This is a genomic window from Pseudoalteromonas sp. C8 (assembly GCF_011378685.1).
GTDB classification, from domain to species: domain Bacteria; phylum Pseudomonadota; class Gammaproteobacteria; order Enterobacterales; family Alteromonadaceae; genus Pseudoalteromonas; species Pseudoalteromonas arctica.
This window is the reverse complement of the sequence record NZ_WTKT01000018.1, coordinates 1-57,671: the sequence shown is the minus strand read 5'-3', so window position 1 is coordinate 57,671 and position 57,671 is coordinate 1. Positions and strand designations below refer to the sequence as shown.

Below are 57,671 nucleotides of genomic sequence, written 5' to 3'. Positions count from 1 at the left end.
GTTGATGCTTTGTGTGATTAAAAAATGTTTCTAAATCAGCTTTACTAAGCAACCATGTTTGGGTGTTTTCAAACGGATGACAATGAAACAAATCACCACCCCAAATATCTTGATCGACCCATAAGCTCACTTCGTTTTGCTTATCATTTAAAAGAGCCAACATAGATACACACCCAGGAACCACTTTTAAATACGTTGCTAAGCGTTCACTCGATGCAAACCCTAAACGCGAAAGCCCTTGTTGCTTTGATAGTGCCTTTAAATCGAGTTGCTTATTGTGCGCTGTAATAACTAAAAAGTGTCGCTTGCCTTCGTTATCGCGTAAAAATAGGTTTTTAAGACGAGTACCTGGGCGCTCAATCATAAACTCATCAGCCGCTAAGCTAGTATGTAGCGGCCGATGTTCTATTGCATCGTAAGTAATATCTAGGCGCACTAAAAGCTCTGCTAACTTCGTTTTATCAGCCAACATATTACAAACAACGTCCTCTTAGCTGTACGCTCAAATCTCGCCATAAAACATCATTAACTTCATGTTTGTTATCGCAATACTCACGCTCTTTTAGCTCTTGATTTAATAATTCAACTGCTTGATCTTCTAGCTGTAACTTTAGAATGCTCGACTCTTCAAAATGCTCTTTCTCTATATACTGCTTAACCTCACCACGGCTTGGTCTATTGTTAGGACCACGGTCTAGGTTAAAGTTTTCACGATGCTTAGCTTTTACCGAAACAACATAAGCAAAAAGCTTATTGCCTTGCTCATCTTGCTTTTCGTGAAACTGTTTATTATTTATTTCAAAAGGCGGCTCATCATTTGAGGCACAGCCAGCGAGTAAAACCATAAGCGCTAGAACACATTTTTTCATTGTTTTTTATCGTTTTAGTTTTGAATTAAGCCGAGTCTAACAAAAATTGACGTAAACAGTGAAAATTTACGAAAAAATACTTGACCAAATTTATAAAAAAACTTAAAGTTCGTCCCGCTTGGAACTCAGCAGTCAAGCAGTTACATTATATGTAATTTAGGAATGTGGGGCTATAGCTCAGCTGGGAGAGCGCCTGCCTTGCACGCAGGAGGTCAGCAGTTCGATCCTGCTTAGCTCCACCACTTTCCTACTCCTTTTCAAATTCGCTCTACTCTTCTATTTTTCCATTGTTTTTATTATTTTTTGACACCCTACTATTCTAATTTTTCATTCTATATAATTTTAAATTTATCCATTCAACTTGTGTCTTTACAAGTTCTTAGCTATACATAATGTCACACATTAGTACTTTAGGCTTAACATGGACAACCCTAAGCGTTCAACGCTAAAAAAGCTAGCTGCAATAGGTTTAACAGCTGGTGCAATAACACATGCGCCTTATGTTTTTGCCCGAAAAAAAGTCACATTAAGAGTACTTGGTACGCATGTAACACTCCAAGAGGCTATTCGCAAGCAAGCGATGAGTGACTTGGGTATTAATATAGAATTTACTCCCGCAGGCAGCGCTGCTGTTTTGCAAAAGGCATCAATGGACCCTAGCTCCTTTGATTTATACGAACAATGGTCAAACAGCATTAATGTGCTTTGGGATGCAGGTTCTATACAGCCAATAGAAAAAAAACGGCTCACCTACTTTAACGAGATAAATCCACTTACTAAAACGGGAAAACTAACCGAAACTGCAAGTATTGGTGCAGGTGATGCTCCCTATAAATTATTAAATGTTCAACCCGATGGCACATTAAGCGCACAAGAAAGCGATCATATTAGCTTTTTACCTTATGTGCATAATGTTGACTCTTTTGGTTACAACACCGACTTTATTAAGCCAGGTATAGCATACGAAACCGAAAGCTGGAGTTGGCTGCTTGATGACGATAACAGAGGTAAAGTAGCTATTGTAAATGCGCCTACCATTGGATTATTTGACCTAGCCCTAGCAGCGCAAAGTAAAGGGCTTATAAAATTTAACAATATAGGTGCGATGACTCGTTCAGAACTTGATAGATTGTTTAGTATATTACTCGACTTTAAACGCCAAGGTCACTTTAGTGGCTATTGGAACTCGGTCCCTGAGTCGATTGAATTTATGAAAAGTAAGCGAGCCCATATAGAAAGTATGTTTTCGCCTGCCGTCTCTGCGTTAAACAGCCAAAATATTAATGTTCGTTTTGCCGCGCCAAAAGAAGGCTACCGAGGCTGGCATGGTGTTATGTGTTTATCGTCACAAACACAAAGTAGCGTAAAAGATGCAGCTTACGATTATATGAATTGGTGGCTTTCAGGCTGGCCTGGTGCATTTATTGCTCGCCAAGGTTATTACATTAGTAACCCACAACGCTCTAAACTACTCTTATCGCCGGCCGAATGGGATTACTGGTACGGTGGAAAAGTAACAAGCATAGATTTATTAAATACAAATGGCGACGTAGCTATTAAAGCTGGTGCGCAACGTAATGGTGGTAGTTACTATAAACGCTTTAGCAATGTAGCAGTATGGAATACAGTTATGCCAACCTATGACTACAGTCTACAAAAATGGTATGAGTTGATTAGCCGATAATGATAATAAATTCAATTAAATCAAAAATAATATTAGCTTTGTGTTCGCTGATTGGATTACTTCTTTTACAAAGCTATTTGTTTAACTATTCGCAAACGTCCTTACTTAACTTGCAAAAGTCGCAGCATAACGCGCTTATTCAAAGTGAAGCTGTGAATCACTTAGAAAACGATATTATTTCCCTGCAAGGGCATGCAGTTTCATTTATTGACAATGCAAATGAAAATACGATTACCAAATTTAATTTTTATTTAAATAAGGCAAATCTAAATCTCGAGCAGCTAAAAACAAACACTCAAAACCAAACCCCTGAGTATCAAAACTCACTAATACGCCTTGGCGAGTATCTAAATAATTACCAAGATACATTTGGCCAAGTTGTCGTAAACAGACAAAAACGCGAACACCTTTACACTACTCAGTTCAAACAGCCTATTGATGACCTACAGGTAACAATTAGCAATTTAGAAGGGTCTTCAAACAATGATAATAAAGTTATTTTTAACGATGTTTTACTCACAATAAGTAATTTAAAACACGCAATTATAAGCTATCTCTATAAACCTAATTTTGATGAAGCACAAAATGTAAAACAAAACTTAAATCACTTACATAAAAAACTAACGAGCACCTCTGTAATAAATGAATCCCTCTCCAATAAAACAACAAGCTTAAAACAAGCTTATAACCAACTTGTATTACTCACCCGTAGCTACACTTTTTCTGTAAATGTAGTGCTTACAGGCATAGAAAACGAATTGCTGTATTTAACTAATGAAATTAAAAATATAGAAAAAAATAAACTAATCAAAACAGAAGAGCTACTAAGTAGCCACTTAACAAAAAATACAGAACAGGCAAATATATTTGCCGTTTTAATTATGTTAATCATTTTATTATTAAGCTATTTTATTTTTAGATCGGTTATAAAACCGATTACCCAGCTCACTTTATTACTTAAAGACATGAATAACGAAAAGCCAGTAACTATTTCAAATACCAGCCAAAATCAAACTGAAATAGCGTCGGTAATAAAAGCAGCCAACGCTTTATATTTAAAAAATAAGCAAACCAAAGAGCTACTCAATGAAACCCGCGTATTAAATTCCCAAATGGAAGCAATGAATGCCGACCTGACGAGTGCTATGGAGCAAACTGATAAAGCCAATAAAACAAAAATAGATTTTGTAGCCAATATGAGTCATGAACTTCGCACCCCAATGAATGGCATATTAGGTATGTTGCAACTCTTACAAAGCAGCGAGCTTCCCTCAAGGCAAAAACACTACGCAGATAAAGCTTTTTCAAGTGCTCAAAATTTATTGCAGATTTTAAATAATATTCTGGATTTTTCTAAACTAGAATCGGAAAAAGTCCAGTTAGAGCAAATCCCTTTTACTTTACATACTATTGTTTCTAACGTTCAAAATTTATTCTCAACAAATGCCAAGCAAAAAGGCTTGCTACTAAATTTCACTTTACACGTTGATGCAGGACTTGAACTTATTGGCGACCCAATGCACTTAAGCCAAATAATAAATAATTGTGTAGGTAACGCAATTAAGTTTACAGAGCATGGTGAAATATCATTAATTATAGAAGCGACATCTCAACACGAAAAAACAATAAACCTTCGCTTTAGTATAAAAGACACGGGTATTGGGATGACGCAAGAGCAATCAAAAATTATATTCCAGTCTTTCTCGCAAGGTGATTCAAGCACAACAAGAAAGTATGGTGGGACCGGTTTAGGACTCACTATAAGCAAACAATTAACTAAATTGCTGGGCGGAGATATACAAGTAAGGAGCACGATTAATCAAGGTAGCGAGTTTTTCTTTACTCTACCCTTTACTTTATCTGAGCAACAAAAGCTTAAAAAACACGCCTTATTAATTAGCCCCGATAATGAGCAAATTAAAAAATTAATGGACTTACTAAGTGATATAAATATAACGACAGAAACAACACAAGAACCATTAAGGGCCATTGCAAAAATGTCTCAGCCTAGTAGCCCATTTAGTATTGTAATAATGTCGATAGAAAAAAAAGAGCTCAACGATAACTTTATTTTACAACAACTGTACGCTCAAAATAAAAGCGTTAATGAAAAATTGACACTGATTTTATTAATTACCGATGAAGAGTCTCCTGAGCCAATTGCAAAAAATGAAAATATAGACATTATAATTATTGGTAATAAAAATAGTGAAGTTGAAATTTTAAGAAAGCTTTCACCAAATAATTTTAAAGAAAAGCAATTAAAGCCTCACCCTAAATTCTCGGGTTTTAATGCATTAGTTGTTGACGACAATAAAATTAACCAAGAAATAGCCTCCGCCCTTTTAGCAAGATTAGATATGACCGTGATCATTGCTGATAATGGACATGATGCATTAGATAAAGTAGAGATAAATGACATCGATATTATTTTTATGGATGTTCAAATGCCAGTTATGGATGGGCTTGAAGCAACAAGCATATTAAGAGAGCGAGGCTACAAAACTCCCATAATTGCCATTACGGCAGCCGCCGATCCTAATGATAAAAAAGCAGCGTTTAGAGCGGGTATGGATGACTTTTTAGTAAAACCGATTATTTTTGATGCGCTTTACGAAAGTATAGAAAAGCATCTGCAAAGTAGCGAATCTCTGAGCACTATAAACCTGCCTTTAGCAAAAGAAAACCTAGAAAACAATGACGAATTGTTAGCTAAATTATTTACTCAGTTTGTCAACGATTACAATGACTTTTCGATTAAAGCTGATATATTAATCAAAAATGGAGAGTTAGAAAGCTTAATTCGACTAGTACATACACTCAAAGGCTTGGCCGGCACATTAGGCTTTGAGCTACTGCAACAAAGTGCGCAAAGTGTTGAGAAAAGCTTAATAGATAAGAAAAGTATTAATTTATCTCATTTTAATGAGCAATTAATACTTACACTTTTTGCTGTAAAACAATTTTTGATAGCTTACAGCTTTAAAAAAGAACATATACAGCAACATGAACTAGAAAACGAAGACTCGGTTATTGATAATATATACTCATTAGCATTAACGGCTCGCCCCGTACCTAGCAGTTTGGTTAGACAGCTAGAAATGAATCAATATGATAGAGGCCACTCCCTATTTAAGCTCAAAGAAGCAATTGATCATTTTAACTACGCGTTAGTAATTGAGCTTATTGATATGTATAGGAACGATAATAAAAATTAGGTATAACCACTAACCTGAACTAGATTTAATATTGTAAAGAACGCAGAGAAGGACAGATAGTGCATTCAAATTACCTCGCAAACAATAATGGATTAACCACAGAACAAAAGCATAAACCTTTAATTCTTATTGTTGATGACGAACCTAGTAATTTACACGTATTAGTAGAAGGACTTTTAACTGACTACGATGTACGTATTTCTACTAGTGGTGAGCAGGCTTTGATCTTTATTGAGTCAACTAGGCCTGACTTGATTTTATTAGACATAATGATGCCCGGCATGGACGGCTACGAAGTATGTAATATACTCAAAGCGAAACAAAATACCAAAGGCATCCCCGTTATATTTGTAACTGCGCTTACCGAGGAAGAGTCTGAAGAAAAAGGCTTTGCTATGGGCGCAATTGACTACATACACAAACCTTACAAGCTAGCGCTCGTTAGAGCACGCATTCGCACTCATATTACCGCTCAAGGCATGCTAGATAGGCTTATAGAAAAAAACTTTGACCTGCACGACAAACTACTTGAAATAGAGTCTCTGGCGAAAGAGTTAAGTCAGCGTGAAGAAGAATTAAAAGAACTCTCCTCAAAACAAAAGTTATTTTATCAAGCCCTAACGGGAACCGCTGATGGCGTTGTTATTACCGACAGTAACGGAAAAATTATTGCCGTAAACCCTTCATTTTGCCGGATTACAGGTTACTCTGAATCTGACTCCCTGCAAATGCAGTTGCACGATATTAAACAAAATAACCACCCTAGTATTAGCTTTGATCAAGTATGGCATCATGCAAACCAAGCAGGATATTGGAGTGGAGAGCTAGTAACCAGACGAAAAAATGGCGAGCTTTATCCTGAGTTATTAACTCTTAGTATGGTAAAAGGCGAGCAAGATACCAACGTGCATTATATTGGTGTATTTAGTGATATTTCTAGCGTTAAGATAACGCAAGAAAGAATTCACTACCTCACATGGCATGATGAACTTACAGGTTTGCCCAACCGAAATGGTTTTTTAAAGCAGTTGGAGCAGCAACTTCAGGTTTGTAGTACCGAAAATAGTTATGCCTATATTTATATTATTGACATAGACAGCTTCCACTCAATAAATGATGGATTAGGCCTGCTCGCTGGCGATAACATTTTAAAAGAATTAACTAAACGAATTCATTCTAAGGTGAGTAAAAAAGATGTTATTGCTCGCTTAGGCAGTGATGAATTTGCAGTACTGTGTACAGTTGAAAAAGGTATTGGCAGGATCAGAGCCCAAGCTATGGCTGAAAATAAAGCCCAAGAACTGCTCATAAGTGTAAACCACCCCTTTGTGGTTGATGAACAAGACGTTAGCTTAACAGTAAGTATTGGCACGTATATTTTTCCTCGGGAAGATCAGTGGGAAAGTGCTATTGAAACAATTCGTAACTGTGAGGCGGCTTGTTACAAAGCAAAAGAAAAAGGCGGCAATAGAGTTACCTTTTTTGATACTTCATTTGGCGAGCAAGCAAAACGCCGTTTTGAAATAGAGCAAGATTTGCGTAAAGCTATTTCAAATAATGAGTTATCCCTATATTTACAATCTCAATTTGACCGAAGCCAAACCCTTAAAGGCGCTGAGGTTTTATTAAGATGGGAGCATCCTCAAAAAGGCTTCATTAGCCCTGGTGAGTTTATATCTATAGCCGAAGAGTCAGATATAATTTATGACTTAGATTGCTGGGTAACTTCAAATGCACTTGAAATATTAACGCAACTTAGTAAAACTCACCCTAAGTTAAACCTATCAATTAATGTAAGTGGCAGGCACTTTCATGAAGCGCGTTTTTTAAGCTTTATTAGCCAACAAATAAAGCAACATAGCATTAACCCTCAGCAACTCACTATTGAGATAATTGAAGGTACATTACTTAATCACATGGAAGCGGCTATTGAAGCTGTTCACTTTCTCAAGAAGCTAGGTATTAGGGTATCAATTGATGACTTTGGTACTGGATATTCGAGTTTAACTTATCTTAAACAATTACCCATACAAGAACTAAAAATTGACCGTTCTTTTGTATTGGAAGCACCGACTGATAATAACGATAAGTTAATTATTGATATGATTGTAAGCCTAGGCCGTTTATTTGAACTCGAGATAGTTGCTGAAGGTGTAGAGAACCAGTCCCACTTTGATTTATTGCAAGAATATCCAGAAGTTATTCTTCAAGGCTATTATTTACACAGGCCTGAACCTGCAAGCGACTGGCTTGAAAAATTAAATTAATTACAGAGTAGTCTGAAAAAACAAAAAAGCCGAGTATTTCCATACTCGGCTTTTTAATGAAATTAAGCTTTAGCGGTTACTCGCGAACTTGGCCTTCACCATTCACTAAGTACTTCTCAGTAGTCAGTGACTCAAGTCCCATAGGACCGTATGCATGAAGCTTAGAAGTTGCTATACCAATCTCTGCGCCTAGACCCAGCTGTGAGCCATCAGAAAAGCGAGATGATGTATTAACCATCACTACAGAAGCATCGACACTACGCTGGAATAACTCTGCAGCGGCTGCGTTTTTAGTGCAAATTACTTCAGTGTGGTTTGAACCAAACTGTGCAATGTGTTCAACCGCTGCCGTAAAGTTTGGTACAACGCGAATAGCGATTTCTAGGTCTAGGTATTCTTCACCAAATTCGTTATCGGCTAACACAGTTGCATTATCAAAGTATTTAGCTGCAAAGCTGTCAGCATTTATTTTTACACCTTCTTGGCGTAATACCACTGCGCACAGATTTAAAAACTCATCTGCAACATCTTGATGAACTACTAAGCCCTCAAGTGCATTACAAACACCCGTACGTTGCGTTTTACCGTTAAGTAGTAAGTTAAGCGCAATTTCTAGGTCTGCATCTTTATCTACATATAGATGACAAACGCCTTTGTAATGCTGAATTACTGGGATCGTGCTGTTTTCAGTAACAAAGTTAATTAAGCCTTCACCGCCACGTGGAATTATTAAGTCAATGCTTTCACGTTGCTGCATTAATTCCATTAATAGTGCACGATCTGGATCTGGAATCACTGAAATAAGTGATACTGGTAAGTTATGCTTTTCAAGTACGCTGTGCATTACACTTGCGATAGCTTGCGAACTTTTAAGTGCTTCTTTACCGCCACGTAAAATTACGCCATTACCTGATTTAAAACATAATGCGCCAGCGTCTGCTGTTACATTTGGGCGTGCTTCGTAAATCATACATACAACGCCAAGAGGTACGCGCATTTTACGAATTTTAATGCCATTTGGACGCTCTGTAATATCACGTAGCTGACCAACAGGATCGTCCAGGCTTACGATTACTTCAATACCTTCTGCCATTGCTTCAATACGCTCATCGTTTAGCGTTAAGCGGTCGATCATTGAGGCTGCTAAGTTATTGTCGCGTGCTGCGCTTAGGTCACTTTCGTTTTCTTTGATTATAAATGCTTTTTGCTCTCTTAGTGCCGCTGCCATTTCAATTAGTACTTGATTTTTAGTCTCGGTATCGAGTAAAGCAAGTGTATGGGCAGCTTTAGCTGTCTGGCGTGAAATGTCCGTAATTAAACTCATGACTTCTCCAATAATGCGATATGTTTTTCAGATATAACTGGTCCAATTGAATCCTGCATTTTTTCGCTGAATTCACTCTGTTCGTTGTCTGCAATAAAGTTTAACAAACAGCTACTGTAATTTGCGGTCGCTTTAGCTAAACGCGTACCGTCTTCACTACGTACTAAAATAGTATCACCAACAGCAAATTCACCATGGACTTCCATGATTTCATCACCGCGAATACAGCCACTTTCACCTTCAAGGGATTCATCAAATGATCCATCAACAACAACTTCACCTTGCTCATTTGCTGTGTGTGTCATCCAATGCACAGAGTCCAGCATCGGTTTTTCGTACGGTAAAAATATGCTACCAGGATTTTCCCCAGCTAGCAGTTTCGTAAATGTTTCTTCTTTAAAGCCGTTTATAATGTAAGTCGCGATACCATGTGACGTTGCTTTTTCTGCAGCTTCTATTTTGGTTTTCATGCCACCAGTACCAACAGCACTTGTAGCACATCCTGCCATAGCATAAATAGATTCATCAATTGATTTTATTTCAGGCAGTAACACCGCATCATCATGTAAGTTAGGGTTTTTGTCATATAGCCCATCAACGTCTGAGAATATTAATAAAGCATCGGCATCCGCTGCAGCTGCAACCATCGCTGATAAGTTATCGTTATCACCCACTCGTAGCTCATCGGTTGTCACCGCATCGTTTTCATTAATAATAGGGAGAATACCGTGCTCAAGTAGAGTGAACACAGTTTCGCGAATACTTTGGTAACGCTCGCGGTCACGTAAATCGCCGTGCGTTAATAATAGCTGCGCAGATGGAAAGTCAAAAAAGCGGTCCCACATGGCGATCATTTCTGTTTGACCTGCTGCTGCCATTGCCTTTTTCATTACCACAGAGCGAGGTTTGTCTGATGGGAATAAATGCGCTCCAGCCGCTACAGAACCCGATGATACTAAAATCACCTCGATTCCACGGGCACGACAACGAACAATGAACTGTGCGATGGTTAATATGTAACGCGAACGGCAGCCATCTTGATCTGGTGCAATTAATGCACTACCTACTTTAAGTACGATACGTCGCCAATTTAACTTTTGCATAAATGCTCAACTTTCCATTTTATCTGCGCTCATCTTAATTAGACGAGCTAAAACTAAGTAGCTAGGTTTAAAACATAGCTTCGAATTTTTCTTTTCATTTAGGCAACACTTTTTTACACACACGCAAAAACCATATCTAAAACAAGAAGCTTAGATTTGAGGTTAAGTAAAAGTAGCAACAACCCAATAATATTGAGCAGCACTAATCAAAAAATTTAAAAGTGTTGTTTATGCATCGCTGTAAAAAGCTGTGTGTGGCTTTTTTATTAACAACATACATAGAGCCTCTAAAGTCTGATACACCAACAGATAGGGTGAAGACCAAAGGACCGAGATTTAACCGCCACGATGGGGGGCTAAATATTGAAAGTAATAGTTCAACTCAAACCTTTATTTACTTAAATAATTAAATAATTAAATAAACTTGTTTGGCAAAACCATACCAAGAATTCGGCAAATGATATTTTGTAATGCTCAAATACTAGAAACATCACTAACACATGATTATAAAGATTAAAAATGACGTTAAGATTAACAAGCATCTTTTATCTTCAATAAACTTAGTTAGATGACTAATTATTAGAACACGAAGTATAATACACCAAATACCCCTTTAAAATCAAGGTTAAAATTCGAACTAAGTTAATACGAAACACTCATACCCTTTATATTGTTATTAAAATTCAATAAATTAAACAATTAATACACTTTAAAATAAGGTGGCTAAGTTCTCGCTAAATAATTTAAGCCTACTAATCTTTTATAAGCAGCTAAAATTGATTAGTAATATTTCAGTTTCCGGTGTATACCCCTGTATTAATAATTAACAAAAGTTATACTTTCTAAACATATCGTCATAAATAAGGAATTCTTAATCTATGTCAGCAATTTACATAGCCGGTATCGCACTTTGCTCTGTGCTTGCCCAATGGGTCGCGTGGGCTTTTAGAGTACCCGCTATTCTTTTTTTATTGCTTACTGGTCTTTTACTTGGACCATTTAGTGGTGTTTTAGACCCTGATGCACTTTTAGGTGATTTACTGTTTCCAGTAGTATCACTAAGCGTTGCCATCATTTTATTTGAAGGTTCCTTAACTCTGCATTTCAGAGAATTAAAAGGGATAGGAAAAGTTGTAAGGAATCTCTGCTCAATCGGTATGCTTACTACCTGCATTATTATTAGCCTAAGCGCCTACTGGTTGCTTGAGCTTAACTGGCGTGTTGCTGCGGTACTAGGCGCAGTACTCGTTGTTACTGGCCCTACCGTTATAGCACCGCTATTAAACTCAATGCGCCCAACACAAGACATAGACCGCATACTTCGCTGGGAAGGTATTGTAATAGATCCTATTGGCGCATTATTTGCTGTATTGGTATTTGAAGCTGTAATGCTTGTAGGCCAAGGCGAAGTATTTAGTCATACTATTATTGCTTTAGTTAAAACCCTGGGTGTTGGTTTAAGTATTGGTGTTGCTGCAGGTTGGCTAACAACCCTATTAATGCGTCGCGAGTGGCTGCCATTTGAATTACATAAGTTTGGAATTTTAGCACTAGTCCTTATTAGTTTTTCTGTATCAAACTATTTAAGCCATGAATCAGGCTTATTAGCAGTAACTGTATTTGGTATTTGGCTTGCGAACCAAGACGATTTAGAAATAGATTCTGTACTTGAGTTTAAAGAAGACTTGTCGATGATTTTGATATCGACGCTGTTTATTTTACTTGCAGCACGTTTACAGCTTTCTGATTTGATGATGCTCGACAGCGATGTATTTATATTTTTAGCTATTGTGCTTTTTGTTGCACGCCCACTGTGTATTGCTATTTCGACCTTTGGTACTGACTTACCAATGAAGTCTCGCTTGGTACTTGCCTGGATTGCTCCACGCGGTATAGTTGCCGCAGCCGTTGGGTCGGTATTTGCACTAAGTATGATGGAAGCTGGCGTTGCTGATGCTGAAAAAATGGTGCCACTTATATTTACGGTGATCATCATTACGGTTGTGCTGCAAAGCTTAACAGCCATTCCTGTTGCCAAGCTATTAGGTGTACGCCAACCATCACCAAATACAATATTAATTATTGGTGCAAACCATGTATCGCGTGCAATTGGACGTGGCTTACAAGAGCAGAGTATTCCGGTTCACCTTTCAGACCCTGCATGGGAAAACTGCAGAATGGCACGTATGGATGGCTTGGCTTGTTATTATGGTAACCCGCAATCAGAGCATGCTGAACGCTACTTACCTCTAACAACTATTCGCAGTGTCTTAGCGCTATCGCCAAACCGTCATCATAATGCGCTAGGCGTTCAATACTTTTCGCATTTACTTAATGAAAAAAATGTATTTTCGCTTCGCTCATCAACGTCGCATGCTAAAGCAAATAAAGACAGTGCAACGTTTTTATCCAGACAAATACTGTTTGGCGACGAAGGCTCATACGCACGTTTGAGCAGTATTATAGCTAAAGGCGGTAAGGTTAGTTCAACACGTATCTCGGATGAGTTTAGCTGGGAGCAATACCTAGAAATGAACCCTGAGGCTATTCCTTTGTTTATTCTTAAAGGTGATAAAGACAGCGACGACGATACGCCTATTAAGCTAAGACCGTTTACAATCAACATGGAAAAACCGCCGCAAGAAGGCGAGCGTGTTGTTGCATTACAGCCGCCTAAAATGTCGGTCTTAAAAGACCCGCAAACAAAGGCTAAAGAAGAAAGTTAAACACTTTTACAGGTAGTAAAAACTCAAAAACCCTAACTTAAAAAGTTAGGGTTTTGTTTTTTAAGAGCCATTAAATAGGAAGACGAGCTCGCGCAACCACACTATCTGGCATTTTTTGCGCTAACTTAGTCAACGCTCGCTCAATTTTTTTATGAGTCGCTTTATCTGCCACCATAGAATTAAATAGCCAGCGGTATGCATCTTCAAAATCACGCGGGCTGCCATAGCCATCATTAAATAATTTAACCAAACGTAGTTGTGCTTTTAAATTGCCTTGCGACGACGCTTCACGCAAATACGTAATTGCCATTGCTTTATCTTGCTGAACTAAACGCCCGGTGTCGTAGTAACGCCCTAACTGCTCTAGCGCTGCCGCTAAGCCTTGCTCAGCCGCTTTTCGCATGTAATACACACCTAACTCTACATTACGATCCACGCACACGTTATAAGCCAGCATATCGCCGTATAAAAATTGATAAGACGGCAATGCCATTTTATTGGCTCGTGCTTCTATATCTTGCACTAACTGGCAATCATCTGCCTTCACCCGCTCTAAATGCGTATTTTTATTTATTAACGCAATTAGCTCAGATTCTGTATACAGCGGTACAGCAGCAGGGCTTTCTGTAGCTAAGCTGTTGGTTGCTATAAATAAAGACAGCGGAATTAACGAAAGCCTTAATACGCAATTACGGTAAAATAAACGCATGCTCACCACTTATAAAAATAAACTTATTAAAATATATACAAAGATCGTTCCAAGGTGAATTTTAGATACAAAAAAAGCTGCACTAGGCAGCTTTTTTTAATCTAATGGTAATTACGCAAACGGGTTGCGAAGTACCATAGTTTCTACGCGGTCTGGACCTGTAGAAATAATATCAATTGGAACACCCGTAATTTCTTCAATACGCTTGATGTAGTCAATCGCAGCTTTTGGTAAACCGTCAAGACTCGTTACACCAACAGTGTTTTCTGACCAACCTGGCATTTCTTCGTATACTGGCGTTACTTTATCGTAACCTTCAGCTGCTAATGGTGTTACGTTAGTAACTGTGCCATCTTCAAGCTTGTAACCAATACAGATTTTAAGCGTTTCTAAGCCATCTAAAACATCAAGCTTAGTTAAACAAAAACCTGAAATACTGTTGATTTGAACCGCACGGCGCATAGCCACTGCATCTAACCAACCAGTACGACGAAGTCGACCTGTTGTAGCGCCAAACTCATGGCCTTTATCACCTAAGTGCTTACCAACTGGATCTTGTTTCTCAAGACCGTCGTAAAGCTCTGTAGGGAAAGGACCTGAACCAACACGTGTAGTGTACGCTTTAATAATACCTAAAACGTAATCAAGGTTTAATGGACCAAAACCTGCACCAGTAGCAACGCCACCAGCTGTAGTATTTGAAGATGTTACATAAGGGTAAGTACCGTGATCGATATCAAGTAACGTACCTTGTGCACCTTCAAATAAAATGTTTTCGCCTGCTAAACGCGTTTGATCTAAAAGCTCAGTTACATCTACAACCATTGCTTTTAAGATATCAGCAACAGCCATTGCATCATCAAACGTTTTTTGGAAATCTACAGCGTCTACTTTGTAGTAGTTAACTAAAGTGAAGTTATGGTATTCAAGAACTTCTTTTAATTTAGCTGCAAATAATTCAGGATTAAATAAATCGCCTACGCGTAAACCACGGCGAGCCACTTTATCTTCGTACGCAGGACCAATACCACGGCCAGTTGTACCAATTGGCTTATCGCCACGAGCAGTTTCGCGGGCTACATCTAATGCAACATGGAAAGGCAAGATTAGCGGACATGCTTCACTTATTAAAAGACGCTCACGTACTGGTACGCCGCGTTCTTCAAGCATGCCAATTTCTCTCATTAGCGCTTCTGGTGATAAAACTACACCATTACCAATCACACATTTAACATTGTCACGTAATACACCCGATGGAATAAGGTGTAGAACCGTCTTTTCACCTTCGATAACTAAAGTATGACCCGCATTGTGGCCACCTTGATAACGAACTACTAAAGATGCTTTGTCTGTAAGGAGATCAACTACCTTACCCTTTCCTTCGTCACCCCATTGGGTGCCTAATACAACAACGTTTTTACCCATCGTAAATTCACTTAGAGAAAATTAGGACGAGATTTTACCAGAAAACTAAAGTAAAGATCACCCCTGTTCAGCTTATTTTTTCTGCGCGCATTTGTTATATCCAAATATTAGCTAATAACCACATAAATAACAGTGATTTAAAGCACTAGACTGTGTTTAACAAAAAGCCCCGCAAATGCGAGGCTTTTTAACTTTTAAATAATTAGCGTAAAGCCTATTGAGCTTTAGCGCCTTTCATATATTGGAAGAAGTCGCTATCTGGTGAAAGCACCATAACGTCTTGCTTATTTTTAAAAGTCTTTTTGTAAGCCTCGAGCGAACGCACAAAACTAAAGAACTCAGGGTCTTTGTTATACGCGCTTGCATAGATGCCTGCTGCATCAGCATCGCCTTGACCACGTACAGAACGCGCATTACGCTCTGCATCGGCAAGCATTACTGTTACACGACGGTCAACACCCGCACGAATAGTCTCGGCTTTTTCCTGACCTTCAGAACGATGCTCTTTTGCAACAGCAGTACGCTCAGCGCGCATACGTTGGTAAATAGAGCTACTCACTTCTTGCGGTAGGTTAATTTGCTTAACACGTACGTCTAGCACCTCAATACCAAGCTCACGTGCACTTTCAGAAGCTTGTACTAACGCTTCTTCCATCAACTCGCTACGCTCACCCGATACAATTTCGCGAATTGTACGTGTACCAAAGTTTGTACGAAGACCATTATTTACTTTTTGTTTAAGTAGCGTTTCAGCATATTGCTTATCGCCACGGGCACGTAAGTAAAAAGCGCTAAAGTCATTAACACGCCATTTTACAAACGAATCAACAATTAAGTCTTTTTTCTCACTAGTAACAAAGCGGTCCGGCGCACCATCTAGCGTTTGAATACGTGCATCAATACGACGTACTTGGCTAAAAAATGGCACCTTAAATTGTAGGCCTGGGCCATATACAATCGCTTGATCGTCGCTGTCTTTTTGTACTTTACTGAATAACATTACAATTGCTTTTTGCCCTTCAGGTACAACAAATACCGATGAGAAAGACATAACAATGGCAGCTAATAGTATTACTAAACTAAAGTTTTTCATTATGATTATCTCCCATCATTGAAGCGGTCGTTGTTAAAGCGGTCATTGCCACTATTAACAGAGCTATTGCGCGACGTATTTACTTTATTGCGTAAATCTTGAATATCACTAGAGCTTGGAAGTGCAACACGTGTTGCTGTCCCTTGCTTATCCATGATCTTATCAAGTGGTAAATAAAGCATGTTATTACCGCCTTTAACATCAACCAATATTTTAGAACTACTCCCTAACACTTCTTCCATTGCATCAATGTATAAGCGCTCACGAGTAACTTCTTTAGCTGCTTGATATTCAGGTAGTAGCTTTTCAAAACGAGCTACTTCACCTTGTGCTTCTAATGTAATACGCTCTTGGTAACCTTCCGCTTCTTGAGTCATACGCGTTACTTGACCACGAGCACGCGGTTCAATTTCACGAGCATATGCTTCTGCTTCACGAATGAAACGTTCTTCATCTTCTTGTGCAGCAATCGCATCATCAAATGCATCTTTAACTTCAGTTGGCGGACGAGAGTCTTTAAAGTTCACGTCAGTAACAATTAAACCTAAGTTATATGGTTCGATAATCTTATTAAGCTCATCCCATGTATTTTGACGAACAACCTCACGGCCATTAGTTAATACTTGGTCCATTTTTGCATGACCCACAACGTAACGTAGTGCACTATCTAGTGCTTCTTCTAAGCTACTATCAGCGTTAGTTACGCTAAATTCATAAAGGTATGGGTCAATAACACGGTATTGCACCTGAAACTCAACGCTCACTACGTTTTCGTCTTCAGTAAGCATAAAACCAGAAGCCGATAATGAACGAACTGCTTCAATATCTACTGGGATTACCGTTTCAATAAACGTCATTTTCCAACGCAGACCAGGATCAGCAATTCGGTCATATTTACCAAATTGAAGAACCACACCACGCTCGGCTTCTTTAACCGTATAAATACCACTTAACGCCCATACAATAACGGCGATAATAAGTATGAATGAAATACCGGCTCCGCCAAGTCCACCGCCGCTACCATTGCCGGATTTTTTCCCGCCAAATAAGCCGCCGAACTTGTTACTAAACTTGCGGAACACCTCGTCTAAATCAGGTGGGCCTTGATCACGTCCGCCTTTATTATTCCACGGATCTTTGTCATTGCCATTATTACCCGGTTCATTCCAGGCCATAGCTATACTCCATTGTTATCTAAATAAATTAGGAAATTGTGTTAAATCTAACAAATCTACCGCGTTTCTCATACAAAAACCGACATTAAAACGTCAATTTTTAATTACGGTTGATAAAACCAGCAATTTCAGGACCAAATTCTTTAATTAAACGATTCCACTCAACCATTGGCATTCTAACATCTAACAGCCAATTACCTTGCTCATCAAAGCGTTCTTCATGTACTGCATTTAAACTAAACAATGCAGCCCTTAGGCGACCATACAATGGCGTAAGAAATAATGTTTCGTTAAACATCTTCTTAGCAAGCAGTTCACTAATAGCCTCACTAAGTAATTCACACCCTTCACCAGTCTGAGCGCTAAGCCATACTCTTATAGGTTGGCCTTCGTCATCTCGATCAATACGTGGGCTTACGTTATCCAGCGCATCAATTTTATTATAAATTAATAGCTGTGGTACTTCATCGGCTTCAATTTCTTTAAGCACCGATTGTACTTGTTCAATATTTTCTTGAAGACGAGAGTCTGCTGCGTCAATTACATGTAACTGTAAATCAGCTTCACGAGTTTCAGTTAGCGTTGCTTTAAAAGCAGCAACTAAGTCGTGCGGTAAATGACGAATAAAGCCCACTGTATCAGCTAAGATAACAGGACCAACATCACCTAATTCAAGCTTACGTAGAGTCGGGTCAAGCGTTGCAAACAACTGATCGGCCGCGTATACATCTGAATTCGTAATTCGATTAAATAATGTAGATTTACCCGCATTGGTATAGCCAACTAACGATACCGTAGGTATTTCGTTACGAGTACGAGCTCGCCTACCTTGTTCGCGTTGCACTGCTACTTTAGCTAAACGCGCACGGATATTTTGAATTCGGGCACGAAGTAATCGTCTATCTGTTTCAAGTTGGGTTTCACCAGGTCCACGTAAACCAATCCCGCCTTTTTGGCGTTCAAGATGGGTCCAGCCCCGAATTAATCGAGTCGACATATGGCGAAGTTGTGCCAATTCAACCTGCAGCTTACCCTCATGGGTACGTGCACGTTGGGCAAAAATATCAAGAATTAGCGTCGTTCTATCAAGCACACGACACTGACAAACACGCTCTAAATTACGCTCTTGTGACGGCCTGAGTTGATGATTGAAAATTACGACATCTGCATTGTGGATTTTGACAATCTCAGCTATTTCTTCTGCTTTACCGGTACCGACGAATAGTTTCGGATGTGGTGCTTGACGGCTGCCTTGCACAACCGCCAAACTACTAACACCAGCAGAAGATACCAACATTTCTAATTCATGAAGATCTTCACGATCCCCTTCTTTAGGTAAGTCGATATGAACTAAAATTGCCTGTTCGCCGGATTCATAGCGGTCAAACAAACATTATGCTCCTAATTAAAAGTTACCAGCTTCTGGTTCTTCAGTGTCTTCACTCCCTTGAACTGCTTGGAAGTTAACTGCGCGAGCAGGGACAACTGTTGAAATTGCATGCTTATAAACCATTTGATTTACGGTGTTCTCTAGTAAAATAACAAATTGGTCAAATGACTGAATTTTGCCTTGTAATTTTATGCCATTTACCAAAAAGATTGATACTGGAATGCGCTCACGTCGTAGTGCATTCAAAAATGGGTCTTGTAACGATTGGCCTTTTGCCATGTTATTGTTCCTTCGTTCTAGGTGTTATTATAATTAAGTGGCTGAACTTATTTGATAAAAAACAATATTCAACTACTACTAGCTTAGCGAACTTACTACACGATGCAAGTTTTCTTCGTCACCCGTTGTTAACCAAGTAACATCAGGCCAGCTACGAAGCCACGTTAACTGACGTTTTGCCAATTGACGTGTTGCTGCGATGCCACGAAAAACCATTTCATCATGGCTTGTTTCACCCGCAAGGTAATCCCACATTTGTCTATAACCAACACAACGAATAGAAGGCATATTGGGGTGTAAATCCTTACGTAGATATAGGGTCGAAACTTCATTTTCAAACCCCTGATCAATCATTATTTTAAACCTTTCTTCAATTCGGCGATGTAATTCGCTACGTTCTTGCGGTGCAATCGCAAATTGATGAAAAGTATAAGGTAAAGCCGGCTGTTTTTGCTTTTGCAACTCAGTCATGGTCTTACCAGTTAACCTGTAAACCTCTAAAGCTCGATTAATTCTTTGTGAGTCATTCTCACTTATTTTTTCAGCTGCTTTTGGGTCAACTTTAACTAATTCTTCATATAAATGAGGCCAGCCAAATTCTTTAGCTTGTGCTTCTAGCTCTGATCTTATTACTGTATCTGCTTCAGGCAAAGGCGATAAACCATCAATTAAAGATTTAAAGTACAACATTGTACCTCCAACCAATACAGGCACTTTACCTTGTCTATGAAATTCGTCAATTTTTTGTACTGCATCGCGCCTAAAATCAGCAACTGAATATGTTTCACTCGGGTCAAGTAAGTCGATCAGATGATGCGGAGCTTTAGCAAGTTCTTCTGCATCGGGTTTTGCAGTACCAATGTTCATATCTTTATACACTAACGCTGAATCAACGCTGATTATTTCTGTATTTAAATGCTCGCACAGTGAGATTGCCAATGCTGTTTTACCAGCAGCAGTTGGACCCATTAAAAATATGACTGGTAAATTACTCAACACTGATACCTTAATCTAATTGCATTAAATAGTGATTTAGCTCTATTTTAACTGCTTTTTCGCGTAAGCGTTCAATAGTTTGCGGATTATTTTGTAAGCGCATTTGTTGCGCTAAAAACACATTGCTTAAATAAAACCGGGGAGGTACACATTTTATCTGCCACTCTAACCAATTCTCTATATTTTCAAGCCCTGTTTTACACCCATCAAGTAGCTCACCTATCGCTGTACTTACATCAAGTAAATATAAGCACGCTGGCAATTTTTTAACCATTACAAACTGTTTTTCTATTACGAGTTCAAAACCAAGTAAAGTAAACCACGATTGCTGAGCTTCTATAAGTAAGCAATCTTCTTTTGATAAGTTTACTCTTACGGGCAGCAAAAGGGCTTTCCCTTCTAAACTTCCGGACTCTTTAATTTGATTATGCCAATCATCTACCAATGCATATTTGAAATGTGAGCAATACAATTGCTGCTCAACACTAAATATACACGCACCTTCATTAACACTGATGATTGAAACTGTCTTTAAAACATTATGCGCAGACTCTAACTGGTGTTGTGCTACAGGTATGTTTGCTACATTATCAAAATGCGCAGCATGTTGCTCACTCACACCTTGATAAAACGCGTTTACATCATGATGGCTTGTACTTGGTGTAGCACGGTATGCCCCGCCACCGCCAACACTTCTAGTACCTGATGACGAACTACCAGCACTTCCATAGTAAGAGGGCTGTAATTGCGATTTAGGGTAATCAAATACTCCATCCGCTTTTGTATCATTAGAACTACTATGCGCTGACCCCATAAACACAGGCGCAGATTCCACCTCAGAGCTAAGCGGTTCATTCGTAAACTCACCTTGCAGCGGCACTACCACTTGCTTAATAGCCTGTAATATAAAGTCATGAATTAAGCGCCCTTGATGAAAACGCACTTCATGCTTAGCTGGATGAACATTTACATCAACCTGCCGAGGGTCTATATCAATATAAATGACAAAACCGGGTAATTCTTGTGTTCCGCTTACTTCTTCAAATGCCTGGCGTATAGCATGCAGAATAAGTTTATCGCGCATCATACGATTATTAACATAAGTATACTGAGTCGTATTAGCTGACCCTACAGGTAGCACCCAACCATGCAGCTGTAAGCCACCCTCTCCTGATTGAATATGCAAACCTTGCTCAGCAAAAGCCTTACCTGCAACTTGCGCTACACGTGTAATAGCCTGAGAGGGATCTGTCTTCGCACGATACTGCCTTACTACTTTTTCGTTGTGAGTTAGTGTAATAGAGACATCAAAGCGACTAAGCGCAATACGCTTTATCAACTCATCAATATGGCTAAATTCAGTTTTTTCGGTACGCAAGAATTTACGACGAGCTGGGGTGTTAAAAAATAAATCTTTTACTTCAATGGTTGTGCCATCAGGGTGCGCTACTGGCTTTACTTGCACGGCCATATCGCGACCTTCTGCAAATGCTTGCCAAGCAGCTTCTTGATCTTTTGGTTTTGAGCTCAGCGTTAAACGCGATACAGAGCTAATTGACGCAAGCGCTTCCCCCCTAAAACCAAGTGAACAAATATTTTCAAGGTCATCTAGAGATTTTAATTTACTCGTAGCGTGACGAGAAAGCGCGAGCGTTAGCTCATCTTTACTTATCCCTGAACCGTTATCACGTATACGAATAAGCTTATGACCGCCACGCTCTATATCTATCTGAATACGTGTAGCGCCAGCATCTAAACTGTTTTCGACTAGCTCTTTTACTACCGACGCTGGGCGCTCAACCACTTCGCCTGCGGCAATTTGGTTAGCTAAACGCGCGGGTAATATTTCAATATTCATGAGATTTCCTAGCAAGCATTGCGCTAATAATAATGACTAACTTTGTGGTATATCGAGCTCTTGCCCAATAAACAAAGTATTAGAGCTAAGCTTATTAACTTGTTTTAATTCAGTGACTGTAATGCCATAGCGACTCGCCAACATACTTAAAGATTCACCCGGGCGTACCTTGTGCTTTGTTGGATATTGCGACTTTAATTTAGCAAATAAAGAGTCATCAGGTGGATTTTTTAAATAGTAATTTTTAATTGAAGTAAATATAGCTTTAGCCAAACGCTCTTGATGGTTAGCACTTTTAAGCAGCTTTTCTTCTCGTGGGTTAGATATAAACCCTGTTTCTACTAAAATTGATGGGATATCTGGTGATTTAAGTACAGCAAGACTCGCATGTTGGGGATCTTTTTTATGCAGCTTAGCAACTTTACGTAACTCTTTAACCACTTCGTCAGCTACGTTTAAGCCGGTTTTCATAGAGTGATCCATCGACATATCAAGTAATGCTTGCGCTAAGTATTTTTCGTTAGCGGCATCTTTCATTACATCCGCAGCGCCACCTAAAAGCTCAGAGTGCTTTTCTTTATCTTCTATCCATTTACCTATCTCTGAATTAGCACGCCTTAACGACAACACCCAAACAGAGGCACCATTTGGTCCCGGGCTCGTAAATGCATCAGCATGAATAGAGACAAAAAAGTCGGCCTTTTTTTCACGAGCACGATTGGTACGCGTATTAAGTTTTACAAAGTAGTCACCGCTTCGTACCATGCGCGAAATCATCCCACGTTCGCCATCTATCATGCGCTCTAAACGTTTTGCAATTTGCAGTGTTACTGTTTTTTCGTACGTGCCAGATGGACCAATTGAACCTGGATCTTCGCCGCCATGACCCGCATCAATTGCAATCACAATATCGCGCTCTTGGCTTAACTGGCGATTTTTAGCTGCTGTTTGAGCAGGAGAAGCAACTGTGGCAGCTTGGCTTTTATTGTATAAATCAACAACGAGCCTGTTTTTATAAGGGCCTGTAGGCGCTAAAGCAAATACAACTGGCTTTACTGGTGCGTTTAATTCAAACACTAACCGAACACTGTGCTTATTTTTAGGTTTTGAGTAGCGTAGCTTGCTCACTATTTGATGTTTTGGTGGTACACCTGGTAGTATTTTTAACTCGTTAGTGTTTTCTAAATCAATTACTAAGCGGCTTGGGTTTTTAAGCATGAAATAGCTAAAGTCAGGCTTATCATTTAAATCAAATACCACACGCGTACTATCAGGGGACGGCCATACGCGTACACTATTAATTGTATTTTTGGCCCACAGCGGCAAGCTTATGGTAATAACCATAAGGTAAATAAAGAGTTTAACTACACCTCGGCTCATTTGATAATTACTGCCTTAACTATATTATTATTTGTTATTTAGTTTTTCGACAATTGCTACACCACGCTCACTGGCGCTATTAATAACAATTTTACGTTCGTTACCCATATAGCTTAGAGTAATATCTAAATCAGGCACAGGAATAAATTCACCACCTTTTTCTGGCCACTCAACAACGCAAATTGCATCTGGTGAAAAATAATCGCGTATTCCCATGTATTCTAGCTCTTCAGGGTCACCTAAGCGGTATAAATCAAAATGATAAACATTTGCGCGCTCGAGTTCATAAGGTTCAACAAGTGTATACGTTGGGCTTTTAACTTTGCCTGTATGTCCAAAGCCTTGCACTACACCTCGAGTAAACGTTGTTTTACCAGCGCCTAAATCACCATGTAAATAAATAACCGCACCTTGCTCTATAATATCAGCAACGCAATTACCCATTGCGACCGTGGCTACTTCATCAGTCAAATGAAATTCAAAACTACGCGTCATTACTACCTCAAAAATTCATTCAAAAGCGCATATTTGCTAATCATACCAGAATATTAATTTAAGGCGATAAATTGAGGTTTTAGACATAAAAAAACCAGATAAGCTAATGATAGAAGTTGTGTATGGATGTCTATTTTCGATACTTTGAAACTGTATTATTGTAATAAAATAAGGTAAGTGAGTTCTCAGACTAAAAGATAGTAAAAGATAGTAAAAGAAAAGTAACACCACGAATTAGATGACCCCATGTTGGCATTAAATTAACTGAGATATGTAAGTTTATTATCTAACTTCTTCTGATTCAGCAGATGGTTCTGCTAGCAAAAAAGTAACTGGTACATGAAACTCTCACTACTCCCCAAGATAACTTTGTATTTTCAGATAGAAGACTAATCCAGGTGACCCGCTCATCCTAGTTTACTGTTTGCAGGTGCTTTAAAAACAAAAAGCCCCAGCTAATGCCGGGGCTTTTTTACAAAACTAACTTAATTAAAAAATTAAGCTTGTTTTGGACTAGAAATAACGTCTACTAAAGTCCAAGATTTATTCTTAGAAATTGGTGCGCATTCACGGATAGTAACTACGTCACCCGCTTTTGCTGTGTTATTTTCGTCATGTACGTGTAACTTAGTCGTACGTTTAATGAATTTCCCATAGATTGGGTGCTTCACGTAACGTGCGATAGCGATAGTGAAAGATTTTTCCATCTTGTCGCTGATTACACGGCCTTGAAGAGTACGAATTTTATCGCTCATTATTGACCTGCCTTCTGGTTAATAACTGTTTTTACACGCGCGATATCGCGGCGTACTGTTCTTAGCGTGTGTGTCTGAGCTAACTGACCAGTGCTAGCTTGCATGCGCATATTAAATTGCTCACGAAGTAGTCCTAGAAGTTCAGCATTAAGCTCTTCTACGCTTTTGTCTTTTAGTTCGCTAGCTTTCATCACATTACCGTCCGAGTTACGAAAGTTGTTTTGAATGGCAATTTACGAGCAGCAAGGTCGAATGCTTCACGAGCAAGCTCTTCTGAAACACCTTCCATTTCGTAAAGTACTTTACCAGGCTGAATTTCAGCAACCCAATATTCAACAGAACCTTTACCTTTACCCATACGAACTTCAAGAGGTTTTTCTGTAATCGGTTTGTCAGGGAAGACACGAATCCAGATTTTACCTTGACGTTTCACGTGACGCGTCATAGCACGACGAGCTGCTTCGATTTGACGAGCAGTCATACGGCCACGGCCAGTTGCTTTCAATCCGAAAGTACCGAAGCTTACTTTGTTACCGTTTTGCGCTAAACCGCGGTTGCGGCCTTTGTGCATTTTACGGAATTTTGTACGTTTTGGCTGTAACATTAGTCGCTACCTCTACTTAGCACTTTTCTTGGCTTTCTTTGGTGCGCGTTTAGCTGGCTTCTCTTGCTCTTGTACTAGTGGTAAACCACCAATAACTTCGCCTTTGAAGATCCAAACTTTAACACCAATGATACCATAAGTGGTTAAGGCTTCAGAAGTTGCGTAATCGATATCAGCACGAAGAGTATGTAGAGGTACACGACCTTCACGATACCATTCTGAACGTGCGATTTCAGCGCCGCCAAGACGACCGCTAACTTCAACTTTAATCCCTTTAGAACCGATGCGCATTGCATTTTGTACCGAACGCTTCATAGCGCGACGGAACATAACACGACGTTCTAGTTGAGAGGCAATGCCGTCTGCTACTAGTTGTGCATCTAGTTCTGGTTTACGTACTTCAGAGATATTAATCTGAGCAGGTACACCAGCGATTTTAGTTACCGCTTGACGTAATTTTTCTACGTCTTCGCCTTTTTTACCGATAACAACACCCGGACGAGCCGTATGAATTGTTACACGGATTGATTTTGCTGGACGCTCAATAACGATTTTAGACACAGAAGCCGTTTTCAATTCCTTAGTAAGGAATGTACGAACTTTGTGATCGCCAAAAAGCTGTGCAGAGAAATCTTTTGAACTCGCGTACCAGGTAGAAACCCAAGGTTTAGATATACCTAGGCGAATACCAGTAGGATGAACTTTTTGTCCCATTACTTATACTCCTAGCTATCTGAAACCATAACAGTGATATGGCTTGTACGCTTAAGGATGCGGTCTGCGCGTCCTTTAGCACGAGGCATAATACGTTTCATTGTAGGACCATCGTCCACAAAGATCGTTGTTATACGAAGCTCATCAATGTCAGCACCTTCGTTATGCTCTGCGTTAGCAATAGCAGACTCAAGTACTTTCTTAACTAATACAGCCGCTTTCTTAGGGCTGTACGCCAGGATTTCTAGTGCGCGATCTACAGGTAACCCGCGGATCTGATCTGCAACTAGACGTGCTTTTTGCGCCGAACCAGAGGCGAATTTATGTTTAGCTAATGCTTGCATTTATCTTCCCCTCTTATCGTTTCTTCGCTTTCTTATCCGCAGCATGGCCACGGTAAGTGCGAGTTGGTGCAAATTCACCTAGTTTGTGACCGATCATTTCGTCAGAAACGAAAACTGGTACGTGCTGGCGACCATTATGGACAGCAATGGTCAATCCGATCATGTTAGGTATGATCATTGAACGACGGCTCCAAGTTTTAATTGGCTTTTTCTCACCGCTTTCCAAAGCTTTCTCTACCTTCTTCAGCAAGTGTAGGTCTATAAAAGGACCCTTCTTGAGAGAGCGTGGCATGGCTATTCCTCAATATTACTTAGTACGACGACGTACTATAAATTTATCCGTACGCTTGTTCTTACGCGTCTTCGCACCTTTAGTCGGTTTACCCCATGGAGACACAGGATGACGACCACCAGATGTACGACCTTCACCACCACCGTGTGGGTGATCTACCGGGTTCATGGCAACACCACGAACTGTCGGACGAATACCACGCCAGCGATTTGCACCTGCTTTACCAAGTGAACGAAGCATATGCTCAGCATTGCCTACTTCACCTAGAGTCGCACGACAATCAGATTCAACTTTACGAACTTCGCCTGAACGAAGACGTAATGTTACATATTGACCATCACGAGCAAGGATTTGAACGTATGCACCAGCAGAACGTGCGATTTGAGCACCTTTACCTGGTTTTAATTCTACGTTGTGAACAGTCGAACCTACAGGCATATTACGCATTGGTAATGCATTACCAGGCTTGATTGGTGCATCAACACCAGACTGGATTGCATCGCCAGCTTTTAAGCCTTTAGGTGCGATAATGTAACGACGCTCACCGTCTGCATATAATACAAGAGCGATGTTTGCGCTACGATTTGGATCGTATTCTAAACGTTCAACAGTAGCTGGAATGCCATCTTTAGTACGTTTAAAATCGATTAAACGGTAGTGTTGTTTATGACCACCACCGATATGACGAACCGTAATACGACCATTGTTATTACGACCACCTGATTTAGAGTTTTTCTCTAAAAGTGGTGCGTATGGCTTACCCTTATGTAGATCAGAGTTAACCACTTTAACTAGGTGACGACGGCCCGCAGAAGTAGGCTTACACTTTTGAAGTGCCATAATTCTATCCCCTTATTACTCGGCGCCGCCGACAAAGTCTAGCTCGCTGCCTTCTTTAAGAGTAACGTAAGCTTTCTTCCAGTCGCTACGACGACCGAAACGTGCGCCAGTACGTTTTGTTTTACCCTTAACGTTAAGTGTGCGAACACCAGTTACTTCTACTTCAAAAAGCTTCTCAACTGCTACTTTAATTTCAGCTTTAGTTGCGTCATTTACTACTTTAAAAACAATAGTATTGTTTTCTTCAGCAGCAATTGTGCTTTTTTCAGAGATATGTGGAGCAAGGATCACTTTTAAAAGACGTTCTTCGCGAATCATGCTAGCGCCTCCTCAAGTTGCTTAACAGCAGCGGCTGTAATAAGTACCTTATCGAAAGCAATTAAGCTTACAGGATCGATACCAGCTACATCACGTGTGTCAACCTTATAAAGGTTACGTGCCGATAAGAAAAGATTTTCATCTACTTCTTCAGTCACGATAAGAACATCTTTAAGCTCAAGTTCTTTAAGCTTAGCAACTAGTTCTTTAGTTTTTGGTGCTGCTAGAGCAAAACTTTCAACAACGATTAAACGCTCTTGACGAACTAATTCAGATAAGATGCTTTTAATCGCACCACGGTACATTTTACGGTTTACTTTTTGGCTGTGGTCTTGTGGTTTAGCTGCAAAGCTAACGCCACCTGAACGCCAAATTGGGCTACGGATTGTACCGGCACGTGCACGGCCAGTACCTTTTTGAGCCCATGGTTTTTTACCACCACCGCTTACTTCAGAACGTGTCTTCTGAGCACGAGTACCTTGACGAGCACCTGCTGCGTATGCAACAACTACTTGATGTACTAATGCTTCGTTAAACTCACGTCCAAAAGTAGCTTCAGAAACTTCAAGACCGCCAGAAGCGTCTTTAATTGCTAATTCCATCACTAAATCTCCAGGACTTATGCTTTAACAGCTGGTTTAACGATAACGTCACCGCCAATAGCTCCAGGTACTGCACCCTTAACTAAAAGCAAATTACGCTCAGCGTCAACGCGAACTAGTTCTAAGTTTTGAGTCGTTACACGCTCAGCACCCATATGACCGGCCATTTTCTTACCTTTAAACACCTTACCAGGTGATTGGTTTTGACCGATTGAACCAGGAGCACGGTGAGATAGAGAGTTACCATGTGTAGCGTCTTGCATGCTGAAATTCCAGCGTTTAACACCACCTTGGAAACCTTTACCTTTAGAAGTACCGGTTACGTCAACCTTGTTGATTTCGTTGAATAATTCAACAGTAAGCTCAGCGCCTACTTCAAAATCGCCTTCACCACCGTTAAGGCGGAATTCCCACAGACCGCGACCCGCTTCAACACCAGCTTTAGCGAAATGACCCGCTTTAGCTTTGTTTACACGACTTGCTTTTTTAGTGCCTGCGGTTACTTGAAGCGCGTTATAACCGTCTGTTGCGTCAGATTTGATCTGAGCAATGCGGTTAGGTGTCGCTTCAATAACTGTCACAGGGATAGATACACCATCTTCAGTGAAGATTCGTGTCATACCCACTTTACGACCGACTAGACCTAATGCCATTTTCCTAAAACCTCTCTAATCTTTCGATTAACCCAGGCTGATTTGAACATCAACACCAGCAGCAAGATCTAAACGCATAAGCGCGTCTACAGTCTTGTCAGTTGGTTCTACGATGTCTATCAGACGTTTATGGGTGCGGATCTCGTACTGATCACGCGCATCTTTATTAACGTGCGGTGAAGTTAGTACAGTAAAACGTTCAAAGCGTGTAGGTAGTGGGATTGGACCACGTACTTGTGCGCCAGTGCGTTTCGCAGTTTCCACGATTTCTGCCGTTGATTGGTCAATCAAACGGTGGTCAAAAGCTTTTAGGCGAATACGAATGCGTTGATTTGACATTCTTAACCTCAATATAAAGAGCATATAAAAGAGCATAAAAAAACGACCGAAACAATCTTAAAACTTAAGATGTCGGCTGTTTGATTATATCTACGTTGAGTTCCAAATCGGAACTCCTGTTTATTAGCTTGAAATCCAAGCTTAATTTATCCTTTCTAGTTCCCAGAGGAATTTTGAAAGCCTGCGTATTATAGAGGTATTGGTGATAAATGCAACAACTATTTAGAAACAATACAATGCCTATAAATTTGATTAAATAAGCACCCATACATGCTTACTAGCTATACTTGAACTAATACCTCTACTGTTAGTCAATAAACAAGTTAACACCTTAATTACGCAAACTAAGGGATTTTTAGATATTATGGTATCCTACTGCGCTAATTTTGCCCTTAATACTCTCAATATGGTGAGTCGATGCGTATTTTTAATTATTGTTTAAATGTTATGTCTGCTGGATTTAGCCGCTTATTTGTAAAAAGCAAAGTGCTGCCAGAAAATCCGATTAAACAGTATGATCTAAACCCTGAGTACCCTACATTTTATATAGTGCGTTTAAATTCACGATTTGATTTAGCGGCTCTCGCACATGCGTGTAAAAAAAATGGTCTACCTAGCCCAACCGAAGAGCAAGTATTAGGTAACCAAGATTTAGACCGTTTTATTGGTATTAAAAATCCACCACCACTTTTTGGTGATGAAGCTAAGCCAACCAATGCTTTAGCTCAAGGTAAACAAATTATTGAATACCTAATACAAAGTGGGCAGCAAAACGTACAAGTGGTTCCGGTTACTATTTTATGGGGTCGCGACCCGGGTAAAGAAAAGCCGGGGCTACGCACTTTAATTACGCACTCTCTAACTCCTAGCTGGTTTAGAAAGTTTTTTGTGGTGTTGTTTTCAGGACGCGACAACTTTATTCGCTTTAGCCAACCACTCGACTTATCGCTTTTAGTCAATGAAAAAGCCGATGTAAGCGAGTTACCACATAAATTATTACGTGTAGCACGTGTTCACTTTAAGCGCCAAAAGCTAGCTGCTACAGGCCCTAAAATGCCCTCTCGTGAACAATTATTTAATTCATTATTAGCGTCACCTACAATAAAAAAAGCAATTCAAGATGAAGCTAAAGCTAAAAACATTAGCCAAACAGAAGCCCGCCAAAATGCACTTAAGCTACTTGATGAGATAGCTGCTAATTACTCTGAAGCAATGATACGTGTGGCCGAGCGATTTTTAACTTGGTTATGGAATAAGCTCTATAACGGTATTGATATTAAACACGCAGAACAAATTCATGAACTAACAGATAAAGGCCATGAAATAATCTATATGCCTTGTCATCGCAGTCATATGGATTACTTACTGCTTACTTACTCTATTTATCATTTAGGCTTAGTTCCACCACATATAGCTGCAGGTATAAATCTTAACTTTTTCCCTGCCGGTGGCATATTTAGACGCTCTGGGGCATTCTTTATTCGTCGCTCGTTTGCAGGCAATAAACTTTATTCTGCAATATTCAAAGAGTATTTAAGCCAACTGTTTATTAAAGGTTACTCTGTTAAGTTTTACACGGAAGGCGGTCGAAGCCGAACTGGGCGCTTACTTCCACCTAAAACAGGTATGCTATCTATGACATTACAAGCAATGCTGCGCGGAATAGACAGACCAATATCTATCGTTCCTGTGTACATTGGCTACGAACACGTAATGGAAATTAACACCTATCTTAAAGAGCTGGATGGGAAAGATAAAAAAGGCGAATCCATCTTTGGTATTTTTAAGGCAATTAAAAACCTTAAAAACTACGGTCGTGGTAACTTAAACTTTGGTGATCCAATCTCAATTAACCAATACCTAAACGATAACCAACCTGATTGGCGTGACTCAATACACCCTACTGACGTGCAAAAACCACAATGGTTAGCCTCACAAGTAACTAAACTTGCCGATCAAGTAATGGTTAAAATTAATAATGCTGCGGCGCTTAATGCGGTTAACTTACTAGCGATGATATTGCTGGTTAATGATAAACAAGCGTTGAGTAAACCAAAGCTATTAGCACAACTTGATTTTTATCTACGCTTACAACGCGATGCCAGCTATAGCGATAAAGTAACAGCCCCAGACGAAACACCAGAGCAATTACTAACGCATGCATTAAAGCTGAATAAGTTTGAAGTTATAAGTGATGAATTTGGCGAAATTATTACTATTAGCGATAAAGAAAAAGTACTGTTTAATTACTACCGAAACAATATTTTGCACTTGTTTGCAGTACCAAGCTTAATTGCGCTGCACCTATTTAAACAACACAGCACAACTATTGAGCAATGCCAGCAACTTGTAAAAACGTTTTATCCGTTATTTGCTAAAGAATGGTATTTACAGCCTCTTGATGAAAACTATATAACGCGTATTTTGGCTAACTTTGCTGATCAAAATTTAATTGAGTTTGATGGCGATAACATTCATATAACGAACAGTAATGACTGCTTAGCTAAGCTTGAAATGCTTGGACGAGCACTTAGTTTTACTCTGCAACGTTACGCTATTGTGATTGGTTTTATTCAAACAAGTGATGGTATTGAAAAAGCAGAATTAGAACGAGAGAGCCAAGTACTTGCACAGCGTTTAGGCACACTGCATGGTATTAAAACACCTGAGTTTTTTGATAAAAAAGTACTTGTTAGTTTTATTGATAACTTACGTGGCGAGTCGTTAATAACAGAGGGTGATAAAGGCTTAGTAGGCAGTACACAACTTTGCGAAACCTACGCACACCTTAAAACATTACTGCCAGCACGCGTCTGGCAGTCAATCAGCGATATAGTACAAGATCAGTGTAATTAGTACTACTGTATCTATAGTAGGGGTTAGCGCTGGCGCATAACCCCTTCTTGCATTGTTGAGGCAACTAAGTTGCCTTGGCGGTCAAAAAACTGCCCTCGTACCAAACCACAACCATTGCTCGCACTTGGGCTATCAATTGAATACAAAATCCAATCATCCATTCTAAATGGACGATGAAACCACATTGCATGGTCAATCGTTGCTACTTGCATATTTGGCTGCATAAACGACACACCGTGTGGCTGTAATGCAGTTGGCAAAAATTCAAAGTCAGACGCATACGCTAATAAATAGTTATGGATGCGCTGATCGTCCGGCATTTCACCATTAGCTTTAAACCAAATATGCTTTACCGGCTCCATAACTTCTGGCTTAAACGGGTTATGAAAAGTAACCGGTCGCATTTCAATTGGCATTTCACGCGTAAACTTATTACGAATCACTTCAGGAATGTGTGAAGCGTTATCTTGGTAAAATTCAAGCGATGAGCGAAGCTCTTCAGGTGCTGGTACATCAGGCATTGTTGCTTGATGCGACAAACCATTTTCTTCACCTTGGAATGACGCTGTCATATAAAAAATAGGCTTACCGTACTGAATCGCTTTTACTCGGCGAGTACTAAAGCTTTTACCATCTCGAATAGTTTCTACATCATAAACAATCGGTTTAGCTGGATCGCCTGGGCGTAAAAAGTAAGAATGTAATGAATGGACTATACGCCCCTCAGGTAGAGTTTCTTTAGCTGCAGAAAGCGCCTGCCCCATAACTTGACCGCCAAACACAGCACCAAAGCCTAAATCTTGGCTTTGTCCTCGATATAAACCTTGCTCAATTTCTTCAAGTGTTAACAACGACAATAAATCATCTAATACTTGGCTCATTATTTCTTCCTCATTACCCTAGTAACCAAATGATACTATACAATAGTGGGAAGTAAATATTTGTTAGGACTACTGTTATGGCTTACTGGCTTTTTAAAACCGAACCCGATGCGTTTTCGATTGATGATTTAAAAAATGCACCAAAACAAACGACTCTTTGGGAAGGCGTGCGTAATTACCAAGCGCGAAACTTCATGCGTGATGGCGTAAAGGTCGGTGATTTAGTAATGATTTATCATTCAAGCTGTAAACACGTAGGCGTAGCGGGCATTGCCGAAGTGACACACGATGCCTACCCAGATCCTACTCAGTTTGATTTAAGCAGCGACTATTACGATGCCAAAGCCACCAGCGATAAACCACGCTGGGTTGTTGTTGACGTTACTTACCAAAGCCATTTAAAAAAATTAATTAGCCTTAAAGATATTAAAGCCAATAATAATATTACTGAAATCGCACTTAAAAAAGGCGGACGACTATCAATAATGCCTGTTACTAAAAATGACTGGGATGAAATAATCAAAATGGCGCAGTAACACCCTCTCGGTTTGACCTAATTTCATTGAGTTTGATATGATCTATGCTGACTTATAGCTGGAGGATTAATGAAATTACTGTATTGGTTAGATGAATGGTTAACTCTCCCGCGCAATGAGCAACAAACTCGATTACCCATGACGGGTAGTGATTTACTCGGCGATGTATTTGTTAAGTATGATTTTGTTGACGTTAATAAGCCCCTGCTTTTTACCTTTTCACCCGCAGGCACTAACGTGCAAGAGCAAGATCTTCACCCTGATTTTGCACCATGGGGTTATCACTTGGCTCAAAAACAAAACGTAAACGTAATCGCTTTTCAGCATTTAGGTAAAAGTAATTGGTTTCGTAATCGTAATTTAATCTTTTTTCTCGAGCAATTATCAACATTACTTACGCCGTTTAATTGTCGATTAGGCTATGGCTTAAGCCGTGGCGGATTTGCTGTTGGCGCTTTTGCTAAACTATTAAAGCTAAACCAAGTACTGTTCTTTCACCCGGTAAGTACTAAAAATAAAGAATTAGTACCCTGGGATGACCGCTCTAGTACCGATATAGCTCAGCAGTTTGACTGGCAACAAGATTATCACGATCTAGATTTAGGAGATGCCCAAGGCTATATTATTTACGATCCTACTAATCGTATAGACCGAATGCACGCCAAGCGCTATAAGCAGTTAACTCACTTGCGAGTATTTGGTATGGGACATGGCACACACGCTACATATTTGAATAAGTTTGGGTTTTATAAGCAAGTAGCCGTTGATTTCATTCAACATCAGCAAATCGATATTGCACAATTTCGCCTGCAAACCAAAACCTTACGCTTAAAAGAAGATTATTATCAAAGTCTCAATACGGCTAATGCAGACTCCCCCCATCGTTTAGCATTATTGAGTACAGCGCATAAAATTTTAGCTGATGAAAAAGAAGTGTATGTACAAGAGCATCAAGCAAAAATTGATATTCAGCCATTAATAGATGTGGCACTTAAGCACCAAGATCAGCACCCTAATGATGCTATTCAGCTATTAGAAGTCGCCCAGCAACTTCTACCTGACGACCCTCTAATTGAGCATAAACTCAAACAGTTAGAAGAGTAATTATTCCAACTAAAACGGCTATAAAGGCTAACTACTCTATTTAGCCTTTTTCTTTTTGTGCCTATGCTTGGGCACAATGGTAAAGTACATCATTAAACCTAACCAAGAAAATATAATGATTCCCATTAGCCAGCCATTCTTTTCATGACCCTGTGTACGCTTACTGTTGAGTACAATAACGACAGGTAATATGTAAGCACTTAAAACAACAATTAAAAATACAACTTCATTCATTATTTTTCTAGGCTCGACCAGTCTACTTCACTACTTAATACTCGATCTACCGATATATAGTGCAAAATATCGCCTTCACTTACTTTGTAATCTAATGGTGGGTTTAAATCCATATTTTGCGCACTTAAATTATGGGCAACACCTAACAGTATTGCATCATGCTCAAGCTTAAAATGATGAAACAAAGTACCAAACTCCATATCTTTGCAGCCACTTGGTACTTTCAAGCTAAATTGTGTATCGCCGTGCAAAGTAGATAGCAGCTCCTCTTGCACACGGCTCGAACCTGGATCTTGCATTGAGCGTACTAATATCTCAGCTGATTTTGCACTACTACATTCTACATTTTGGCAATGCTCTAACATCATCTCAACTTTAGTTTCATCTAAAAAGTGAGCACTTATATGACAATCATCTTTTACTAAGCGACTAATGCGCAGGGCTGTTGTAAATGTCTGGTCGTCATCTTGACCATCAATAATCACCTTATCAGCACTACGAATAGCTACCCGCTCTAGTTCAGCTAAATTTGTAAAACTCGTTAAACGTGCAAAATCAACGCTTTCGTTAGCTAAAAAAGGATGATCCATTTGCTCTGTTACCGCGAGTAAAATACGACGGTCAGTACGTTTCGTATCTGCCAAAATGTAATCAATCATCTTTTTTGTACGAGTGTCGTGCCAACCAAAAATAATAATATGGTGGTTACTGTGGGCAAAGTTTTTATCACCAGTCATAGCGCGCCTAATTAAGTAAGTAACAGTTTGTCCTGCTTTTCCTAGCAAAACACCAAATAAAGCTAAACCAAATGGAATTTGTATTAATGCTACCACCCAACGACCAAGATCAGTAGTTGGACTAAAGTCACCATATCCCACTGTTGATGTTGTTACTGTGTAATAGTAAAAAAAGGTAGTAAGCGAGGTTAACGCTTTCTCATTCGCTATAAATAGTAAGCTCCATGTTAATAGCATATGAGTCAAAATAGCTAATGCCACTGCTTGCCAACTCAACTGATCTATATGAGCGCGAACAAGTAACGCTAGCCTTTTAAATATCACCGGCATAATACAAAGTCTTCGTTAGTAAATTATCTATAAACAGTACGTTACTGTAAGCGATGCTTTTAAGCAATGTTTAAGCTTTTAACCGCAAATATAAGACTAAATGCTGTTTGCCAATGATGATTTTTCATGATTAATTAGCGTTAAAATAATAACCAAAACAGTTGTGCTTATGCTTAATAAAATAGCCCGCCCTTTTACTAAAATTGTAGAGCGCTATCTTCCCGACCCTTTTATATTTGTAATTTTACTTACAATAATTACTCTTATTAGTGCGAGCTTATTTACAACCGCAACCAACATTGAAGTATTACAAGCGTGGGGAGGTGGATTTTGGAACTTATTAAGTTTTGCTATGCAAATGCTGCTGGTGTTAATTACGGGCTATATGTTGGCAAGTACGCCACCTATAAGTAAGTTATTAGAAAAACTAGCAACATTTGCAAGCACCGCACCTAAAGCAATTATATTGGTAACGCTTATTTCGCTTTTAGCGAGCTGGATAAATTGGGGATTTGGCTTAGTTATTGGTGCTCTTTTTGCCAAGGCAATTGCTAAACATACTCGTGTTGATTATCGATTATTAGTAGCCAGCGCTTACTCAGGTTTTGTTGTATGGCATGGCGGATTAGCCGGTTCGATTCCTTTAACTATCGCAACCGATGGTCACTTTTCAGAGTCCAGCATTGGTATTATTAGTACAGAGCACACTTTATTTGCGGGCTTTAATATAGCCATATTAGTTGGTTTATTCATTATTATGCCGCTCGTTAATCGCTATATGCTACCAAGCGAGCAAGAAAGCGTATATATCGACCCAGCTCTTTTACAAGAGATAGCACCAAAGCCCACTACAATAACGAGACCTGCCCAACATTTAGAACAAAGTAAACTACTCGGTATGGCAATTGGCTTATTAGGTTTGGCATACTTAGGCTATTACTTTTTTATGACTGGCGGAAACTTAAACCTTAATAGCGTTATTGCCGTATTTTTATTTTTAGCTATTACGCTGCATCAAACACCCCATAATTTACTTAACAGTCTGCAACAAGCAATTCCAAGCGGGGCTGGCATTGTTATTCAATTTCCTTTTTATGCCGGCATCATGGCGGTAATGGTTGATAGCGGATTAGCACAACAGATATCACGTGGCTTTATTGCCGTTGCAGATGCTGATAGCTTGCCATTCTTTAGTTTTATAAGTGCAGGGCTCGTTAATATGTTTGTTCCCTCTGGAGGTGGCCAATGGGCTGTACAAGCACCCATTGTAATACCCGCAGCGCAAGAGCTAGGCGCCGATATATCTCGCGTTGCAATGGCCGTTGCATGGGGTGATGCGTGGACTAATTTAATTCAACCTTTTTGGGCATTACCCGTATTGGCTATAGCAGGCTTAAAAGCAAAAGATATTATGGGGTTTTGTGTTGTGCAGTTGTTTGTAACTGGGGTTTTTATATCGCTGGTATTGAGCTTTTATTAATTTTTAACGGGCTGTAACAAATATTACAGCCCGCTTTTACCTAGAACGATAAATGCTAGCTCGATAAAATAGTCATCGGCAGGCTCAATATTGGATTTTCTGAATCGGCAAAGTGCATCATTACAGCTACATGCCCAGCGACTACAACTGCATATATTACCGCTGAAAAGCCTTGGCCATATTTATCTAGCGGCATTAAGTGTGAGTAGTGACGGCCTCGCCACTCAAATACAATTTCCAGCGCACCTACAAACAAAAAGAATACCAGTAACATTAAGCCAAAGGTGTAGCTCAGCCATAAGCCAAATAGTACGCCTAATAAGCATACGCTTAAACCAATCCATGAACGCATTGAAAAGCTAATACTTTTTAATACATGCCCGCCATCAAGCGGTAAAATAGGTAACAAGTTAAATAAATTTAATAACGCACTAAGAACTGCCACACCTGCAAATATTTCCATCTCGGTGGCGTAATATAAAACGACACCCAGTACCGAGGTAATTAAACCAAATGCAGGCCCCATTAGCGATATAACTACATCTTGCCAACGAGTCGTTATTTTGTCGTCACTTACAGCTAGCCCACCTACAAATGGGATTAAGTAAATACCTTTGGTTTTTATGCCAAAGTATTTCATTGCTCGCACATGGCCGTATTCGTGTACAACTAAACACCCAATTAGCATTAATGCAAATTCTATACTAAATAACCACGCATAGCCTGCAACAGAAGCCCCTGCAAGCACTACTTTAATTACCTTAGCACTTTTAAAAAGCTTAAAACCTAATGCAGCCAGACCTAAAAAGCCTTTTTTAGGTGATCCATTTGTAGGTGCTGGTAACGCAAGTTGTGTCACAAATTGCTCATCCACAAAGAGCGAAATGCTTTGCTCTTCCACTGCCGCTGTATCAATACCTATTACTTTGTTGTCGTAAGTAAACTGATAATAGTTTTCACGAGGATTATCAAAGGTAATAGCTTGTTGAGCATGAAACACCTGCACAATTTTTTGTCCAGACACCATAAGCGAAAATGGTTGCTCGGCTAAAGTAAGATCTATTCTTATCATAATTAAGACCATTTAAAATAATGGCGCTAGTATACCTAATCAGCTTAAAAACACGAGTGAAGGTGCTAGGTAACTATTTTCAAAATAAAAGCATTTGATACTGACAAAATAAAAAAACACTACTACTTTTATAGTAACTCCAAGCGATACATTGAAAGGGATAGCAGTGGACAATATAGTGCCTAATATTTTAGTTGTTGACGATTCAAAAGCAATTTTGATCGTTATGGAAGCTATACTTAACGAATTGGGTATGTCTAACACTATAACTACGTGCCTGAATGCAAAAGAAGCTCTTGAAAAAGTAAAAGAAGATGTTAACTACTTTGATGCTATTTTTACTGATCTCAATATGCCCGAAATGGACGGCATGGAACTAATCCGCCACTTAGGAGAGTTACATTATCAAGGCGGTATTATAATTGTTTCTGAAATGGACCATAAAGTTATTAGCTTAGCTGCCAATCTCGCGAAACAACATAACGCTCACCTCATTGGTAATATTTCAAAGCCAGTGCAACTGTCTCAGGTTAGTAGGTTACTTATTAAAGTGGCGCAATTAAACAGCCACACTTTATTAAAAGAGTCAGCCATTTCAAAAGATGAGCTTATTGATGCATTAAAAAACGATAAAATAACGCCTTTTTACCAACCAAAAATAAACGCTGATAACAATAAAATTGAAAGCGTTGAAGTCTTAGCACGTATTTTATCAAGTAAAGACGGCAATATTATTTTACCTAACCGTTTTATAGGTATTGCCGAGCAACATAACTTAATTAATCAAATTACATTTTCTCTTTTTGAAAAGGCCACCAGCGAATTCAAAAATATGAAAGCGCAACTAGGTCATGATTTTAAGATGGCATTTAACTTATCGCCAACTCAGCTCGACGACTTAAACTGCCCTAATAAATTACTACTCATTTTAGAACTAAATCAACTCACGCCTAGTAATATAATTATAGAAATAACAGAACAACATGCACTCTCAAGCCTCATGCAATTAGAAACACTAAACAGATTAAGAATGCATGGCTTTGGTATATCGCTAGATGACTTTGGTGTTGGTTTTACTAATATGAATCAACTTCGAAACCTTCCTTTTACTGAAATTAAGATAGACCGCTCACTCATTAGCCATATAGAAACAGATTTATTTTCTCAAGTGGTTGTAAGTTCGTTATTTAACATTACGAGTAAAGATAATTTAGATTTAGTGGCAGAAGGTGTTGAGCGCCCAGAAGAGCTCGTTTATTTAAGGCACTATAAAAGAAAACTAGCCATACAAGGTTTTTTATTTAGTCGTCCTAAACCACAAAACGAATTTATATCTTGGGCTAAAGATTGGCTGAAAACTGATGGCAGCCCCGCTTAAAGAGGTATTAATATTTAATCGGGGCTGGTTAACTAATTATCACCCCGAGTGTGTTTATCTTCTTCACTGACTATATGCGCACTGCTTGCTAAACGTTTGTGCCAACGCTGCCTTGCTACTGCGCGCATATTAGTAGATTGGTCACGCTCATCTACAATCTCTAGCCCCATTAAAGCTTCAATCATATCCTCTAGCGTTACAATACCTTGCACGTCACCGTACTCATCTACAACTAGGCATATATGCGTGCGCTTTGTTAAAAGAGTTTGCAGTAACGACGATACATTTTGAGAACTCGGCACCGTATAAATAGGCTTAATCAATTTGCTAATTTTGTAATCGGTACCTAAACGGTGAAATGCCAGCATAATATCGTTTTTATGCACAAACCCAACAATATCGTCGCTGTCTTTATCAAATACCAATATACGAGAAAATGACGACGAGCCGTGATCGTTTAAATACTGATTCACTGTTAAGTCTTTGTGGATTTTAAAAATAACCGTTCGAGGCGTCATTAAGTCGCATAATTTTGCATGTCTAAAATGCAATAAATTACGAATTATTTCGGACTCATCCTGATGTAATGCACCCGACTCCGTACCTATATCAGCCATTGCCTCTATCTCTTGACGAATATAGTAAGCCTCATCGTGCTTTGGACCCATTAAATTTGTTAGCTTTTGTGCAAACCATACAAAAGGCTTTAGCAATATAACTAAAAACCTCAAAGCGTAAGTAACACTTGGCGTTAGAGCTCGCCAGTAATTAGCCCCCAAGGTTTTAGGAATAATTTCAGAAAGAATTAATACGAGGAATGTCATAATGGCTGATGCAATGCCTACAGCCGCATCGGAAAACACGACAGCTGCCTGTGCGCCTACCCCAGCAGCACCCGCAGTATGGGCAACCGTATTTAAAGTTAAAATAGCAGCTAAAGGCTGATCTATATTGTTTTTAAGTTTTTCGAGCTGTTTAGCAAGCTCAGGATGATCTTTCCTAAGTGATGCAACATAGCTGGGCGAAATACTTAATAACACAGCCTCCATCACAGAACATAAAAACGAAATAACAATCGCCACTACCATATAAACTATCAGTAAAGTCACTTTCTCTCCTCTATATTGGATATGTGAGCATGGTATCAATACATGCTATATTTGGCCAAACTTCCAATAATAATAGGCATAATAATGAAATTTAGCGCACCATGGTGTCATCAAAATAAGCTATTTAAGTACGCAGCAGCTCTTTTAACGCTTAGCAGCTTAAGCTTTGCTGCAATAGCTGCACCATTGGATAAATCAAAAATTCAGTTTATCGGCCCACTTGCCGAGGACATGCAGTTAAAGCCTTTTCAAACACCTCATGGCAATGCCATTATTAATAACCTATTGCCGCAGCTACAAGCAGACTCAGATAGTTTTTCTGTATTTGGGAAAAAACAAAACTGGCAGCCGTTTAATAAAATCAATGCGCTCACTTTAGGTGGGTTACAGGCACTAAAATTTAATATTGAAACAACCCGCTTTACACAAGGTACGCTTACCTTAAAAGGGATTGAGCAAGGTCAGTTATTTATTAATGGCGAACTACAAACAGGTGATAAAAATAGCTATAAGTTAGCTTTAAATAACAGTACTCACTCTATTTTAATAGTAGCCCAACAAGTAGCTAATTGGCACGATGTAACGCTTGATTTTGCACCTAAAAGCGACGTTGATAAAATTACGCTTAGCGCCTCACAAACAAAACGCTTATCTGCAAAACAATTGTTTGATGCCCCTACAATCAGTCAATTATCACTCGCACCTAATGCTAAGCAGTACGTTACTACTACTCGCACTTATAGCGATAAAACACAAAACCAAGCAAATACAGTTACTGTACTTAAAGATTCAGATAATCAAACGCTTTATCGCTTCGAAGCAGGCCAACCAAGTAACATTATTTGGAGTCCAGATAACCAATATTTAGTGTATTTGTTAAATGGTGAGCTTAAACAACTTAGCCGTAAAAACTTCTCAATAAAAACATTAGCAAACGATTTAGAAGGAGCCAATGGCTTTACCTTTTATAACGACACCAGTCTTTTGTTTAGCTGGTCTAAATCACCTGAGAGCACTAACAGCTTAACCAAGCACTATAAAGGTCTACAAGATCGCTGGTCGTATGCACGTACCACCAGTCAAATTTACATGCTTGATACTAAAAGTGGTTTAACAAAAGCACTTAGCCAAGGTCCTCTTTCTTACAGCCTTGAAGATTCAAATAGTAACCGTGGCAAAATATTAATGAGCCGCCCAGTAATGGCAATGCAAGCATCAACCCACCCTGAAACAGAGTTAGCCGAACTCGATTTAAAATCAAACAAGCTTTCATCGCTTGGTAAATTCAAAACATTTAATTTAGCCAAATACGCAAATAAAGATATTTATGTAATTGCAGGCCCTGACTTTAAAAATGGCGCAGGCAGAGCTCTACCAAAAGCAATGCTTGCTAATAACTACGACGGGCAACTTTACCTACTTACTGAAGGCGGTAAAAACGTAAAAGCACTTAGTAAACAATTCGATTCTGCTATTGGCCAACTGCAAGTTTTAGAAAACGGCGATGCGCTCATTAAAGTAACAGAGCAAGACACTCAACCGCTTTACCTATTTGATTTAAGTAAACAGCGCTTTAAAAAGTTAAATACAGGATTGGATATTGTTGAACAATTTAGTTACTCACACGACCGTAATACCGAAATTTTATTAAGTGGCACTAACGCTTTAGCGCCACAACAGCTAAAACGCCTTAACGTCAGTAAAAATAAAACAGATTTAATATGGGATTCAAAACCAAGTAGCTATGCAAATACACGACTCCCTACATTAGAGGAGTTTAATTTTAAAAATAAACATGGGGTTGAAATAACTGGCCGCGTTTATATTCCTAGCAATTTAGATAAAACTAAAAAGCACCCGGCGCTCGTGTATTACTACGGCGGCACTTCACCAGTTACGCGTGGTTTTACAGGTCGTTATCCGTTTAACTTATGGGCAGAAAATGGCTACGTTGTTTATGTAGTACAGCCTACTGGCGCAACAGGGTTTGGACAAAAGTTTTCAGCGCAGCATGTTAATGCCTGGGGCGACTACACTGCAGACGATATTATCGAAGGCACGCAAGCCTTTTTAAAGAAATACAACTATGTTGATAGTGAAAAGATAGGAAATTTAGGGGCATCATACGGTGGCTTCATGACCATGTTATTGGCAACTAAAACCGATATATTTAGTGCTTCAATAGCTCATGCGGGTATTTCTAATATTACCTCGTATTGGGGTGAAGGTTGGTGGGGCTACTTATATTCTGGCGAAGCATCAAAAAATAGCTTTCCGTGGAATAACCCTGAGCTTTACAGCAAGCACAGCCCTGTGTTTCATGCCGACAAAGTAACAACTCCTATGTTACTTCTTCATGGTGATAGCGATACCAATGTACCTGTTGGCGAAAGTTTAACCATGTACACTGCGCTTAAACTGCTTAATAAGGACGTAGAGTTAATCGAATACAAAGGCGCCGACCACCAAATTTTTGCACGCGATAAACGATTTGATTGGTGGAACACCATGCTTGCATACTTTGATAAAAAGCTAAAAGATGAACCTCAATGGTGGGACTCAATGTATAAAAATGACTGAGCCTGAACCTTTAAAATAACGACTTAATACAGATTTATTAATAGTAGTATTAATTATTTAGCACCTTTTAATTAGTTTAAAGGTGCTAACCTCATCCTCTAATAACGTCTTATACACCTTTGAAATATTAAGTTACTTAAAACTAATAAACCCCCTTCTCAGCATTTACCTAATGGTGCTACCATACAGAGCTATAAGCATTCAAAATAAAGTACTATGGCTATTAATGTTTTATTGGTTGAAGACGATGAACTACTCGTTAAACGCATCCAAAATCACTTTGCAGATACCGAATTTACAATAGAGGTAGACCCAACTGGCGCTGATGCACTTAACATTGTAAGGCAGCGGGTAAACCTGCGCGGTGCTATATCATTAGCCATAATTGACATTGTTTTGCCAAAGCGTGATGGGCTTCAGCTGGCAAAAGAATTAAACACACTTACCGATATTGGCGTTATTGTATTATCGAGTCGTGACTCCCAAGCCGATCGTATTGCAGGCCTTGCACAAGGTGCTGATGACTATATTTGTAAGCCTGTCGATTTACTTGAGTTAGAACTTCGCATGCGCGCGCTCTATAAGCGTGTTGCCGTTAACCTAGAAGACGACGAAAGCGAAGAATTTATAGAATATGCTGACTTTAAGCTTCACCCCGATAACCGCACACTAATTACTGCTGCAGGCGTTGAATCACGCTTAACTGAAGCCGAACATAAAGTGCTTATTTGCTTAATTAGTAATGCGGGTAAAGCCACATCCCGTGAAAAAATATCAGAAGAAATAGGCCAGCCCGATTGGAGTCCAAACGATCGTACTGTTGATGTGCTGATTGGTCGTTTACGTAAAAAATTAAATGACGAAAAAGATCAAAAACGCATTGTTACCGTACGCGGTAAAGGCTATATGCTCTCTATTTAATATTTAGTTAATTGCGCAATAAGGCGCTCAAATGCGCGGTAATTAAGTGCCTCTTTAAGCTCATTTAAACTAATGTTTTCAGCGCCTTTTAAATCACTAATAGTACGCGCCACTTTAATCACTCTATGATAAGAGCGTGGCGATAAAGACAACTTCTCGCTTGCTCTGGCTAAAAACTGCAACTCTGCTGGCGCTAGTACACAGTGCACACTCATTTCTTTATTATTAAGCCTCGCATTAACCTTACCTTGGCGTTTTAGCTGTAGGTAATAAGCCGCTTCAACTCTTGCTCTAACCTCAGCACTACTTTCCTCTGGCTGAGTACTTTGTAGTTCAACGCTCGTTAAACGAGGTAGTTCTATTTGCAAATCAATACGGTCAATAAAAGGTCCTGATACTCGCGATAAATAACGCATAACTTGATCGGGAGTTGCCCGCTTATCAGTATGGCTCCCTGTTGGGCTTGGATTTAATGCTGTAATAAGCTGAAACTGCGCCGGAAACTCCATTTGCCTAGCTGCACGTGAAATAGTAACTGTACCGGTTTCCATTGGCTCACGCAGTGAATCAAGTACCTTACGCTCGAATTCCGGTAACTCATCTAAGAAGAGCACACCGTTATGTGCCAGAGAAATTTCACCAGGTTTGGGATTCGAAGAGCCCCCCACCAAGGCAACAGCTGAACAAGTATGATGTGGATTACGAAATGGCCGCTGTCGCCAATTAGTTAAATCTATGGATTGCCCAATAATAGAGTAAAGCGCAGCTGTCGAAATAGCTTCATCGTCCGACATAGTAGGCATTATAGTTGCCATTCGCTGGGCCAGCATCGATTTACCAGTACCTGGAGGGCCTAAAAATAATAAATTATGCCCGCCAGCTGCAGCAATTTCGAGTACTCGCTTTGCACCGGGCTGACCTTTCACATCGCTTAAATCAAGTAAAAAGTCAGGGGCTTGTGTGCAGTCGGGATACTCTATATTTAATGGTAAGGGTTGTTGATTAAGTAAATCCCCCCACACTTCTTGAATAGAGCTTACGGCTTTGCGTTTAACGCCATTAACTAGGCTTGCTAGGCTGTCGTTTGCAAGAGGTAAAAAGCAGCAACGATCTTGCTCTTTTGCAGCAAGTACCGAAGGTAAAATAGCGTTTACACCACGCACCTCACCATTAAGAGCAAGCTCACCATAAAACTCGTACTTGTGAATATCAGGACACACTATTTGCCCAGAGGCGACTAAAATACCCACCGCAATAGCAAGATCAAACCGTCCGCCATCTTTTGGCAAATCGGCAGGGGCTAAATTTACAGTTATTCGTTGATCGGGAAAACCAAATTGTGAGTTTTCGAGTGCGCTACGTACTCTATCTTTTGATTCTTTAACGGACGCTTCGGGCAGGCCTACTATATGAAAAGCGGGTAAACCATTTCCTAGGTGAACTTCTACAATAACTTCAGGGGCATTTATACCCACTTGAGCACGAGAAAATATACGAGCTAACGACATTCCTTATCCTAGTAAATGGTGTGATTACACCAGTTTAGTCAGGATATTTAAAAACGTGTAATGTGATTTGCCATTTTATAGCAGCTAAACGAAGTAATAAGGTCATTAACATACCTAATACCATCGCCATTTCGGTTACTAACGAAAAACTAATGCCAAGCGTATAAACAGTGCCACCCGCTATACAGGTAATAGCGTAAAGCTCACCTTTTAATAGCATAGGGATCTCGCGTGCAAGCACATCTCGAATTAATCCACCAAAGCAGCCTGTAATTACAGCCATAATTACCGCAGTCATATCGGGCATACCAACAAGCTGCGCTTTGTGTGCCCCCATTACTGCAAAAAAAGCTAAACCAAACGCATCCGCTGTTTGTAAAATATAATGAGGTATCGGCTTTTGTTTATTTATAAGGCGTGTTGTAACAAATACTGAAGCTAGTATGGCAAAAAAGTAACTTTGATCGTGTAACCAAAACACAGGAACATCTAAAATTAGATCTCGCACTGTACCACCACCAATAGCAGTTACTGTCGCTAAAACTACGACCCCAAAGCCATCCATTTTTTTCTCGTACGCTAGCAAAGTGCCCGATACAGCAAACACCGCAATGCCTATTAAATCAAACCAGTGGTAAAGTTCTGTCATATTTGTAACAACCCAAAAATATTTGTGCCGTTTTAACACAAACTAAACAAAGTTTTAAGTAATAACGATTTATTTTAAGTCGTTTATAACTTTTGTGAAGTGTATCTCAGGGGACGGGAGCTTGTGCTTATGAGTAGTGAATGCCTCATGCTGTGAAGACGATCTTTAACCTATAAGCTAAATCACCACACTCATCAAATTTCAGGCATAAAAAAACACGCTTTAAGTGTGTCGTTTCATTCTTATTTATTTCAATGGTTGCGGGAGCCTGAGTTTGTAAAAAGCGGACCGACGACCTTCGGGTTATGAGCCACAATATACACACCAAATTTTAGACATAAAAAAACACGCTTTAAGCGTGCCGTTTCATTCTTATTTATTTCAGTGGTTGCGGGAGCCTGAACTTATAAAAGGTGAACCGACGACCTTCGGGTTATGAGCCACAATATACACACTAAATTTTAGACATAAAAAAACACGCTTTAAGCGTGCCGTTTCATTCTTATTTATTTCAGTGGTTGCGGGAGCCTGAACTTATAAAAGGTGAACCGACGACCTTCGGGTTATGAGCCACAATATACACACTAAATTTTAGACATAAAAAAACACGCTTTAAGCGTGCCGTTTCATTCTTATTTATTTCAGTGGTTGCGGGAGCCTGAACTTATAAAAGGTGAACCGACGACCTTCGGGTTATGAGCCACAATATACACACTAAATTTTAGACATAAAAAAACACGCTTTAAGCGTGCCGTTTCATTCTTATTTATTTCAGTGGTTGCGGGAGCCTGAACTTATAAAAGGTGAACCGACGACCTTCGGGTTATGAGCCACAATATACACACTAAATTTTAGACATAAAAAAACACGCTTTAAGCGTGTCATTTCATTCTTATTTATTTCAGTGGTTGCGGGAGCCGGATTTGAACCGACGACCTTCGGGTTATGAGCCCGACGAGCTACCAGACTGCTCCATCCCGCGCCTGAAATTTGTAGACTTGTTTAAAGTTGCTTACATTACAACTTGGCTTCCAATTAAAGAATTGGTTGCGGGAGCCGGATTTGAACCGACGACCTTCGGGTTATGAGCCCGACGAGCTACCAGACTGCTCCATCCCGCGCCTGTATATTTTAAGTCTATCGACTACTTTATTTTATCTCTTAAGCTAGAGTTTACAGTAACCAAATCATATAAAGAATTGGTTGCGGGAGCCGGATTTGAACCGACGACCTTCGGGTTATGAGCCCGACGAGCTACCAGACTGCTCCATCCCGCGCCTGAAATTTGTAGACTTGTTTAAAGTTGCTTACATTACAACTTGGCTTCCAATTAAAGAATTGGTTGCGGGAGCCGGATTTGAACCGACGACCTTCGGGTTATGAGCCCGACGAGCTACCAGACTGCTCCATCCCGCGCCTGTATATTTTAAGTCTATCGACTACTTTATTTTATCTCTTAAGCTAGAGTTTACAGTAACCAAATCTTATAAAAAATTGGTTGCGGGAGCCGGATTTGAACCGACGACCTTCGGGTTATGAGCCCGACGAGCTACCAGACTGCTCCATCCCGCGCCTGTAATTTCTTTAAAACATTTTCGTAATATTTACGAGCCTGCCTTGAAGAGAGCGCTACTATATAGGAATAAACATTTAATGCAAGGCCTAAACTAATTAAAGTTGTTCAACCGAACAAAAAGCAATCAAATTGCTATTCTGCGCTCAACCTTTGATGCGGATTAATCATTTTTTGCCATTCCCAGTCTGGATGCCCCATCACTATAAAGTCAGGGTTCTCAGTACTCTCGCGTTGGTTGTACGTTAGCGGGTTAAATTCTGCATCGGTAATACAACCACCGGCTTCTTCAACAATAACTTGTGAAGCACCTGTATCCCACTCTCCCGTTGGACCAATTCTTAAAAAACAATCTGCTTTGCCTTCTGCAACAGTACAAGCTTTTAATGAGCACGAACCAATAGCAATAGTTGTAAACTGACTATTTAAATACTGACTCACCGCTTCTATTTTTTGGCGGCGGCTCACTGCAAGCGTCAAGTTCTCTGGCGGCGCTACAGATATTTGCTTATCAATTGAGTTTTCACGTTTAAAGGCACCATTTTTAGCTGTAGCAAAATAAGTCACACCTTTTGCAGGCCAATGAATAACACCAAGCACTGGGTGATTATTTTCAATCAATGCAATATTTACTGCAAAATCGCCACTTTCTAAAATAAACTCGCCTGTGCCATCCATCGGATCGAGTAACCAATAACGCTGCCAATCCTGTCTGTCGGCGAGTGCTGGTATAGGTGTTTCTTCCGACATAATCGGAATATCGGGTGCTAAGACTTTTAATCCAGCAACCAGTACGTCATTTGCTGCTAAATCAGCTTTGGTAACAGGCGTATTATCTGATTTCTCTTGTTGGCCAATATCACCTTTTTTATAAATGGCCATAATTGCATCGCCAGCACGCTCAGCTAATTCAATACACGGTTCGATTAATTTATTCATCGGCAGCTCCAGACGCTAAATACTTATCTAATAATAGCAAAGCTGCAACACTGCGTGCTTCGGTAAAATCTTCTTGGTCTAATAATGACTGCCACTGAGTTAATGGCCACTTAACAACAACAAGCGGCTCTGGTTCGTCGCCAATAAGGGTTTGTGGGTATAATTGCTTAGCAAATAAAATATGCATAGTGGCATTAAAGTAACTCGGCGCCATTGTTACTGTTCTTAATGGTTTAAAATACTCAGCACCAAAGCCAATTTCTTCTTTAAGCTCTCTGTTAGCAGCTTGCTCTGGCGTTTCGCCCGGATCGATTAAGCCTTTAGGAAAACCTAACTGGTAATCGTTTGTGCCCGCACAGTATTCACGTACAAGTAGTAATTCGTTGTCTGCACTTAACGGAACAATCATCACTGCTCCCCGGCCACCGCCGCGAATTCGCTCATACTGACGCTCTTCGTTATTAGAAAACTTTAGCTCTAAAGACTCCACAGTAAACAGGCGGCTTTTAGCGACAACATTGTTACTGAGGATTTGTGGTGGTGTTGGGTGCTTTTTCTGTGTCATTGGCGTTAATTTGCTATCATGGCAGTTAGTTCAATAATAAACCTTATAAGTTGAAATTCCTATGTTAAATTGGTCAAAAATCGATACCGTTTTGCTCGACATGGATGGAACATTACTCGATTTACATTACGACAGTCATTTTTGGCTTAACGTTATTCCTGCGCAACACGCATTAGCAAGGGGCATTAGCCTAGATGCAGCTAAAGCAGATATTTTAAAACGCTATCAAGCTGTGAGCGGTCAAATACAGTGGTATTGTTTAGATTATTGGGAGCAGCAATTAAGCTTGCCTATAATGGAACTTAAACGAGAGTCTCAGCATTTAATTAAAATGCGCGAAGACGTACCTCATTTTTTAACTGAGCTTAAAAAAGCAGGCAAAGAGTTAATTTTACTTACCAACGCCCACCCTGAGAGTGTCATGCTTAAATTTGAGCATACAGCGATTGATAACTACCTAGATGGCGTAGTGTCGACTCATGAATATGGAGTAAGTAAAGAGCAACAAAGTTTGTGGCATAAAGTGCAAGATGACTTAGGCTTTAATAAAAGCCGTACTTTATTTGTAGATGACAGTGTGCCGGTTTTGAATGCCGCACGAGAATACGGCATTGAGCACTTACTTGCAGTTGCTAACCCAGATAGCCAACAACCACATAACGAAATAGCCGATTACCTAAGTGTTACCGACTATCGTAAGATTATCTAACTCAACTTACGTGACTTAAATTTTTGGGTAACGCGCTTCTAGCCCTTGATATACTAACTTTGCAAAATCTGCATGTTCTGTATCAAGGCTTTTAACTACTTCAACTAAATGCTCGTTATCTTCTTGCCCATTCCATTCTTTAATATAGCTACCATCTTTGTAACCGTGATCTTGGCGGAAAAAGTTTAACGTATTTTTACCTACGTAGCCGCGATATAAATCATCAATATCCATACCTATTTGCGCCATACAGCCGGCAAAAGCACCTGCATTAAACGTTTTATCAGCAACAGCAGACGCCGCTAATATCTCTAGTGTTTGTTTAAAGTCATCAGCTTGTTGAGCATTACTAAGCTCAGTTTCAAGTTGCTTTGCTAAGTCTTCGTAGCTAGTTTCGCCGTCAATTCTAAGCGATAGACCAAAATGAAAAATATCAACCAACTCTAAAATAACTTGTTCAGTATCTGGTGTTTGTTTTTTCCACCATTTCCAACCATGATGATCTAGCATTTCAGCACACTCAACCCAAATAGCGCGGTACCATTCAAACCCTTGAGTAAACCATTGCTCATGTACTTTAGTATTCATGGCGTTTTGCATTTCTAGCATCACTACTAGCTTGTTTAAATTGGCAGACATATCAATTCCTGTCGTTTTGGTTGGTGTAATTTTCGTTGGTGTAATAATACAGATAAAATGCTGATTGTGCATTGCTGTATATTTTTATTAGTGTGCTAGTTATGTTTATCGTGACGTCGTAAACTCATGCCATGAATCAATTAAATCAATGAAATCTTCAAAGCCACAACCACTACTTAAACCATTTTCTTCAAGCGCTAAATCGTCATCTTGATACGCTATTAGGTCTTCGCTGTCTTGATGAAGTGCATGGGCTTCAAATAATGCTTCGTCTTTCGTTAATATTAAATCTATTTCTTGGCCTTTTAGCGTTAGCGGCTCATAGCTTGAACTTACCGATGCAATAAGCGCTTGCACCATGGCTACTTTGTCTTTGCCTATTTCTTCGTTTAGCCAGCGACCAATAATAGCGTGTTCACTGCTTATTTTAATACGTAGCCCACTAATAGGGTCGCGAATAAATTGATATTCCATAGGGTTTGCCTGTAAATCTTTAATTGCGTAATTATATACGTAAACGCCCGTAAACCACAGGACATATAAAGTAAAATAGCGCCACATGGGCGCTATTTTACTCAACTTTAAAACCGTTAACTTCGCGATCTATAACGCGCTGCGTCAATGATCGACCATAAGTAAATAATAGGCACAAGTACAAAGCCTACAAGCACATAAATTAGTGCGTAACTTATTATAATAGCGAGTGCAAAAAATATAGCCGCTAAAATACGCCCTTGCACTAACTGCCCTAAACCAGGAAAAAATATATTACATAATGCTGCAATTACGTTACCGCCAGAACCTTGATCTGCCATACTAACCTCTGTATTTATTTAATTTTATAATTATTTACCTACACACTCTATGCCAATTTATTAAAGCTTACAAATCAAATAGTTAAATTAGTCTAGATTTAGAGAGTTGGTAGATTTTGCTAAAATTAGGTCAAATTAGCAATTATTGTTATCCGTTTACACTTTTTTATTCGCTTAATTAATTAGCAAGTTACTCGTTTTGAACACTATTTTATAAATAGCTGTTTATAAAAACAGTATTTTATTTAGCCTAACAAAAACACCTGTTATACTGCCCACAATATTGATTAAAAAGGCGTAACGATGGACGTTTCACAATTACTCGATGGCTTAAATGACAAACAACGCGATGCCGTTGCAGCCCCACTACAAAACATGCTGGTATTAGCAGGTGCTGGGTCTGGTAAAACACGAGTGTTAGTTCATCGTATTGCGTGGCTTATGCAAGTTGAGCAAGCCTCCGCTTACAGTATTTTTGCAGTTACATTTACTAATAAAGCCGCTAAAGAAATGCGTGGCCGCGTTGAAGAAACACTAAAAGCGCCTGTAGGTGGTATGTGGATTGGTACTTTCCATGGTTTATCGCATCGTATTTTACGTGCTCATCACCGTGAAGCTAATTTACCAGAAGCCTTTCAAATTTTAGACTCTGACGATCAGCTTCGGATGATCAAGCGCTTATTAAAATCGATGAATATTGATGATAAAAAATGGCCCGCTAAGCAATTTGGCTGGTACATAAGCGCCAAAAAAGATGAAGCACTTCGCCCTAAAGATATTCAAGCATACGATATTAATGAGCAAATGATGCTGCGTGTTTATGCCGCCTATCAAGAGGCCTGTGATAGAGCGGGCCTAGTTGATTTTGCTGAAATATTACTACGCAGCTACGAAGTGTTAAAAAATAACCCTACGTTACTGCGTCATTATCAGCAACGCTTTGCGCATATGCTCGTAGACGAGTTCCAAGATACAAATACCATTCAATATGCTTGGTTAAAATTACTTGCTGGCGATACTAACAGCATTATGATTGTAGGCGACGATGACCAAAGCATTTATGGTTGGCGTGGTGCTAAAATCGAAAACATTAAACGTTTTTTAACTGACTTTAGCGCAGAAACCATTCGTCTTGAACAAAACTACCGCTCAACAGCGACTATTTTGAAAGCGTCTAACGCATTAATTCAAAATAACTCAGAACGTATGGGTAAAAGCTTGTGGACCGACGGTAACGACGGCGAGCCAATCTCTATTTATGCAGCATTTAATGAGTTAGACGAAGCACGCTTTGTAAGTAGCAAACTACGAAGCTGGTTAAATGCAGGTAATGCCCTACAAGATGCCGCAATTTTATACCGTAGTAACGCGCAATCTCGTGTACTTGAGGAGGCCATGCTGCAAGAAGGCTTAAAATACCGTATTTATGGTGGTATGCGATTCTTCGAACGACAAGAAATTAAAGATGCGCTTTCGTATTTACGCCTAGTAGGTAATCGTCAAGACGATGCCGCATTTGAGCGTGTAATTAATACGCCAGCACGCGGTATTGGTGATAAAACATTGAGCCATATACGAGATTGTGCACGAGCAGAATCGTTACCGCTTTGGTATGCCGCAAAAGCAATTGTAGAACAACAGCACTTATCTGGTCGTGCCTCTGGTGCAGTAAGTAAGTTTGTAGAACTAATCGAACAAATAGAAGATAAAATTAGCGATCTAACTTTGCATGAGCAAGCCAAGTACACAATTCAAACCTCAGGCTTGATGGCAATGTACCAAGCTGAAAAAGGTGAAAAAGGCCGTGCTCGCGTAGAAAACTTAGAAGAGCTAATTAGCGCATGTGACCAGTACGAACTTCCTGAAGACGAAGAATACAGCTCGCCTTTACAAGGCTTTTTAGCACATACATCACTTGAGTCAGGTGAAGGACAAGCAGAAGAGCACGAAGACGCCGTTCAAATGATGACACTTCACTCAGCTAAAGGCTTAGAGTTTCCGTTAGTGTTTATGGTGGGCGTAGAAGAAGGCATGTTCCCTTCTCAGCAAAGTAACGAAGAGTCTGGTCGTTTGGAAGAAGAGCGCCGCCTTTGTTATGTAGGCATGACACGAGCAATGGATAAGTTATACATTAGCCATGCTGAGAGTCGCCGTTTATACGGGCAAGAAAAATACCATAGCCCATCACGCTTTTTACGCGAAATACCTGAGGACTGCGTTGAAGAAATTCGTATTAAAACACAGGTTTCTCGCCCGCCTGCCGCCGGGCGTTTTAGCGCATCAGTTAGCCATGCCGCATTTGAAGACAGTGGCTTTAACTTAGGGCAACGAGTTTTGCATGCTAAGTTTGGTGTTGGTACCGTACTTAATTACGAAGGCAGTGGCGCGCAATCTCGCGTACAAGTTAACTTTGACGACCTTGGCAGTAAATGGTTAGTAACGGCCTATGCACGATTACAAGCTGTATAAAGCTCACCTAAATGAGTTAGAACAACAACTAGCTGGCGCGTATCATCGTCAGCTAGTGTTGATTACGGGCAGCCCTGCTTGGTGTTATGAATTACTTAACTCATTAATAGATGAAAACAATACACTTGTTGTATCAAAGCAGTGCGCGATTAAAAATTCGTACTGGCCTACTCGCACTCACCAAATGTTAGGGCAAGAATTTGCTCATGCTGTTTACGATGGTTTTAGTGGTTTACACCCTGATAAACTTGCAGCACTTACCGGCACCGTTAAAGCAGGCGGTATACTGTTTTTATTACTGCCCGAATTAAATGATTTAGCCTCTTGGCAAGACCCCTCATTAAGTACAGTGCAATCACACGGTCAGAGTATTAACTACAGTTTATTTAATCAACGTTTCGCGACTATTATTAAGCGATTACCCGCTTTTCATTTTAGTGAAAAAAATGGCTGTATTAGTAATCTCGTCAGCTCTGTTATGGATAATAAAATTGACTATCTACCACAGCAAAACTGCGTGGAACAAATAGTAAAAGTAGCTAATGGCCGTGCCAACAGACCTTTCCTCATTAATGCTGATAGAGGTAGAGGCAAGTCGGCAGCACTTGGCTTAGCTGCCGCAAAATTGACTGATAAAAAAGTAATTATTTGCAGCACTCAGTTTAAAGCGACCCATAGTAGCTTTAAACATTTAGCCAACGAGTTAGACCTGCAATACAACGCTCAACATAAACAGCTCGCCAACTTGCACTACGTTGCACCTGACGCGTTATTAAATGCATTACCTGAGTGCGATTTATTACTCATTGATGAAGCTGCCGCGATCCCTGTACCGTTATTGCTAAAAATGCTAGCTCATTACCCTCGTATAGTCTTTGCAAGTACACTGGTTGGGTATGAGGGCAATGGTAGGGGTTATACCATTCGCTTTAGTAACTATATAAAAGCGCACTATAAAGCCTCTAAAGTTGTAACGCTTGATGAGCCACTGCGTTTTGCTAAACACGATCCCCTCGAGAAGCACATTCGCACCTTGCTTGCACTCGATGCACAATATAAAGAGTTAAGTAGTGAGCAATTAGAGCAGCCAGTTCATAGCGAAATAACTCAGCAATCCCTTGTAAACAATGAGCCTTTACTGCAACAAGTTATTGCCCTGCTTGCATTGGCTCACTATCAAAGTAGTGTAAACGATTTACGCCAACTACTAGACGCACCATCGCAACGAATATTCATCAGCAAAATTAACAATCGATTAGTTGGTGTATGTTTAATCGCAATAGAAGGTGGTTTAAGTGAAGAACTTGCTCTACAGGTTATAAGCGGAGAGCGCCGCCCACAGGGTCATTTAATGGCTCAAACCCTCTCACAACTTAGTTTTAATAATGACTACTTAACACAGTTGAGCGCTCGCGTTGTACGAATAGCGATTGATCCGAGTTCTCACAATATGGGTTTTGGTAAAAAGCTACTTAGCTATTGCGAGTCGCAAGTAAAAAGCCAATGTAGTTGGTTTGGTGCAAGCTTTGGCGCAACAGCGCAGCTACTTAACTTTTGGCAAAAACAAGGGTTTGATACCGTAAAACTGGGTTATCAACGCGATAAAAGCACAGCTGAACATTCAGCGCTTGTGGTTAAATGCTTAAGCAATAAAAGTGCAATTATCCAACCTTTGAAAAAGCAGTTTAAAAACGACTTTTTTTATGCTCTTTTAACACATTTTAAAACACTAGATTGGCAACTTGTAAGTATTTTAATTGAAGGATTTAGCGATGAGTTAGTAAGCCCCGAGACTCGCGAACGATTAGCCTTACTCGTAAACAGTAACTTCACTCAATTTAATATCTCTGCGACTCTCTGGCAGGTAGTGAATCAGTCTCCTTCTTGTATGTCTCAATTAACAGAGTCTGATAAACAACTTTTAATAAAGTTAGTGCTGCAAAATGAATGTAATGAAAAAGTGATTCAACACTTAGGTTTATTAGGAAAAAAGCAGCTTGAGAATCAATTTAAACGTGCCATAAAAAACCTCACTAGTGCCATCTAATAACTCCTAGTTACCTATCTCTATTAAATCTTATCCATCTTTAAGCTATTTATTTAATTTGTTCTATCCTTAAAGCATTAACAGGTAAATTAAGATAAAGGCATGGAATTAATAAACTTTAAAGTGGGCTGCAAAACAATTTCACTTAAAATACTCGATATTTTATTAACAGAGCGCTTTGACAATAATCTAACAACTTTACCCAACAATAATAAAAGCTTTATTGGTGTTAAAGATTATATGGATATACCAACGCCTGTGTTTGATTTAGGTATTATTTTAAATAATATCTCAACCGAACAAAGTAATGCGCATGTACTAAAACAACTAAGAACATGGCAAGAAAAACTATTAAACTGGTTCAATACCCTTCAAAGTAACTTGCTAAATAGCTCGGCTTCTATTTCAAGCAATGATGCAGAACTACAAGATTTTGTTCTGTTTTACAAAGAGTTCAACACCGATAATGAAGACTTAAAACTAACAATGTCTCGACTTAACGAACCTTTCCAATCATTGCTAGAAACGGTAAAAGAAGCTATATCAGCTCATAATCAAAGCGATTATAAACAAGTATCAGCTCTGCTCGAAAAAATTAAGCGTAGTAACCTAATTCAGCTAGAGCGTTTATTCGAATCAGCTAAAGAGCAAATAACCTTAGACTATAAACCTATTATTGTTTTTACCACTAAAGACGGCTTAAACCCACACGTAGGGTTATTGGTAGATAAAGTCGAAGATAATATCGACTATAAAAAAGAAGACATTAAACCACTAGATAAGCTCACTGAGGTCGGTTTTGATCTAGACCCACAAACTAAAAATATGATGCGAGGATTAATCAAGCTTTCACAAAAGCACAGTGTATTAATTGATCCAAGCGTAATATTTAAACCAACACAACTAGAAGAATCTGAAAGTGAAGAAACTCAAGCTTACGGACTATTTTAAATAGTCTTTAGATTTGGTTATAAACTTTAGTACTGAAGTAAGGAGCTATTCTGCTCGACTTGTACATTTAGATAAATTGGAGAGAAATCGAGTGCGTAATGTTAGTTACCCATATTTCACTTTTTTGCAGACGTAAA

General features: G+C 39.5%; 53 protein-coding genes and 6 tRNA genes (2 of these 59 only partly in view). 17 read left to right on the top strand and 42 right to left on the bottom strand.

Translation table 11 applies throughout. The features are described 5' to 3' along the window. On the top strand, positions 1-5 hold the end of the coding sequence (locus tag GQR39_RS15985; RefSeq protein WP_165736114.1) for an MFS transporter. The gene continues 1,144 nt to the left of window position 1, outside the view; the window shows 5 of its 1,149 coding nt (coding positions 1,145-1,149); its start codon lies beyond the left edge, outside the window; it ends in the stop codon at positions 3-5. Here GQR39_RS15985 and GQR39_RS15980 read toward each other — a convergent pair. Both GQR39_RS15980 and GQR39_RS15975 read right to left on the bottom strand, forming a co-directional pair. Beyond that, positions 1-472 carry the 5' portion of a prolyl-tRNA synthetase associated domain-containing protein gene (locus tag GQR39_RS15980; protein WP_165736113.1) on the bottom strand. 29 nt of this gene lie to the left of the window's left edge, so only the first 472 of its 501 coding nucleotides appear in the window; it begins with the start codon at positions 470-472; the stop codon falls past the left edge of the window. The two genes, GQR39_RS15985 and GQR39_RS15980, sit on opposite strands and share 34 nt — an antisense overlap. Before the next feature lies 1 nt (position 473). After that, positions 474-869: a hypothetical protein gene (locus GQR39_RS15975; RefSeq protein ID WP_010554359.1), complete on the bottom strand. Its 396-nt coding sequence runs from the start codon at positions 867-869 to the stop codon at positions 474-476. 166 nt (positions 870-1,035) lie between these two features. Here GQR39_RS15975 and GQR39_RS15970 point away from each other — a divergent pair. From GQR39_RS15970 to GQR39_RS15955, 4 genes are all read left to right on the top strand, one after another. Continuing rightward, positions 1,036-1,111, top strand: a tRNA-Ala gene (locus GQR39_RS15970). 179 nt (positions 1,112-1,290) lie between these two features. After that, on the top strand, positions 1,291-2,553 hold the full coding sequence (locus tag GQR39_RS15965) for an extracellular solute-binding protein (protein WP_165736112.1): 1,263 nt from the start codon (positions 1,291-1,293) through the stop codon (positions 2,551-2,553). Further along, a complete protein-coding gene (locus tag GQR39_RS15960) occupies positions 2,553-5,771 on the top strand; it encodes an ATP-binding protein (RefSeq protein ID WP_165736111.1) in 3,219 nt (1,072 codons plus the stop codon). The genes GQR39_RS15965 and GQR39_RS15960 overlap by 1 nt, the downstream gene beginning before the upstream one ends. 59 nt (positions 5,772-5,830) lie before the next feature. Next, positions 5,831-8,038, top strand: coding sequence for an EAL domain-containing protein (locus GQR39_RS15955; RefSeq protein ID WP_165736110.1), 2,208 nt, complete (start codon positions 5,831-5,833; stop codon positions 8,036-8,038). 76 nt (positions 8,039-8,114) lie between these two features. Here GQR39_RS15955 and GQR39_RS15950 read toward each other — a convergent pair whose 3' ends face one another. Together GQR39_RS15950 and proB are read right to left on the bottom strand one after the other, a co-directional pair. After that, complete coding sequence (locus GQR39_RS15950; RefSeq protein WP_165736109.1) at positions 8,115-9,362, bottom strand: glutamate-5-semialdehyde dehydrogenase; 1,248 nt, start codon at positions 9,360-9,362, stop codon at positions 8,115-8,117. Continuing rightward, complete coding sequence (gene proB / locus GQR39_RS15945; RefSeq protein ID WP_165722393.1) at positions 9,359-10,465, bottom strand: glutamate 5-kinase; 1,107 nt, start codon at positions 10,463-10,465, stop codon at positions 9,359-9,361. Before proB ends, GQR39_RS15950 begins: the two co-directional genes overlap by 4 nt. 878 nt (positions 10,466-11,343) lie before the next feature. Between proB and GQR39_RS15940 the strand changes: the two genes are divergently transcribed. Then, positions 11,344-13,191, top strand: coding sequence for a sodium:proton antiporter (locus tag GQR39_RS15940; RefSeq protein WP_024608191.1), 1,848 nt, complete (start codon positions 11,344-11,346; stop codon positions 13,189-13,191). 70 nt (positions 13,192-13,261) lie between these two features. On the opposite strand, the gene GQR39_RS15935 is transcribed toward GQR39_RS15940, so the two are convergent. The 21 genes from GQR39_RS15935 to rpsJ form a co-directional block, all read right to left on the bottom strand. Continuing rightward, positions 13,262-13,900, bottom strand: coding sequence for a tetratricopeptide repeat protein (locus GQR39_RS15935; protein ID WP_165736108.1), 639 nt, complete (start codon positions 13,898-13,900; stop codon positions 13,262-13,264). 111 nt (positions 13,901-14,011) lie between these two features. After that, entirely contained in the window at positions 14,012-15,325 is a 1,314-nt protein-coding gene (locus tag GQR39_RS15930; protein ID WP_010554354.1) for an adenylosuccinate synthase, read from the bottom strand. Positions 15,326-15,539: 214 nt separating this feature from the next. Further along, positions 15,540-16,418 (bottom strand): protease modulator HflC, encoded by an 879-nt coding sequence (gene hflC / locus GQR39_RS15925; protein WP_010554353.1) that lies wholly within the window; start codon positions 16,416-16,418, stop codon positions 15,540-15,542. A gap of 5 nt (positions 16,419-16,423) precedes the next feature. After that, the gene (hflK, locus tag GQR39_RS15920) at positions 16,424-17,593 is read right to left on the bottom strand and encodes an FtsH protease activity modulator HflK (protein ID WP_010554352.1); all 1,170 of its coding nucleotides are present in this window, start codon (positions 17,591-17,593) and stop codon (positions 16,424-16,426) included. A gap of 100 nt (positions 17,594-17,693) precedes the next feature. Then, a complete protein-coding gene (hflX, locus tag GQR39_RS15915; protein WP_007586404.1) occupies positions 17,694-18,983 on the bottom strand; it encodes a ribosome rescue GTPase HflX in 1,290 nt (429 codons plus the stop codon). 15 nt (positions 18,984-18,998) lie between these two features. Next, positions 18,999-19,262 carry an RNA chaperone Hfq gene (hfq, locus tag GQR39_RS15910; RefSeq protein ID WP_007586402.1) on the bottom strand — a complete coding sequence of 88 codons (264 nt, stop codon included), beginning with the start codon at positions 19,260-19,262 and terminating at the stop codon, positions 18,999-19,001. 78 nt (positions 19,263-19,340) lie between these two features. Then, a complete protein-coding gene (gene miaA / locus GQR39_RS15905) occupies positions 19,341-20,258 on the bottom strand; it encodes a tRNA (adenosine(37)-N6)-dimethylallyltransferase MiaA (protein ID WP_165736107.1) in 918 nt (305 codons plus the stop codon). A 10-nt stretch (positions 20,259-20,268) separates the two neighbouring features. Beyond that, the gene (mutL, locus tag GQR39_RS15900; RefSeq protein ID WP_165736106.1) at positions 20,269-22,116 is read right to left on the bottom strand and encodes a DNA mismatch repair endonuclease MutL; all 1,848 of its coding nucleotides are present in this window, start codon (positions 22,114-22,116) and stop codon (positions 20,269-20,271) included. Positions 22,117-22,152: 36 nt separating this feature from the next. Further along, positions 22,153-23,496, bottom strand: coding sequence for an N-acetylmuramoyl-L-alanine amidase (locus GQR39_RS15895; protein ID WP_165736105.1), 1,344 nt, complete (start codon positions 23,494-23,496; stop codon positions 22,153-22,155). A 27-nt stretch (positions 23,497-23,523) separates the two neighbouring features. Further along, entirely contained in the window at positions 23,524-23,991 is a 468-nt protein-coding gene (gene tsaE, locus GQR39_RS15890) for a tRNA (adenosine(37)-N6)-threonylcarbamoyltransferase complex ATPase subunit type 1 TsaE (RefSeq protein ID WP_007586392.1), read from the bottom strand. A 497-nt stretch (positions 23,992-24,488) separates the two neighbouring features. Next, entirely contained in the window at positions 24,489-24,746 is a 258-nt protein-coding gene (gene rpsQ / locus GQR39_RS15885; protein WP_002957888.1) for a 30S ribosomal protein S17, read from the bottom strand. Then, positions 24,746-24,937, bottom strand: coding sequence for a 50S ribosomal protein L29 (gene rpmC, locus GQR39_RS15880; protein WP_002957889.1), 192 nt, complete (start codon positions 24,935-24,937; stop codon positions 24,746-24,748). Before rpmC ends, rpsQ begins: the two co-directional genes overlap by 1 nt. Beyond that, on the bottom strand, positions 24,937-25,350 hold the full coding sequence (rplP, locus tag GQR39_RS15875) for a 50S ribosomal protein L16 (protein WP_002957890.1): 414 nt from the start codon (positions 25,348-25,350) through the stop codon (positions 24,937-24,939). Before rplP ends, rpmC begins: the two co-directional genes overlap by 1 nt. A 12-nt stretch (positions 25,351-25,362) precedes the next feature. Then, entirely contained in the window at positions 25,363-26,064 is a 702-nt protein-coding gene (gene rpsC, locus GQR39_RS15870) for a 30S ribosomal protein S3 (protein ID WP_002957891.1), read from the bottom strand. Between the two features lie 11 nt (positions 26,065-26,075). Next, positions 26,076-26,408: a 50S ribosomal protein L22 gene (rplV, locus tag GQR39_RS15865; protein ID WP_002957892.1), complete on the bottom strand. Its 333-nt coding sequence runs from the start codon at positions 26,406-26,408 to the stop codon at positions 26,076-26,078. Positions 26,409-26,421: 13 nt separating this feature from the next. Beyond that, positions 26,422-26,700 carry a 30S ribosomal protein S19 gene (rpsS, locus tag GQR39_RS15860; RefSeq protein ID WP_004588689.1) on the bottom strand — a complete coding sequence of 93 codons (279 nt, stop codon included), beginning with the start codon at positions 26,698-26,700 and terminating at the stop codon, positions 26,422-26,424. A gap of 15 nt (positions 26,701-26,715) precedes the next feature. Then, a complete protein-coding gene (rplB, locus tag GQR39_RS15855) occupies positions 26,716-27,540 on the bottom strand; it encodes a 50S ribosomal protein L2 (protein ID WP_002957895.1) in 825 nt (274 codons plus the stop codon). A gap of 15 nt (positions 27,541-27,555) precedes the next feature. Then, complete coding sequence (rplW, locus tag GQR39_RS15850) at positions 27,556-27,858, bottom strand: 50S ribosomal protein L23 (RefSeq protein ID WP_002957896.1); 303 nt, start codon at positions 27,856-27,858, stop codon at positions 27,556-27,558. Continuing rightward, positions 27,855-28,460: a 50S ribosomal protein L4 gene (rplD, locus tag GQR39_RS15845; protein ID WP_002957897.1), complete on the bottom strand. Its 606-nt coding sequence runs from the start codon at positions 28,458-28,460 to the stop codon at positions 27,855-27,857. Before rplD ends, rplW begins: the two co-directional genes overlap by 4 nt. A 17-nt stretch (positions 28,461-28,477) precedes the next feature. Beyond that, positions 28,478-29,113 (bottom strand): 50S ribosomal protein L3, encoded by a 636-nt coding sequence (gene rplC / locus GQR39_RS15840; protein WP_002957898.1) that lies wholly within the window; start codon positions 29,111-29,113, stop codon positions 28,478-28,480. A gap of 27 nt (positions 29,114-29,140) precedes the next feature. Next, entirely contained in the window at positions 29,141-29,452 is a 312-nt protein-coding gene (gene rpsJ / locus GQR39_RS15835; protein ID WP_002957900.1) for a 30S ribosomal protein S10, read from the bottom strand. Between the two features lie 417 nt (positions 29,453-29,869). Between rpsJ and plsB the strand changes: the two genes are divergently transcribed. Continuing rightward, entirely contained in the window at positions 29,870-32,308 is a 2,439-nt protein-coding gene (gene plsB / locus GQR39_RS15830) for a glycerol-3-phosphate 1-O-acyltransferase PlsB (protein WP_165736104.1), read from the top strand. A 23-nt stretch (positions 32,309-32,331) separates the two neighbouring features. On the opposite strand, the gene tesB is transcribed toward plsB, so the two are convergent. Further along, positions 32,332-33,189, bottom strand: coding sequence for an acyl-CoA thioesterase II (gene tesB, locus GQR39_RS15825; RefSeq protein WP_002957902.1), 858 nt, complete (start codon positions 33,187-33,189; stop codon positions 32,332-32,334). Positions 33,190-33,266: 77 nt separating this feature from the next. Here tesB and GQR39_RS15820 point away from each other — a divergent pair, with 77 nt between their 5' ends. Both GQR39_RS15820 and GQR39_RS15815 read left to right on the top strand, forming a co-directional pair. Continuing rightward, a complete protein-coding gene (locus GQR39_RS15820; protein ID WP_165736103.1) occupies positions 33,267-33,725 on the top strand; it encodes an EVE domain-containing protein in 459 nt (152 codons plus the stop codon). Between the two features lie 69 nt (positions 33,726-33,794). Then, positions 33,795-34,829, top strand: coding sequence for a cytosolic protein (locus tag GQR39_RS15815; RefSeq protein WP_165736102.1), 1,035 nt, complete (start codon positions 33,795-33,797; stop codon positions 34,827-34,829). 36 nt (positions 34,830-34,865) lie between these two features. Here GQR39_RS15815 and GQR39_RS15810 read toward each other — a convergent pair whose 3' ends face one another. Further along, entirely contained in the window at positions 34,866-35,063 is a 198-nt protein-coding gene (locus GQR39_RS15810; RefSeq protein WP_007587044.1) for a PLDc N-terminal domain-containing protein, read from the bottom strand. Then, a complete protein-coding gene (locus GQR39_RS15805; RefSeq protein WP_007587041.1) occupies positions 35,063-36,130 on the bottom strand; it encodes a potassium channel family protein in 1,068 nt (355 codons plus the stop codon). The genes GQR39_RS15810 and GQR39_RS15805 overlap by 1 nt, the downstream gene beginning before the upstream one ends. Before the next feature lie 169 nt (positions 36,131-36,299). Here GQR39_RS15805 and GQR39_RS15800 point away from each other — a divergent pair, with 169 nt between their 5' ends. Next, positions 36,300-37,610 (top strand): TIGR00366 family protein, encoded by a 1,311-nt coding sequence (locus GQR39_RS15800; protein WP_165736101.1) that lies wholly within the window; start codon positions 36,300-36,302, stop codon positions 37,608-37,610. 55 nt (positions 37,611-37,665) lie between these two features. On the opposite strand, the gene GQR39_RS15795 is transcribed toward GQR39_RS15800, so the two are convergent. Further along, the gene (locus GQR39_RS15795; RefSeq protein WP_165736100.1) at positions 37,666-38,682 is read right to left on the bottom strand and encodes a site-2 protease family protein; all 1,017 of its coding nucleotides are present in this window, start codon (positions 38,680-38,682) and stop codon (positions 37,666-37,668) included. A 166-nt stretch (positions 38,683-38,848) separates the two neighbouring features. Between GQR39_RS15795 and GQR39_RS15790 the strand changes: the two genes are divergently transcribed. Then, positions 38,849-40,060: an EAL domain-containing response regulator gene (locus tag GQR39_RS15790; protein WP_165736099.1), complete on the top strand. Its 1,212-nt coding sequence runs from the start codon at positions 38,849-38,851 to the stop codon at positions 40,058-40,060. A 32-nt stretch (positions 40,061-40,092) separates the two neighbouring features. On the opposite strand, the gene GQR39_RS15785 is transcribed toward GQR39_RS15790, so the two are convergent. Beyond that, on the bottom strand, positions 40,093-41,169 hold the full coding sequence (locus tag GQR39_RS15785; RefSeq protein WP_007587021.1) for a hemolysin family protein: 1,077 nt from the start codon (positions 41,167-41,169) through the stop codon (positions 40,093-40,095). Positions 41,170-41,253: 84 nt separating this feature from the next. Between GQR39_RS15785 and GQR39_RS15780 the strand changes: the two genes are divergently transcribed. After that, on the top strand, positions 41,254-43,749 hold the full coding sequence (locus GQR39_RS15780) for a prolyl oligopeptidase family serine peptidase (protein ID WP_165736098.1): 2,496 nt from the start codon (positions 41,254-41,256) through the stop codon (positions 43,747-43,749). Positions 43,750-43,965: 216 nt separating this feature from the next. Next, positions 43,966-44,670 (top strand): response regulator transcription factor, encoded by a 705-nt coding sequence (locus tag GQR39_RS15775; RefSeq protein ID WP_002957913.1) that lies wholly within the window; start codon positions 43,966-43,968, stop codon positions 44,668-44,670. On the opposite strand, the gene GQR39_RS15770 is transcribed toward GQR39_RS15775, so the two are convergent. From GQR39_RS15770 to nudE, 9 genes are all read right to left on the bottom strand, one after another. After that, positions 44,667-46,178 (bottom strand): YifB family Mg chelatase-like AAA ATPase, encoded by a 1,512-nt coding sequence (locus GQR39_RS15770; RefSeq protein ID WP_024590552.1) that lies wholly within the window; start codon positions 46,176-46,178, stop codon positions 44,667-44,669. The genes GQR39_RS15775 and GQR39_RS15770 overlap by 4 nt on opposite strands. 34 nt (positions 46,179-46,212) lie before the next feature. Beyond that, positions 46,213-46,827 (bottom strand): trimeric intracellular cation channel family protein, encoded by a 615-nt coding sequence (locus tag GQR39_RS15765; RefSeq protein WP_165736097.1) that lies wholly within the window; start codon positions 46,825-46,827, stop codon positions 46,213-46,215. 905 nt (positions 46,828-47,732) lie between these two features. Then, positions 47,733-47,809 (bottom strand) — tRNA-Met (locus tag GQR39_RS15760). Between the two features lie 62 nt (positions 47,810-47,871). After that, positions 47,872-47,948, bottom strand: a tRNA-Met gene (locus GQR39_RS15755). A gap of 79 nt (positions 47,949-48,027) precedes the next feature. Further along, positions 48,028-48,104, bottom strand: a tRNA-Met gene (locus GQR39_RS15750). 62 nt (positions 48,105-48,166) lie between these two features. After that, positions 48,167-48,243, bottom strand: a tRNA-Met gene (locus tag GQR39_RS15745). Positions 48,244-48,322: 79 nt separating this feature from the next. Further along, positions 48,323-48,399 (bottom strand) — tRNA-Met (locus GQR39_RS15740). A gap of 136 nt (positions 48,400-48,535) precedes the next feature. After that, positions 48,536-49,339: a 3'(2'),5'-bisphosphate nucleotidase CysQ gene (gene cysQ, locus GQR39_RS15735; protein WP_007586545.1), complete on the bottom strand. Its 804-nt coding sequence runs from the start codon at positions 49,337-49,339 to the stop codon at positions 48,536-48,538. Further along, positions 49,332-49,904: an ADP compounds hydrolase NudE gene (gene nudE / locus GQR39_RS15730; protein WP_007586548.1), complete on the bottom strand. Its 573-nt coding sequence runs from the start codon at positions 49,902-49,904 to the stop codon at positions 49,332-49,334. The genes cysQ and nudE overlap by 8 nt, the downstream gene beginning before the upstream one ends. Positions 49,905-49,965: 61 nt before the next feature. Here nudE and yrfG point away from each other — a divergent pair, with 61 nt between their 5' ends. Continuing rightward, entirely contained in the window at positions 49,966-50,613 is a 648-nt protein-coding gene (yrfG, locus tag GQR39_RS15725) for a GMP/IMP nucleotidase (RefSeq protein WP_165736096.1), read from the top strand. Positions 50,614-50,628: 15 nt separating this feature from the next. Here yrfG and GQR39_RS15720 read toward each other — a convergent pair whose 3' ends face one another. From GQR39_RS15720 to GQR39_RS15710, 3 genes are all read right to left on the bottom strand, one after another. After that, entirely contained in the window at positions 50,629-51,252 is a 624-nt protein-coding gene (locus GQR39_RS15720) for a dUTP diphosphatase (RefSeq protein WP_165726845.1), read from the bottom strand. A 105-nt stretch (positions 51,253-51,357) separates the two neighbouring features. Then, positions 51,358-51,726 (bottom strand): YacL family protein, encoded by a 369-nt coding sequence (locus GQR39_RS15715; protein WP_024592461.1) that lies wholly within the window; start codon positions 51,724-51,726, stop codon positions 51,358-51,360. A gap of 116 nt (positions 51,727-51,842) precedes the next feature. Continuing rightward, positions 51,843-52,067 (bottom strand): hypothetical protein, encoded by a 225-nt coding sequence (locus GQR39_RS15710; protein ID WP_002963009.1) that lies wholly within the window; start codon positions 52,065-52,067, stop codon positions 51,843-51,845. 303 nt (positions 52,068-52,370) lie between these two features. Here GQR39_RS15710 and uvrD point away from each other — a divergent pair, with 303 nt between their 5' ends. The 3 genes from uvrD to GQR39_RS15695 all read left to right on the top strand — a co-directional run bounded on the left by uvrD (position 52,371) and on the right by GQR39_RS15695 (position 57,534). Continuing rightward, entirely contained in the window at positions 52,371-54,536 is a 2,166-nt protein-coding gene (uvrD, locus tag GQR39_RS15705) for a DNA helicase II (RefSeq protein WP_165736095.1), read from the top strand. Continuing rightward, complete coding sequence (locus GQR39_RS15700; RefSeq protein ID WP_165736094.1) at positions 54,514-56,583, top strand: GNAT family N-acetyltransferase; 2,070 nt, start codon at positions 54,514-54,516, stop codon at positions 56,581-56,583. The genes uvrD and GQR39_RS15700 overlap by 23 nt, the downstream gene beginning before the upstream one ends. 102 nt (positions 56,584-56,685) lie before the next feature. Further along, positions 56,686-57,534: a hypothetical protein gene (locus GQR39_RS15695; RefSeq protein WP_007586559.1), complete on the top strand. Its 849-nt coding sequence runs from the start codon at positions 56,686-56,688 to the stop codon at positions 57,532-57,534. Positions 57,535-57,671: the final 137 nt, after the last annotated feature.

Coding starts and splice junctions, on each gene's coding strand:
- GQR39_RS15940 (WP_024608191.1), top strand. CDS start 11,344: ATGTCAGCAATTTACATAGCCGGTATCGCACTTTGCTCTGTGCTTGCC.
- uvrD (WP_165736095.1), top strand. CDS start 52,371: ATGGACGTTTCACAATTACTCGATGGCTTAAATGACAAACAACGCGAT.
- GQR39_RS15930 (WP_010554354.1), bottom strand. CDS start 15,325: ATGGGTAAAAACGTTGTTGTATTAGGCACCCAATGGGGTGACGAAGGA.
- GQR39_RS15965 (WP_165736112.1), top strand. CDS start 1,291: ATGGACAACCCTAAGCGTTCAACGCTAAAAAAGCTAGCTGCAATAGGT.
- GQR39_RS15710 (WP_002963009.1), bottom strand. CDS start 52,067: ATGGCAGATCAAGGTTCTGGCGGTAACGTAATTGCAGCATTATGTAAT.
- GQR39_RS15895 (WP_165736105.1), bottom strand. CDS start 23,496: ATGAGCCGAGGTGTAGTTAAACTCTTTATTTACCTTATGGTTATTACC.
- rpsJ (WP_002957900.1), bottom strand. CDS start 29,452: ATGTCAAATCAACGCATTCGTATTCGCCTAAAAGCTTTTGACCACCGT.
- GQR39_RS15805 (WP_007587041.1), bottom strand. CDS start 36,130: ATGCCGGTGATATTTAAAAGGCTAGCGTTACTTGTTCGCGCTCATATA.
- GQR39_RS15775 (WP_002957913.1), top strand. CDS start 43,966: ATGGCTATTAATGTTTTATTGGTTGAAGACGATGAACTACTCGTTAAA.
- GQR39_RS15780 (WP_165736098.1), top strand. CDS start 41,254: ATGAAATTTAGCGCACCATGGTGTCATCAAAATAAGCTATTTAAGTAC.
- GQR39_RS15815 (WP_165736102.1), top strand. CDS start 33,795: ATGAAATTACTGTATTGGTTAGATGAATGGTTAACTCTCCCGCGCAAT.
- rpsS (WP_004588689.1), bottom strand. CDS start 26,700: ATGCCACGCTCTCTCAAGAAGGGTCCTTTTATAGACCTACACTTGCTG.
- hflK (WP_010554352.1), bottom strand. CDS start 17,593: ATGGCCTGGAATGAACCGGGTAATAATGGCAATGACAAAGATCCGTGG.
- rplW (WP_002957896.1), bottom strand. CDS start 27,858: ATGATTCGCGAAGAACGTCTTTTAAAAGTGATCCTTGCTCCACATATC.
- rplP (WP_002957890.1), bottom strand. CDS start 25,350: ATGTTACAGCCAAAACGTACAAAATTCCGTAAAATGCACAAAGGCCGC.
- tesB (WP_002957902.1), bottom strand. CDS start 33,189: ATGAGCCAAGTATTAGATGATTTATTGTCGTTGTTAACACTTGAAGAA.
- proB (WP_165722393.1), bottom strand. CDS start 10,465: ATGCAAAAGTTAAATTGGCGACGTATCGTACTTAAAGTAGGTAGTGCA.
- GQR39_RS15820 (WP_165736103.1), top strand. CDS start 33,267: ATGGCTTACTGGCTTTTTAAAACCGAACCCGATGCGTTTTCGATTGAT.
- GQR39_RS15800 (WP_165736101.1), top strand. CDS start 36,300: ATGCTTAATAAAATAGCCCGCCCTTTTACTAAAATTGTAGAGCGCTAT.
- GQR39_RS15770 (WP_024590552.1), bottom strand. CDS start 46,178: ATGTCGTTAGCTCGTATATTTTCTCGTGCTCAAGTGGGTATAAATGCC.
- GQR39_RS15810 (WP_007587044.1), bottom strand. CDS start 35,063: ATGAATGAAGTTGTATTTTTAATTGTTGTTTTAAGTGCTTACATATTA.
- GQR39_RS15795 (WP_165736100.1), bottom strand. CDS start 38,682: ATGATAAGAATAGATCTTACTTTAGCCGAGCAACCATTTTCGCTTATG.
- cysQ (WP_007586545.1), bottom strand. CDS start 49,339: ATGAATAAATTAATCGAACCGTGTATTGAATTAGCTGAGCGTGCTGGC.
- hfq (WP_007586402.1), bottom strand. CDS start 19,262: ATGGCAAAAGGCCAATCGTTACAAGACCCATTTTTGAATGCACTACGA.
- rpsQ (WP_002957888.1), bottom strand. CDS start 24,746: ATGAGCGATAAAATTCGTACTCTTCAAGGCCGTGTAATCAGCGACAAG.
- rplB (WP_002957895.1), bottom strand. CDS start 27,540: ATGGCACTTCAAAAGTGTAAGCCTACTTCTGCGGGCCGTCGTCACCTA.
- GQR39_RS15715 (WP_024592461.1), bottom strand. CDS start 51,726: ATGGAATATCAATTTATTCGCGACCCTATTAGTGGGCTACGTATTAAA.
- yrfG (WP_165736096.1), top strand. CDS start 49,966: ATGTTAAATTGGTCAAAAATCGATACCGTTTTGCTCGACATGGATGGA.
- hflC (WP_010554353.1), bottom strand. CDS start 16,418: ATGAAAAACTTTAGTTTAGTAATACTATTAGCTGCCATTGTTATGTCT.
- GQR39_RS15960 (WP_165736111.1), top strand. CDS start 2,553: ATGATAATAAATTCAATTAAATCAAAAATAATATTAGCTTTGTGTTCG.
- tsaE (WP_007586392.1), bottom strand. CDS start 23,991: ATGACGCGTAGTTTTGAATTTCATTTGACTGATGAAGTAGCCACGGTC.
- plsB (WP_165736104.1), top strand. CDS start 29,870: ATGCGTATTTTTAATTATTGTTTAAATGTTATGTCTGCTGGATTTAGC.
- rpmC (WP_002957889.1), bottom strand. CDS start 24,937: ATGAAAGCTAGCGAACTAAAAGACAAAAGCGTAGAAGAGCTTAATGCT.
- GQR39_RS15975 (WP_010554359.1), bottom strand. CDS start 869: ATGAAAAAATGTGTTCTAGCGCTTATGGTTTTACTCGCTGGCTGTGCC.
- GQR39_RS15950 (WP_165736109.1), bottom strand. CDS start 9,362: ATGAGTTTAATTACGGACATTTCACGCCAGACAGCTAAAGCTGCCCAT.
- rplC (WP_002957898.1), bottom strand. CDS start 29,113: ATGGCATTAGGTCTAGTCGGTCGTAAAGTGGGTATGACACGAATCTTC.
- GQR39_RS15765 (WP_165736097.1), bottom strand. CDS start 46,827: ATGACAGAACTTTACCACTGGTTTGATTTAATAGGCATTGCGGTGTTT.
- GQR39_RS15695 (WP_007586559.1), top strand. CDS start 56,686: ATGGAATTAATAAACTTTAAAGTGGGCTGCAAAACAATTTCACTTAAA.
- GQR39_RS15700 (WP_165736094.1), top strand. CDS start 54,514: ATGCACGATTACAAGCTGTATAAAGCTCACCTAAATGAGTTAGAACAA.
- rpsC (WP_002957891.1), bottom strand. CDS start 26,064: ATGGGACAAAAAGTTCATCCTACTGGTATTCGCCTAGGTATATCTAAA.
- nudE (WP_007586548.1), bottom strand. CDS start 49,904: ATGACACAGAAAAAGCACCCAACACCACCACAAATCCTCAGTAACAAT.
- GQR39_RS15720 (WP_165726845.1), bottom strand. CDS start 51,252: ATGTCTGCCAATTTAAACAAGCTAGTAGTGATGCTAGAAATGCAAAAC.
- rplV (WP_002957892.1), bottom strand. CDS start 26,408: ATGCAAGCATTAGCTAAACATAAATTCGCCTCTGGTTCGGCGCAAAAA.
- GQR39_RS15935 (WP_165736108.1), bottom strand. CDS start 13,900: ATGCGTTTATTTTACCGTAATTGCGTATTAAGGCTTTCGTTAATTCCG.
- rplD (WP_002957897.1), bottom strand. CDS start 28,460: ATGGAATTAGCAATTAAAGACGCTTCTGGCGGTCTTGAAGTTTCTGAA.
- mutL (WP_165736106.1), bottom strand. CDS start 22,116: ATGAATATTGAAATATTACCCGCGCGTTTAGCTAACCAAATTGCCGCA.